Raw genomic sequence first — 56900 nt, forward strand, 5'->3', positions numbered from 1 at the left:
GACTGTGCCGTCAGGGCGGCCGATCATGGATGTGGCCGCCCCACATACACAGTCAAAGCCGTCACCGCACACACGATGCGGCGGCATGACAGCCGGTGAGCACGTGAGACATACCCGAACGCCCGCCATCACAACAGGTTTGAGCGAAGGTGCGGTATCGGCGTGCCGAAAACAGAGCCAAGGTGTGCGCAAGAGGACATCGTTGACAGCAGCATTCGTGGTCAGCCTGAATTTCCGGTCAGGTGGGCACATTGCGCATCGCCCCACTCAGAGACTCATGTGGCCAATGTGATTAACGCGGCTGACGATGTCACTGAGGTAACGACGTGATCAGGGCTGCTTAGGGCACGTCGAGGGTGAACCTCACGCCGTATCGACGGGTCACCTCAGTAGGTCCGTAGAACCGCCCTGTCGGTTCCTCGTGACCGGGGTCGAGGTCGTCGATGTCGGAGAGGTAAAGCAGTTCTTCGGAGCATTCGGGAGCCCAGACGCTCACGGGCTCCAGCAGGTAGCACACGTGATCTCCGACATCGCTGCGACTTGCTGTCCTGCCGACGAACCACGCCACCGCGTCATCGAGAATCGGCATCCCAAACGGGCCGGCGCGCCATGGGCAGCGAGCGAATTTGTCTTTGTCGTCCCCCGTTTGGCTGGCGAACAGTTCGGCCAGGGCGCGGTGGTGCTGCGCCAACAAGTGCACCGCCACATGGTCAGATCGGCCGGCCACCTCGGCGGTGCGGTTACTCCTGGGCATGCCGATCATGAAACTCGGGGGCTGCACACTCGTTTGAGTGGCGAAGCCGACCAGACAACCCGAAGGGTGACCATCGGCCTGGGTGGTCACTACGAATACCGGGGAATCCAGCATCGTCATCAGGTCATCGAACGATTCATCGATCACCTCAACATCATGAATCGCCGCGACGCCTTTCGACAGCTTTCGTAGCGAACTCGTAGAGACCAGTCGGCGAACCGGCAGCCGGGGCTAACCCTGACCGCAGGCCGCCAACACCAGCTCGCGCACCCGGGCCGCGTCGGCCTGCCCGCGGGTAGCCTTCATCACCGCGCCTACGATCGCACCCGCCGCAGCCACCTTGCCGCCCCGAATCTTCTCAGCCACATCGGGATTGGCGGCCAGTGCCTCGTCGACCGCGGCCTGGGTCAGCGAGTCGTCGCGGACCAGCTCCAAGCCACGGTCAGCCATCACCTCCTCGGGTTCGCCTTCTCCGGCCAGCACACCTTCGACGACCTCGCGGGCGAGCTTGTTGGACAGCTTGCCGTCCTCGACCAACCGGACGACGGCTGCGACCTGGGCAGGCGTGATGGCCAGTTCGTCCAGCCCGATACCCGCCTCGTTGGCCTTCTGCACCAGGAAGTTCCCCCACCACGAGCGCGCCTCCTGGCTGGAGGCTCCGTGCTTGACGGTCTCGGCGACCAATTCGACCGCGCCGGCGTTCACCAAATCCCGCATCACCTCGTCGGAAATGCCCCATTCCTGCTGAATCCGCTTGCGGCTCAACCACGGTAACTCAGGAATGGTTTGGCGCAGTTGCTCGACCAGCTCGCGGCTGGGTGCGACGGGCTCCAGATCGGGCTCGGGAAAATACCGATAGTCCTCTGCGGTCTCCTTGGTGCGGCCGGGGCTGGTGTAGCCGGCCTCGTGGAAGTGCCTGGTCTCTTGGGTGATCTGGCCGCCGGCCACCAAGATCGCGGCCTGACGCTGCATCTCGTAGCGCACCGCGACCTCGACGCTCTTGAGCGAGTTGACGTTCTTGGTTTCGGTTCGGGTGCCGAATTCGGTTGTACCCCTGGGCTTTAGCGACACATTGGCGTCGCAGCGCATCGACCCCTGGTCCATCCGCACGTCGGATACGTCCAACGCCCGCAACAAGTCTCGCAAAGCGGTCACATAGGCGCGGGCGACCTGCGGCGCACGTTCTCCGGCTCCCTCAATGGGCTTGGTCACGATCTCGATCAGCGGCACGCCGGCACGGTTGTAGTCGATGAGCGACGTCGTCGCCCCGTGGATGCGGCCCGTCTCGCTGCCGATGTGGGTCAGCTTGCCGGTGTCTTCCTCCATGTGAGCACGCTCGATCTCGACTCGCCAGGTGGTGCCGTCTTCCAGCGGCGCTTCGAGGTAACCGTTGATGGCGATCGGCTCGTCATACTGCGAAATCTGGTAATTCTTCGGCATGTCCGGGTAGAAGTAGTTTTTCCGGGCAAAGCGGCACCATGGAACGATCTCGCAGTTCAGCGCCAAGCCGATGCGGATCGCCGACTCGACCGCAGCCCGGTTGAGCACGGGCAACGAACCGGGCAGCCCCAGGCACACCGGGCATACCTGGGTATTCGGCTCCGCACCGAACGCCGTGGCGCAGCCGCAGAACATCTTGGTCGCGGTGGACAGCTCAACGTGAACTTCCAGACCGAGAACCGGATCGAAGCGGGCGACGACGTCGTCGAAGTCCAGCAGGTCAGCCCCTGAAGCCCGGGCGGCAGCAGTCATGGGCTCGATCCTAGTGCCGACCGGGAGACCCCCGGAGCCGGACATCTGCCACTAAACCCGCTTTGGGACCCGCTTTGGGAACATGTCCGCCAACGTGGCCGTCAGCTCCAGGTACGCGCGCCGGCTTTCCTTGCTCAACCGGTCCAGACCTATTTCTTTGCCCGCATGGATGTGCCGGTCGAACGGCAGGACCACCGTGGCCGCCACGTCGACCGACAACTGCTCGAGCTCCTTACCGGCCACAGTGCTCGGCCGGGCCGGCTCGGTGTGGTTGAGCGCTAACACCGTCGTCGTGAGCAGCTGCTGATACCCGTTGTTGCGCAACCACTCCAGCGTGATTCTGGTCTTTCGTATCGCGTCGATCGAGGTGCTGGTGACGACCACCAGGGCCCGCGATTCCGGCAACACCGCTTCCATAGCGCTGGACTCGAGCGCCTTGACGCAGTCCACCAGGACCACCGAGTAATGCTTGCGCAGAATGGAAAACACTTTGACGACGTCGCTGCGTTCCACTCGCCAATTGCTCTTCGAATATTCGGGCAGGCCGAGCACTTCCAGCCCGCTGCTGTTCATATAGGTATGCGCCCGCACGTCCGGATATCTTGTGACCGAATCGTCCATGAGCAGGTCCACCATATTCAGCCGGCTACGGCGGCCATGCCGATCGGACAAGTCGCCGCCGTCGATGTCGACGGCGACCACCCGGTCGTTGCGCACCTGCGCGAAAGTCGAGCCGAGTGCCTCGACCACCGCGGTCTTGCCGACCCCGCCTTTGAGGTTGAGCACGGCAATGGGAAACGCGCTTCCGACCAGGGCGCGGACGCGCTCGCACAGCTCACGTTCGTATGCCGGCCCTTTGCCGGGGCCAAAGTCTTTGCGGCATATGCGCCAGATCAGGTCTCGCCAGCTGAAACCGCCGGTGTCGTCGTTGTGCCGCTCGTCAAGAACATCAAGTGCCATCCCACCCGGAGCCCGTTCACGAGGAGACGGCGGGGCGACCGGTGTCGCCGCGGGGGTCCGACCTGTCGACCACGGCGCAGCGGGGGACGAACGGTAGGCAGGGATATTGCGGCGGTAGACGCGCGGGACCGTGGTGGACGGGACCGTGGTGGACGCCCAATCGGCCGGAGGGCGCCGGCAGGGCGGGGCGGTGTGCCGGTCCGGCGGCGCCGATCGCGGCACCGGCGGCGCGGCCTGAGGCAGGTCCCCGCGACCCGGATCGCGGTTGCTCATACCTCACGGTATAGCCGGGCTGATTTGCGCGGAAACCGCAAATGCGCAGGATTCCGGAAATGCAAGCAACCGTCAAACAAGATTTAGCCCGGCGTTCAGCCCTCGCTACCGGATGTTCGACGAATGTCGAGCGATCCGTGCGAAACGTCGATGTCAGCCGAAGAACGCGGCGGCGTCGTCGTAGCGGCTCTGCGGCACCAGCTTGAGTTGGCGAACCGCGTCCGCCAGAGGAACACGGCCGATGTCTTGTCCGCGCAGCGACACCATTTGGCCGTATTCGCCCGCGTGTGCGGCGTCGGCGGCGTTGACACCGAACCGGGTGGCAAGAACCCGGTCGTAGGCCGTCGGTGTCCCACCTCGTTGGACATGGCCCAGCACGGTCACCCGGACATCCTTGTTGATCCGCTTCTCCACCTCGGCGCCCAGCTGCGCGGCCACCCCGGTGAACCGCTCATGGCCGAACTCGTCGATCCCGCCTTCGCGTAACTGGATGGAGCCGGCGACCGGTTTGGCGCCTTCGGCGACCACGCAGATGAAGTGCGAGTCGCCGCGCTGGAAGCGCTGTTTGACGAGCCGGCACACCTCCTCGACGTCGAAGGGCTGCTCGGGGATCAGCGTCATGTGAGCACCGGAGGCCAGACCGGAGTTCAGCGCGATCCAGCCGGCGTGGCGGCCCATCACTTCTACCAGCATCACCCGCTGATGGGATTCGGCGGTGCTGTGCAGCCGGTCGATGGCTTCGGTCGCCACCGTCAACGCCGTATCGTGGCCGAAAGTCACGTCGGTGCAGTCGATGTCGTTGTCGATGGTCTTCGGCACGCCGACCACCGGAACGTTCTCCTCCGACAGCCAGTGTGCGGCGGTCAACGTGCCTTCCCCGCCGATCGGGATCAGCACGTCGATGCCGTTGTCGTCCAAGGTCTGCATGATCTGGTTCAGGCCGGCGCGCAGTTTGTCCGGGTGCACGCGGGCGGTGCCCAGCATCGTTCCGCCTTTGGCCAGCAGCCGGTCGTTGCGGTCGTCGTTGCGCAGCTGCATGCGCCGGTTTTCCAGCAACCCGCGCCACCCGTCCTGGAACCCGACCACCGACGAGCCGTACCGGGCATCGCAGGTGCGCACCACGGCCCGGATGACGGCGTTGAGGCCGGGGCAGTCGCCGCCTCCCGTGAGAAGTCCAATCCGCATGCCATCATCTTGCACCGCGGGCCCGGCCCGTGGCGCCGAGCAGTCGCAGAATCGCACCAAAAGCGGGCGAACTGTGCGATTCCGCGTCTGCTCGCGCCTAGATGGCGCCTAGATGGCGCTCGGCAGCGGGCCGCGAGCGGCCTCGTAGGCGGCTCCCACCCGGTAGAGCCGGTCATCGGCCAGGGCGGGCGCCATGATCTGCAACCCGACCGGCAGCCCGTCGTCCGGGGACAGCCCCGACGGCACCGACATGCCACAATGTCCCGCTAAATTCAGCGGCAATGTGCACAGGTCGAACAGGTACATCGCCAGCGGGTCGTCGACCTTCTCCCCCAGCGGGAACGCGGTGGTGGGAGTCGCTGGCGAGACCAGCACGTCGACCGATCGGTAGGCCTCATCGAGATCGCGGGCGATCAGCGTGCGCACCTTCTGGGCCTGGTTGTAGTAGGCGTCGTAGTAGCCGGCCGACAGCGCGTAGGTGCCGATCATGATGCGCCGCTTGACTTCCTGGCCGAAACCGGCCGCGCGGGTCATGGCCATCACCTCTTCGGCGCTGTGGCTGCCGTCGTCGCCGACCCGCAGCCCGTAGCGCATCGCGTCGAAGCGGGCCAGGTTGCTCGACACCTCCGACGGCAGGATCAGGTAGTAGGCGGCCAGCGCGTGGTCGAAATGCGGGCAGTCGACTTCGCTGACCTCGGCACCCAACGCGGTCAGCTGCTCGACCGCGGCCTGGAACGACGCCAGCACTCCCGGCTGGTAGCCCTCACCCCGGAGCTGCTTGACCACCCCGATGCGCACTCCGCGAAGGTCGCCGGACGCCCCGGCCTTCGCGGCACCGACCACATCGGGCACCGCGGCGTCGACGGAAGTGGAGTCGCGCGGGTCGTGGCCGGCGATCACCTGGTGCAGCAATGCCGTGTCGAGCACGGTGCGCGCGCACGGGCCACCCTGGTCCAGCGACGACGCGCAGGCCACCAGCCCGTAGCGCGACACCGTGCCGTAGGTGGGTTTGACGCCGACGGTCGCGGTCAGCGCGGCCGGCTGGCGGATTGATCCCCCGGTGTCGGACCCGATGGCCAGCGGCGCCTGGAATGCGGCCAACGCCGCGGCGCTGCCACCGCCCGAGCCGCCGGGCACCCGGTCGACGTTCCATGGGTTGCGGGTCGGACCGTAGGCGGAGTTCTCGGTCGAGCTGCCCATCGCGAACTCATCCATGTTGGTCTTGCCCAGGATCGGGATCCCGGCCGCGCGCAACCGCGCGGTCAAGGTGGCGTCGTAAGGAGATCGCCAGCCCTCCAGGATCTTCGAACCGCAGGTGGTGGGCATGTCGATGGTGGTGAAGACGTCCTTGAGCGCCAGCGGCACGCCGGCCAGCGGCGACGGCAGCTGTTCGCCGGCGGCCACCTGCTTGGCCACCTGCTTGTCAATGGCAGCCGCGGCGCTCAAGGCCTGGTCGGCGCCCACGTGGAGAAAGGCGTGGTAGCGGTCGTCGGTTGCCGCGATCTGGTCCAGGCAGGCCTGAGTGAGCTCGGTGGACGACAGCTCCTTGGCGGCGATCTTGGCGCCCAGCGTGGCGGCGTCGGATCGGATGATGTCGCTCACTCGGCGTCCGCCAGGATCTGCGGGACGGCGAAGCGGCCGTCAACGGCCTCCGGCGCCGCGGCCAGCGCCTGCTCCTGCGTCAGGCACGGCGCGATCTGGTCAGGGCGCATGACGTTGACGTCCTTGAGTGGGTTGTCGGTGGCCTCGACGCCGGTGACGTCGACGGCCTGGATCTGGCTGACGTGCGCCAAGATGGCATCGAGTTGACCGGCGAAGTGGTCGAGCTCATGGTCGGTGAGCGCCAGCCGGGCCAGCCGGGCCAGGTGGGCCACCTCGTCGCGGGAGATCTGGGACACGAGCGAAAAGCCTAACCGTGAACGCACGGCGGGGCCGGGTTGGTCCGGCGAGCGCGTCCCTGCCGACATGCCCCGCGCGCGTCGCTGTGTAACAGTGTTGGCCGTGCCGTCGTATCTGTTGCGCATCGAGCTGGTCGACCGTCCAGGCAGCCTGGGGTCGCTGGCGGTTGCGCTCGGCTCGGTGGGCGCGGACATCCTGTCGCTGGACGTCGTCGAGCGCAGCGCCGGGTACGCGATCGACGACCTGGTGGTCGAGTTACCCCCGGGCGCGATGCCGGATCGGCTGATTACCGCCGCCGAGTCGTTGACCGGCGTCCGAGTGGACAGTCTGCGCCCACACACCGGGCTGCTGGAAGCGCATCGCGAGCTGGAGCTGCTCGACCACGTCGCCGCGGCGCGCGACAACGCGTCCCGATTGCAAGTACTTGCCAACGAGGCGCCCAGGGTGCTGCGGGTGAGCTGGTGCACCGTGTTGCACAGCTCCCAGGGCGCGTTGCACCGGCTTGCCGGCAGTCCGGGCGCCCCCGAAACCCGTGCCGATTCGGCGCCCTGGCTGCCCATCGAGCGCGCCGTGCCGCTCGACGGTGGCGCCGACTGGGTGCCGCAGGCCTGGCGTGACATGGACACCACGATGGTGGCCGCACCCTTGGGCGACCCGCACACGGCGGTGGTGCTGGGCCGGCCCGGCCCGGAATTCCGGCCCTCGGAGGTGGCCCGACTGGGCTATCTGGCTGGGATCGTGGCGACCATGCTGCGCTGACCCGTTGCTCACCGGCGGCTTGTCAGCCGCGAGGCGCCCCGTGGCCTCGCCGGCTGGTAAGCGACCGGGCGATCCGCACGGTGGCCCATAGCCCGTAGCGAGCCGCACGCCGGGACACCAGACCGGATACGGGTGCCAGGACTACGTGGCGCATACCCGCGTCGCCGAAGGCCCGCAGCTTGGCCACCACCTGCCGCGAAGTTCCCCACAGCAAAGGCCCCTCGGTCATCACGGCGTCCGGCACGGCGGCGATGGCCTGCTCGATCGCCCGGCGACCGTGGCGGTCGGGCACGAAGTCGACCAACGTATCGAAGTGCGCCCCGAGCGGGTGCACGGCCCCGGCCTGCCGCCACACATCGGCGGGCGCAGCCAGCCCAAGCAACCGGATGGCCTTTGTGTCGAGCATCGCCCGCGCCTCCCGCTCGGTCGCACCGATCACCGCGAAGCGATGCAGCGCCGGCGTGATCAACTCTGCGTCTCGCCCAGCCTCGGCCGCCGCCGCCCGCACCGCCGCCAGCTTGGCCGCATACTCCTGGGGCGAGACCACCGAGACGGGATACCACCCGTCGCCGTAGCGTCCCGCGAGCCGTAGCATTCGCGGACCGTGTCCGCCGACCCAGATCTGCGGTACCCGCCCGCGCGGCGCCTCGAGGTCCATGGTCGCCCGGTCGAGCCGAAAATGCTTGCCGGAGAATGTTATTGGCCCTCGCGCCGACAGGCATAGCCGGATCACCTGCAGAGCCTCCTCCAGTCGGGTGACCGGCTCGGAGAAGTCGAGTCCGTACGGGTCGATATTCATGCGCTCGCCCGCGCCGATGCCCAGGATGGGCGCGCGCCTGGTGAGATGAGACAGCGTCAGCATCGCCTGGGCGATGAGAACGGGGTGACGCCGAATCGCCTCGGTCACGCCGACGCCCAAGCGCAGTCGCCCGGCTCGCGACGCGAGATAGCCCAAGAGAACCTGGTAGTCATAAAACTCGTGTGGGCTCTGATCTTGCGCTGCCAGCCAGGTGAGGTCTTTGTTCCAGATGGCGCGGGGCACGCCGCTCTGGAAGTGGTCGATGAGCATCACCGACTCCAGCCGTGCCACCCGCGCCGCAAGCAATAACACCCGAGCACCGCTCAATGGCGGCTGCGTCCCGATCTGCAGGCCCACCGAGATCGCCGAGTTTGTCATGATCCTTTGCGCCCCAGGTCAACCCGTGCGCCGCTCACTCCGGTACAGCTTCGGGGTCGGGAGGGCCCTCGGCCAATAGCTTGCGAAAGCCGTCTTCGTCGAGGATGGTCACGCCGAGTTCGACGGCCTTGTCGTATTTCGAACCCGGAGAATCTCCGGCGACGACGAACGACGTCTTCTTCGACACCGAACCGGCAGCCTTGCCGCCGCGCGCGACGATCGCCTCCTTGGCCTCGTCGCGGGAAAAGCCGGCCAGCGAGCCGGTGACCACGACGGTCAACCCGGCCAGCGTGCGCGGCACGCTCTCGTCGCGCTCGTCGGCCATCCGCACCCCGGCAGCCCGCCACTTATCGACGATCTCGCGATGCCAGTCGACGGTAAACCATTCCGCGACCGCGGCGGCAATGGTTGGTCCCACGCCCTCGACGGCGGCCAACTGCTCGGCGGACGCCGCAGCGATCGCATCGAGCGTGCCGAATTCGGTGGCCAGCGCGCGAGCCGCCGTCGGCCCGACATGGCGGATCGACAGCGCCACCAGCACTCGCCACAGCGGTGCGGCCTTGGCCTTGTCGAGGTTGGCCAGCAGCCGTTTGCCGTTGGCCGACAACCCGCCGGCCTTGGTCCGAAACAGCTCGGTGCGCAGCAAGTCCTGTTCGGTGAGCGCGAACAGGTCGCCCTCGTCAGCGATCACCTTCGCCTGCAATAGCGCCACACCCGCCTCGTAACCCAGCACCTCGATATCCAGCGCACTGCGGCTGGCGACGTAAAACACCCGCTCCCGCAGTTGCGCCGGGCAACGCTGGGAGTTGGGGCAGCGGATGTCGGCGTCGCCCTCCTTCTCCGGGGCCAGCGCGGTGCCGCACTCGGGACATGTTGTGGGCATGACGAATTCGCGTTCGGACCCGTCGCGCAGGTCGACCACTGGTCCCAGCACCTCGGGGATCACGTCGCCGGCTTTGCGGATCACCACCGTGTCGCCGATCAGCACCCCCTTGCGTTTGACCTCCGAAGCGTTGTGCAACGTGGCCTGCGCGACCGTTGACCCGGCGACCTTCACCGGTGTCATGAACGCGAACGGCGTGACCCGCCCGGTGCGACCGACGTTGACGCGAATGTCGAGTAGCTTGGTCTGCGCCTCCTCGGGTGGGTACTTGTAGGCGATCGCCCAGCGCGGGGCCCGCGACGTGGCACCCAGCCTGCGCTGCAGCGCCACCTCGTCGACTTTGACCACCACGCCGTCGATTTCGTGGTCCACCTCGTGGCGATGCTCACCCCAGTAGTCGATGCGTTCCTGTACCGCGGCCATGTCGTTGACCAGCGTGGTGTGCTCGGAAACCGGCAACCCCCAGGCTTGCAGCGCCAGGTACGCCTGGTGCAGGCTGACGGGGCGGAATCCCTCGGTGTGGCCCAGCCCGTGACAGATCATCCGCAGCCGCCGCCGCGCCGTGACGGCGGGGTCCTTCTGGCGCAACGAGCCCGCCGCGCTGTTGCGGGGGTTGGCGAACGGCGCCTTGCCCTCCTCGACCAGGCTGGCGTTGAGCGCCTGGAAATCGGCGACCCGGAAGAACACCTCGCCGCGGACTTCGAGGACGTCGGGAATCGGGTAGTCGTCGCTGGCACGCAGCCGTTCCGGAACGTCGTCGATGGTGCGGGCGTTCAGCGTGACGTCCTCGCCGGTGCGGCCGTCACCCCGGGTGGAGGCGCGGGTCAGGCGGCCTCCTTGGTAAACCAGCGACAGTGCCACCCCGTCGATCTTGAGTTCAGTGAGGTAGCTGGCAGCGTCACCGATTTCGGCGTGGATGCGGGTGGCCCAGGCGCCGAGTTCCTCGGCACTGAACGCGTTGTCGAGGCTGAGCATTCTTTCCAGGTGGTCAACCGGCTCGAACTCCGTCGCAAAGCCGGCGCCGCCGACCAGCTGCGTGGGCGAATCGGGCGTGCGCAGCTCCGGATACTGTTCCTCGAGCGCTTCCAGCCGGCGTAGCAACTCGTCGAACTCGGCGTCGGTGATGATCGGCGCGTCGCGCACGTAGTAGCGGAACTGGTGTTCGCGGACCTCCTCAGCCAGCTCTTGCCATTGATGCAACACGTCGGGCGGCGTGGTGTCGGCTTCGGACGAACTCACCCTGGCAGGCTAGCTGAGCACGCTGACACGCCGAGATTGCCGTGACGGTCGTGGCGTGTCGGCTTAGGCTCAATCAGGACGGCAATCTCGCGGAGGTCAGTCGAAATCAGATGGCGTCCGGGTCCTCGGCGAACGCCTCGGCAGCCTTGCGGGCAAGCTCGATGGCGGCGCGGGCCCACTGCGGCGTCGCGCTGGCCAGGCCACAGGCCGGGCTGACGCCGATGCGCTCGGCCAGCAATGACCGACCGAAGCCGAGCCGATCGGTCACCGCGACCACCTCGGCCGCCACCTCCTCGACCGACGGCGGCCGCATCGGAGCGGCAACAGGAATCACGCCCAGCACCACCGTGCGGCCCGACTCGACGAAGGCCGCGATGCCGTCCAGGTCCGCCGCGCGCAGTGTGCCGGCATACACCGACACCGCACCAATAGCGCTGCGCGCCAACAGCTCCCACGGCAGCTGTGGCGCACAGCTGTGCACCATGACGTCCGCGCCGGCGGCCGCGGAGCAGGTGTCGAGCAACGCCTCGGCCACCGTCTCGTCCAGCGGGGCCACCGGGCTCAGGGCGGTTACTCCGGTCAGCCGGCCGCCCAGGGCCGCCGGCAAGGACGGCTCGTCGAATTGCACCACCACCGGCGTGTCGAGCCGGCGGGCCAGGGAAGCGCGGTGCGCGGCGACGCCTTCGGCCAGCGACGCCGCCAGGTCACGCACGGCGCCAGGGTCGGTGATCGCCCGGTGACCGTTGGCCAGCTCCAGCCCCGCGCTCAGCGTGATCGGTCCGGGCGCTTGCACCTTGACCACGCGCCCGGTGCCCCGCAGACCGGCGGTCTCCCAGGCTTCTTCGAGGGCGTCCATGTCTTCGTTGAGCATGCTGACCGCTCGGCGGGTCACCGCGCCGGGCCGGGCGACGATGCGGTAGCCGCGCGGCACGGTGTCGACGGCCAAATCGACCAGCAAGGCGCCGGCCCGCCCGAGCATGTCGGCGCCCACTCCCCTGGCGGGCAGCTCGACGAGGTGCGCCAGCGCATCGGCCAGCTCGCCGACGACGACCTCGGCGGCCGGCCGCGCCGCCGTGCCGGGCCAGGATCCGATGCCGGTGGCCCTTGCGAACGGCGGCGCGAAAGCCGGCGCGAAAACACTCACTTGTCAACCGTATTCGAGGGCTGTTTAGCCGCGGGGCGCGCGGGTAGGTTGCAACCACAGAAGGGTGGCTGATGGGAAGACGGATCCGGCCGCTGCTGTGGTGCTGCGCGGTGGCGCTGACGGCGGCGTGCACACGCGTGGTGGACGGTGAGGTGCTGCCCCCGTATGGCGCCTACCCGCTGGATGTGCTCAACGTCGACGCGGTGCTGTTGGACCAGTCGAGGATGCGCGCGATCACCGGCGCCGGCGACGACCTGACGATCGTGCCGTCGACGGACGGCAAACACCCGGTCGACATCGACGCCCTCGCAGACACCCTGCCCCGGGAATGCCGGTTCATCTACGCCGAGACGGCAATCTTCGGGCCCGACATCGCAGGGTTCCACAAGATCACCTTCCAGGACCCGCCCGAAGGTGCCCTGATCTCCGAGGGCGCCGCGGTGTATCGGGCGCCCGACATCGCCCGGCACGCCTTCGACGCGCTGGTGGCGACCGTGGGAAGTTGCGCAACTAGTTCCAGTGGCTCGCTGCTGGTCAGCACGTGGCATGTCGACGGCGACTCGCTGCACATCCGGCCCGGCGACTGCGGCCGCGACTACCGCGTCCTGTCGGTGACCTTGCTGGAAGTCACCTTCTGCGGTTTCCCCGAATCGGTGCCCGACATCCTGATGACGAACATGGCCGCCAACGTGCCGCACTAAGTCACTGCGGACGAGCAGGCCGACGTGGCCGCGATAGTGGCGCTGCCGAGCACCTCGTCACCGCCGGGATCCGGCCGGTAGAGCACCACCGTCTGGCCGCGGGCCACCCCGCGCAGCGGCGCATGCAATCGAACCATCAGCTCATCGTCAGCCAATTCTACTGTCGCACTTGCGGTTTCACCGTGAGCACGCACCTGTACCGCGCATTGGACCGGACCCACCGGTGCGGCTCCAGCGGTGAACACCGGTGCTCGTCCGGTCAGCGCGCGCACGTCGAGTTCGGACACGTCACCCACCCGGACAGTCCCGGTGTCGGCGTCGATCGCGGTGACGTAGCGCGGGCGGCCGTCGGGACCGGGGCCCGGGATACCAAGGCCTTTGCGCTGGCCGATGGTGAACCCGTGCACACCGTCATGGGTGGCCAGCACGGCGCCGCCCGCATCGACGACGACGCCCCGGCGAACGCCGATGCGCGCACCGAGGAATGCCCGGGTGTCGCCGGAGGGAATGAAGCAGATGTCGTGGCTGTCGGGTTTGTCGGCAACCGCCAGGCCGCGGCGGGCCGCCTCCGCCCGAATCTGCGGCTTGGGAGTGTCTCCGATCGGGAACAGCGCATGGCGCAGCTGGTGCGCGGTCAGCACGGCCAGCACGTAGGACTGGTCCTTGTCGCGGTCGACGGCGCGGCGCAGCCGTCCGCCTGACAGCCGGGCATAGTGGCCGGTGGCCACCGCGTCGAAACCCAACGCCAGCGCCCGGGTCAACAGTGCCGAGAACTTGATCCGCTGATTGCATCGGACGCAGGGGTTGGGGGTTTCTCCGCGACCGTAGGACGACACGAAGTCGTCGATCACGTCGGCGCTGAACGTCTCGGCGAAATCCCAGACGTAGAACGGTATTCCGAGTACATCGGCGACCCGGCGCGCGTCCGAGGCGTCCTCTCTGGAGCAACAGCCCCGCGATCCGGTGCGCAGCGTTCCCGGTGCCGTCGACAGCGCGAGGTGCACGCCGACCACGTCGTGTCCGGCATCGACCATGCGGGCGGTCGCGACCGAGGAGTCGACGCCGCCGCTCATCGCGGCGAGGACTTTCACCACGAGGCTCCCGCGGCGGCCAGGGCGGCTCCGCGAGCGCGGGCGACGGCCGCGGGCAGTACCCGCAATGCCGCATCGACATCCGCGTCGACACTGGTGTGCCCCAAGGAAAGACGCAACGACCCGCGGGCGCTGGCGGGGTCGGCCCCCATCGCGATCAACACGTGCGACGGCTGGGCCACGCCGGCGGTGCAGGCCGATCCAGTCGAACACTCAATCCCGTTGGCGTCCAACAACATCAGCAGCGCATCGCCTTCGCAGCCGTGGAAGGTGAAGTGCGCGTTGCCCGGAAGCCGCATCGCGCCGCAGGCACCGTTGAGACGCACATCGTCGATTTCGGCGAGCACCCCCTCGACCAGCCGATCCCGCAGCAGCCGCAGCCGGGGGCTGTTGGCCTCCAATCCGTCCACGGCGACGGCCGCCGCAGCGGCCATTCCGACCGCACCGGCGACGTCGGGAGTACCGGACCGAATATCGCGTTCCTGGCCACCGCCGTGCAGCAACGGCACACAGGCGGCGTTGCGGCGCAGCAACAGCGCGCCGACGCCGGGCGGACCGCCGAACTTGTGCGCCGCCACACTCATCGCCGACAACGTGCTCGCGCCGAAGTCGACCGGTACCTGTCCCACCGCCTGAATCGCGTCGCTGTGCATGGGCACGCCGAACTCGGCGGCGACGGCGGCCAGTTCGGCGGTCGGCATGATGGTGCCGACCTCGTTGTTGGCCCACATCACCGACACCAGCGCGACGTCGTCATGGCTCTGCAACGTCTCGCGCAGCGCGGTGGCCGACACCGAGCCGTCGGCAGCGGTGGGCAGCCAGCTCACCTGCGCACCCTCGTGCTCGACAAGCCAGTCCACCGCGTCGAGTACGGCGTGGTGTTCCACCTGCGAGGTGACGATGCGCCGACGGCCCGGCTGCTCGTCACGGCGCGCCCAGTAGATCCCCTTGACGGCCAGGTTGTCGCTCTCGGTACCGCCTGCGGTGAAGATCACCTCCGAGGGGCGGGCGCCGAGCTTGTCCGCGATCAGCTCCCGGGATTCCTCGATCCGCCGGCGCGCCGCACGTCCGGCGGTGTGCAGCGACGACGCATTGCCGACGGCGCCGAGCGCGACCGTCATCGCCTCGATGGCGGCGGGGTGCATCGGGGTGGTGGCGGCGTGATCCAGGTAGACCATGACCCGGCCCACGATACCGGCCGGGCCCGAAGACCCGGAATTTCTGGGCAGCATGCAACGGGGGCGGGCCGGCGACCAGGACTGCGCGCACCCCCTAATCGGCGTCGGACAGTCCGAGCAACCGGGCGGCGTTGCGCCAGAGCCAGTGCTCGAGGGTGCTCGGATCCAACGGCAGTGCCCGCATCTCGTCGCAGAGTTGGCGATGCGGAAGGTTCAGCAGAAACCCGCCGGTGCCATAGAGCACCTTGTGGCGGATCGTGTTCTGCCCGAATCGCATCAGGGCCTCCCAACCGGCCCCCGGTGCGGCGAAGTACTTGGGCCGGTGCGCGGCGAGTTCGAGGTACACATTGGGGTGCTTCCAGGCGATCAGGCATGCCTCGAGCACCCATGGGTAGCCGCCGTGGCTCATCACGATGGTCAGTTCCGGAAAGCGGCCCGCGACGTCGTCGATGTGCCGGGGATGCCCGAGGTCGCTGGGCCGGGTCCGGGTCCAGTTGGCCGAAGTGTGGATGCTCAGCGGCACTCCGAGGTCGACACACTTGGCGTAGTACGGGAAGTATGCGGGGTCCGATGCCGGTCGACCGATCATGAAGGGCCGCAGGCTGAGTCCGCGGAATCCACGGTCGGTGATCCAGTGCTCGAATTGGTCGAGCGCCGCGGCGCCGCCCATGATGTCGGCCCCGGCGAACAGGATGAACCGATCCGGGTGTCGGGCGGCGAGCGCGGCCACTGACTCGTTGTGCACGAACGTCACGCCGCAGGTGGAGCGTTCGTCGAAGCCGGTGATGAGACTCTGGCGGATGCCGGCGGCATCGAGCTGGGCAAGGATGGCATCGTCGCTACGCCGAAGCGATTCCGCGTAGGAGTTGAACTGCTCGGCGGTCACCGGGGTCTTGGTGAACACCTCGAGATACGGGAGTTGTTCGGGCGGGAAGCCGGCACACAAGTCGTCGATGATCTCGGCAGCGGGCACGATGGGCGCCCACATGTCAATGATCCCGTCGGGCAACGTCTTCCCCTTCCGCGACAAGGTTGGGCAGCGAACGGCACGCTCTGCCGAAACTTACCCTGTTGCCGCGGTTCTCGGCGTGTCGTCGCAACCGGTTAAGTGTCGCGTCGATGGCGGGCCCAGTGGGCTCCCCCGTGAAACGTTCGGCTGGCTTCGGCTCGCCCGGGCGCTGCCCTCGAGGCCCTCAAGCCACCAGTGCCGGCCGGTGACCCGGGAGCTGCGCCCCCGCATGCACCGCATACCGGCACCGTGCGGCCAACGTTCGGCGATCGGTACCCGGCAGTTGCAGGGACCCGACATGCACCCGGGTCACCGTGCGGCGCACGGCCAGCACCCGGCACACCGACCGTGCCAACGTGTCGTGGCCCACGTAGGCGGGAGTGGTCGACACGCTGCCGTCGACGCGGTGATACGTGAGCCACAGGGGCTGCACCGGGCGCCCGGCATCGACGGCGGCCTGAAACATCGCCGGGTAGAAGCTCCCCGACGCCAGCCCGCACCAGGTGGTGCCCTCCGGGAAGGCCACGACAGTCTGACCGGCGCGCAACCTGCGGGCGACGGTGTCAACCACCTCGGGAAGCCGGCGTAGGCTGGCCCGCTCGATCGGGATGATCTTCAGCAGGCGGGCCAGCATCCCGATCGCGGGTCCGCTGAACATGTCGGCACGGGCGACGAACGACCCGGGCAACACCGCACCGATAGCGAAGACGTCCAGCCACGACATGTGATTGCTGACCACCAGGACGCCGCGCAGGTTGCGAATCGGGTTGCCCGACACGGTGATCCGGACGCCAAAACAGCGCAACACCAACCGGCAATAGGCGCGTTGCACGTGGGCGCGACCGGGCAGCGGCACACCCAGCAGGGGCAGGCCCGGCGCCAACAGCAGCGCCAGCGTGAGGCGCAGCGCTACCCGCAGCCGCGCACAACCGGCGGTGTCGCCCAGGCCCACGCAGCTGATATCACATGATGCGCGAGGAAGCCAGCAGTGCCCGGCACTGTTCATCAGCGAGCCCCGCCGGCCATCCCGCCAGCCATCTCTGAGGCCACCGCCACCGACCGCAGCCGTTTCAGGTAGCGGGTATCGGCGTGACGCTTGTCCAGCAGCACGCAGAAATCGCCGACCCCGAAGGCCGGGTCGTGCGCGGGCTCGCCGCATACCCGGGCACCCAGCCGCAGGTAGCCACGCATCAGGGGCGGGACCGTCGGACGCCGCGGCGGGGCAATATCGTCCAGGCCCTTGCCGCCGATACGCACCGGCCGGTAGGGGTATACCCGGTACCGCGCCGCGTGCCGGACCCGCACGAAGTCGCGCACGCCGCGGATCTGACTACCGGGTGCGTGACCTTCCGAGCGCTCCGGGCCGTTTCCGTCGATAGGCACCGACACGCAGCCGGTCACGGAGTCGTAGTCGCACCGGTCCAGGTAGGCCAGGATGCCCGCCCACATCAGCAGCACCACCGCGCCGTTGCGGTGACCGTCGCGCACCGCCGCGCGGCCCATCTCGACCAACGACGGCCGCAGCGGGTCGAATGCGCGCACGTCGAATTCAGTGGCGGTATACAGACCTCCCGCGGCGATGGCGCCCGCCGGCGGCAACATCCGGTAGCACCCCACCAGCTCACCGGTGTCGTCGTCGCGGACCAGCAGGTGGTCGCAGTACTCGTCGAAGCGGTCGACATCGCGGTGATCGATCGCCGACGGCACCGCGAACCCGGGCGTGCTGCTGAAGACGTCGTATCGAAGTTGTTGCGCGGCCTCGATCAAAGCGTCGTCGGTGGTCAGCAACAGGGAATAGCGTGGCCCCGAGGATGATCCGGTCGCCGGACCGTGCGGTTTGTCGCTGGGTATGAGGACAGATGCGATGCTCATGTCACCAACGTGGCGCAGCCGGTCAGCTAATCGGCATCGGCGCTGTGACGGGCCGGTGCACGTCAGGTGACAACATGTCGCAGCACCGATCCTTGCCGAATTTTGAAAATTGATTCAGTATCTTGTGCCATGGCCCACGTTCCCGGATACGCAAAGCGCCACCGGACGCGCGCTTCGATTCTGGACGCCGCACTGGCCGAGGCCAGTGAACGCGGACTGCACCGGGCATCGGTGACCGGAATCGCGGCGCGGGCCAATACCGCGGTGGGAAACCTGCACTACCACTTCGGTTCGCGCGCCGAGTTGTTGCGTGCGACGATGCGCAAGCTCATGTCGGATTTCTTCGCGCGGCTGGCCGCCTTCGAAGAGCAACCCCCGCAGCACGGCGGTGATTTCTTCGAACGTCACCGCACCGGCTTGCTGGCCTATGTCGACTACGTGCGCAGCAATCCCAGGCACATCCGGTTGGTCGACGAGATCAGGTTTCTCGAGCCCGAGTTGTATCGCCAGGGCATCAACGCCTGGGTCGGGCTGATTTCGGCGCGGCTGCGCGACGGCATCGCGGCCGGCTCGGTCCGGGCGATGAACGACGTCGAGATCGCCGCGCAGGCACACTTTTTGGTCGGCGCCCATCGGTTCCTCGAGGACCTGGTCACCGACGCGGGCCGGGAGGCAGAAGTCGTCGACGCCTACCTGCGGTTGGTACGCCGCGGGCTGGCCGCAGAACCCCAAGACACCCAAGACAGTCGAGAGGTCGACCATGACTGAGTTCGCCGGGAACGGATTCGACCCCGATGCGCTGCGCGCCAAATACCAACAGGAACGCGACAAGCGCCTGCGCCCGGACGGCATACGTCAATATTTGGAAGTCGCGGGCGCATTCGCCCGCTTCGGCGACGACCCGTGGGCAGATCCCGGCTTTTCCCGCGATCCGATCACCGAAACGACCGACGTGGCGATCATCGGCGCCGGTTTCGGCGGACTGCTCATCGGTGCGCGGTGCCGAGAACTCGGCGTGGACGATATCCGGCTGATCGACAAGGCGGCCGACGTAGGCGGCACCTGGTACTGGAATCGCTACCCCGGCATCGCTTGTGACGTCGAGTCCTACATCTACCTGCCGCTGCTCGAGGAGCTCGGCTACGTCCCGACCGAGAAGTACGTCAAGGGAGCCGAAATCTTCGCCCACTGCCGGCGCATCGCCGAGCACTACGACCTGTACCGCAACGCGCGGCTGAACACCGAGGTCGCCGAGATCCGTTGGGACCCAAGCGACTCCCGCTGGGTGATCGCCACCAACCGCCATGACACGATCCGCGCCCGGTTCGTGGCGATGGCCAACGGGTACCTGCAGAAGCCGAAGCTTCCCGGCATCGACGGCATAACAACGTTCGGCGGCCACGCTTTTCATACCAGCCGCTGGGATTACAGCTACACCGGCAAGAACCTCGAGCGGCTGTCCGACAAGCGGGTGGGCATTATCGGCACCGGCGCGACGGCGATCCAGTGCGTGCCCCGGCTGGCCGAGGCCGCGCAGCAGCTGTTCGTCTTCCAGCGCACCCCCTCAACGGTGGACGTACGGGCCAATCGGCCGACTGATGTGGATTGGGCGGGTTCGCTGCAGCCGGGCTGGCAACGGCATCGCATCGAGAACTTCCAAATCCTTACCGCGGGAGGCGAATCCGACGAAGACCTGGTCGACGACGCGTGGACCAGCCTGACCAAGAAGCTGCCCATCGTGCGCCACAACGCATCCGCGGTGCCCGGTCAGGCATCGCCGTTGGAGTTGGCCGACTTCGCGAAGATGGAAGAGATCCGCGCACGCATCGACGGGATCGTGGCCGATCCCGCCACCGCTGAGGCGCTCAAGCCCTGGTACGGATATTTCTGCAAGCGGCCCTGCTTCCATGACGAGTACCTGCAAGCTTTCAACCGCGACAACGTCACCCTGGTCGATACCCACGGGCAGGGTGTCGAGCAGATCACCGAGCAGGGTGTCGTCGTCGACGGCGTCGAATACCCGCTCGACTGTTTGATTTTCGCCACCGGGTTCGAGGTCGGAACCGAGTATTCCCAGCGAACCGGCTTCGAGGTGATCGGTCGTGACGGCCTGACGTTGACCGCCAAGTGGGCCGACGGCATCCGCACCTTCCACGGCCTGCACGTTCACGGCTTTCCGAACTGCTTCATCGAAAGCATTGCCCAGTCCGGCTTTACCGTGAACTTTCCTTACCTGATCGACACCCAGTCCCAGCAGGTGGCCTGGGTGATCGCGTGGGCGCTGCGGCACGACGTGACCGAGGTGGAGGCCACCGCCAAGGCCGAAGCCGGGTGGGTGGACACCGTCGTGCAGCGCTCGACCGTGATAGCCGGACGGCGCGAGGCGTGCACCCCGGGCTACTACAACCGCGAGGGCCAAATCAGCGACAGGTTGCGGCAGGACAGCTTTTTCTTCGGCAGCCCAACGGAATACGCCGACATCCTCACGGCTTGGCGGGAGGCAGGCCAGCTCGACGGCCTCGCCATGCGGATTTCGGCGCCCGCCGACCAGGAGGTCGCGTCATGATCGGCGCCGGCTACGACGCCTCGCGGTACGACTCCCCCGGCGCCCGGAGCACCATCGACCCCCTGGTCGCCGACTTCACCACCGACCCGGTTCGCGCCTGATCGCCGTGGGCCTGCAGATCGATCCGGAGGTGCTCGCCGAGTTGGCGTTGCTGAACACGGGCGGTGCCGAATCCGAGCCGCCGCCGGTGGGCGATGTCGCGACCCGAAGAGCCAACAGCGAGCGCACGGTGGCCCAACTCATCGCGACCCGTCCGCTCATCACCGGCGTAGCAGTGCAGCACCATGCGATGGACACCGACGACGGTGCCGCGGTGGCGTTGCACTGGTACCACGCGACGACTGAGCAACCACCCGGTAGTGCGGTGCTCTATTTGCATGGTGGCGGAATGATTTTCGGCATGCGCGAACTGGGTGGCCTGTACGACTGGCTCGCGCGGCGCTACGTCGCCGACTCCGGTGTACCGATGCTGGTCGTCGACTATCGCATCGCACCGGAGGTTGCGCACCCGGTCCCGGTGCACGACTGCTTTGCCGCGTTGGGATGGCTGCTGGGCCACGCCGGCGAACTGGGCGTCGATCCGGCCCGGGTGGCCGTGATGGGAGACAGCGCCGGCGGCGGGCTGGCCGCCGCGGTGTGCCTGATGGCCCGCGATCGCAGTGGTCCCGCAATCGCCCAGCAGCTGTTGATCTATCCGATGCTCGACGATCGCACCGCGCTACCGAACCCCGAACTGGTGCCGTTCGTCACCTGGACCTATGACGACAACGTCACCGGCTGGCAGGCGCTGCTGGGCGAGAAAGCCGGCACCGACGGCATCAGTTGCTATGCGGCTGCGGCGCGGGCCAGCGATGTTTCGCGGCTACCGCCCACTTACATCGACGTGGGCGACCTCGACATCTTCCGGGACGAGGACATCGCCTACGCGCGCCGCCTGGCCGCCGCCGGCGTCCCGACCGAATTGCATGTGCATCCCGGTTGTCCGCACGCATTCGAAGGGATGGCTCCCAACGCCGCCGTATCCCGACGGGTGATCGCCGACCGCGTACGGCGGCTGCAGACAATCTAAGACGCGTTGCCGGCCCGCCAGGATCGCGAGTGACCTGGCGGGCGGCTCGGGGCCATCAGCCCCTGCGGGCCTTGATCGCCTCCGTCAGCTGCGGAGCGACCTTGAACAGGTCGCCGACCACGCCGTAGTCGGCGATCTCGAAGATGGGCGCCTCTTCATCCTTGTTGACCGCGACGATGTTCTTGGAGGTCTGCATGCCCGCGCGGTGCTGGATCGCTCCGGAGATACCCAGCGCGATGTAGAGCTGCGGCGACACCGTCTTGCCGGTCTGACCGACCTGGAACTGGCCCGGGTAGTAGCCGGAGTCGACGGCGGCACGGGAGGCGCCGACGGCACCCCCCAGCGAGTCGGCCAGCGCCTCGACCACGCTGAAGTTCTCGGCGCTGCCGACACCGCGGCCACCCGACACCACGACGGTGGCCTCGGTCAACTCCGGCCGGTCGCCGGCCACCGCGGGCTGGCGGGAGGTGATCTTGGTCGCGTTCTCGGCGGGAGCCGGCACCTCCACGCTGACCTGCTCACCCGCACCGTTGGCCGGCTGCGCTTCGATGGCGCCGGCGCGCACCGAGATCACCGGGGTGTCGCCGGTGGCCTGCGCCTCGACGGTGAACGCGCCACCGAAGATGGAGTGCACGGTTTTGCCACCCTCTTTGACGTCCACCACGTCCACGAGCAGGCCGGACCCGATCCGGGCGGCGAGGCGGCCGGCGATCTCCTTGCCGTCGGCGGTGGCGGCCACCAGCACGGCGGCCGGGGCCGAGGACTCGGCCAGTGCCGCGAGCACGTCGACATACGGGGTGATCAGGTATTGGTCGACGACATCTGACTCGGCGACGTAGATCTTGGCGGCACCGGCCGCCTTCAGTCCGTCGACCAGCGGCGCGGCGGTGCCCGGGGCACCGACCACAACGGCCGCCGGCTCGCCCAGCGCCCGGGCGGCGGTAATCAATTCGGAGGTGACTTTCTTCAGCGCACCTTCAGCGTGCTCAACGAGCACCAGTACTTCAGCCATGGGTTGTATCGCTCTCGTCTCGGAATTGCGCTGGTTCAGATGATTTTCTGGCCGACCAGGTACTGCAGGATCTGGTTGCCGCCCTCGCCCTCGTCGGTGACCTTCTCACCCGCCGTTTTAGGCGGCTTGGGTGTTGAGGACAACACCGCGGTCCCGGCATTGGCCAGCCCCACCTCGTCGGCCTCGACACCGATCTCGGCCAGGGTCAGCACGGTGACCTCTTTCTTCTTGGCGGCCATGATGCCTTTGAAGGACGGGAAGCGTGGCTCGTTGATCTTCTCGTTGACGCTGACCACCGCGGGCAGGGTGGCCTCGAGGGTGAACACACCGTCGTCGGTTTCGCGCTCACCGATGACTTTGCCGCCCTCGACCGACAGCTTGCGCAGGTGGGTGAGCTGCGGCAGGCCCAGATACTCGGCGATGATGGCCGGCACCGCGCCGCCCACGCCGTCGGTGGACTCGTTGCCGGCAATCACCAACTCGGTGCCCTCGATGGTGCCCAGGGCACGCGCCAGCGCCCACCCGGTCTGGATGACATCGGAGCCGTGCATGCCGTCGTCCTTGAGGTGTACGGCCTTGTCGGCGCCCATGGACAACGCCTTGCGAATCGCCTCGGTGGCACGCTCGGGGCCCGCGGTCAGCACCGTCACCGACCCTTCGGCGCCGTCGGCTGCCTCCCGCTCCCGGATCTGCAGCGCCTCTTCCACAGCGCGCTCGTTGATCTCGTCCAGGACCGCGTCGGCGGCCTCACGGTCGAGCGTCCAGTCACCCTCGGTCAGCTTGCGCTCCGACCAGGTATCCGGGACCTGCTTGATCAGGACCACGATGTTTGTCATGAGTGTGGCTCGTCCTCCTCGAAGGCGTCCGGCAGCGCTCGGCCGCCGGACCTCGGTCACGCGGTTCGCAACCGCACCGGCATGTTACTAGACGGTAACTTTTTGCGGTTTGCCCTCACACCATAGCGGGTCGTATTTGCCGGATTGCCCGGTCACCCCGGCAAACGGGGATGCCGTAGCTGGTTAGTCGGTACGCTTCGCATCCCCGTCGGACCGCCCGTAACCGGTGCGCGGTTCGCGAATCAGGCGGTACGGGTTAGCCTGCCTTAACAATGAGCGCATTCGTCCCCGGCCTTCCCCGAAACACCCCGACCGCCTCCCCGCCGGCGGTCTCTCCGACGAGCCCGACGGTGCTCACCTTGACGGGTGAACGCACCATCCCCGACCTGGACGTCGAGAATTACTGGTTCCGCCGCCACGAGGTCGTCTATCAGCGGCTGGCGCCGCGCTGCGCGGGCCGTGACGTGCTGGAAGCCGGGTGCGGCGAAGGCTACGGTGCCGACCTGATCGCCGAGGTGGCCCGTCGGGTGATCGCGATCGACTACGACGAGGCCGCCGTGGCACATGTCGGCAGCCGCTATCCCCGGGTCGACGTGATGCAGGCCAACCTGGCCGAGCTGCCGCTGCCCGACGCGTCGGTGGACGTCGTGGTCAACTTCCAGGTCATCGAGCATCTCTGGGATCAAGGCGGGTTCGTTCGCGAGTGCGCCCGGGTGCTGCGCCCGTCGGGCCTGCTGATGGTGTCCACGCCAAATCGGATCACCTTCTCCCCCGGCCGCGACACTCCGATCAATCCCTTCCACACCCGCGAGCTCAACGCCGACGAACTCACCGAGCTGCTGGTCGACGCGGGCTTCACCGAGGTGGCCATGTACGGGTTGTTTCACGGGCCGCGGTTGCGCGAGATGGATGCCCGCCACGGCGGCTCGATCATCGATGCCCAGATCGCGCGGGCAGTCGCCGACGCGCCGTGGCCTGCCGAGCTGGTGGCAGACGTCGCGGCGGTCACCACGGCCGACTTCGACATGGTGACCCACGACGACGGCCCCGACATTCAAGACAGCCTGGACCTGATCGCAATCGCGGTGCGGCCGTGACCGCACCCGCAAGCCGGGTGCCCGGAATGTTCACCCTGGTCTTGCACACCCACCTGCCATGGCTGGCCCACCACGGCCGGTGGCCGGTCGGTGAGGAGTGGCTCTACCAATCCTGGTCGGCCGCGTACCTGCCGTTGTTCCGGGTACTGCGGGAGCTGGCCGGCGAAGACCGCCGCGGCTTGATCACCCTCGGCATGACCCCGGTGGTCAACGCCCAGCTCGACGACCCGTATTGCCTGGACGGGATGCACCACTGGCTGGCCAACTGGCGCTTGCGCGCCACCGAAGCCACCAGCGTGCGATGGGCGCCGCGCTCGAAATCGGCGCACTATCAATCATGCGCCCCGGAAGCGTTGCGGCCGTTCGGGATTCGCGAATGCGCCGAGGCGGACCAAGCACTTGAGGACTTCGCGGCGCTGTGGCGCCACGGCGGCAGCCCACTGCTGCGCGGCTTGATCGACGCCGGCGCGGTGGAGCTGCTCGGTGGGCCGCTGGCGCACCCCTTCCAGCCATTGCTGAATCCCAGGCTGCGCGAGTTCGCGTTGCGCGAAGGCCTGGCCGACGCGTGGTTGCGGATGGCGGCACGCCCGACCGGAATCTGGGCGCCCGAATGCGCCTACGCGCCCGGCCTGGAGCACGACTACGCCGCCGCGGAAGTCAGCCACTTCATGGTGGACGGGCCGTCGCTGCACGGGGACACCGCGCTGGGCCGGCCGGTCGGTGACACCGACGTGGTCGCGTTCGGACGTGACCTGCAGGTCAGCTACCGGGTGTGGTCGCCGAAATCCGGCTACCCCGGACACGCGGCCTACCGCGACTTCCACACCTACGACCATCTGACGGGTCTCAAGCCGGCCCGGGTCACCGGCCGCAATGTGGCATCGGACGCCAAGGCGCCCTACGACCCCGGACGGGCGGACCGTGCGGTCGACGTTCATGTCGCCGACTTCGTCGACCTGGTGCGCGGTCGGCTCACCGCCGAGTCGGAGCGCATCGGGCGGCCCGCCCACGTGGTCGCCGCCTTCGACACCGAGTTGTTCGGTCACTGGTGGTATGAGGGACCGACATGGCTGGCGCGAGTGCTGCGGGCGTTGCCGGCTGCCGGGGTGCGAGTCGGCACGCTGCGCGACGCGCTTGATGACGGGTTCGTCGGCGACCCGGTCGAATTACCGCCCAGCTCTTGGGGTTCCGGCAAAGACTGGCAAGTGTGGAACGGCGAGAAGGTGGCCGACCTGGTCCAGCTCAACTCCGAAGTCGTCGACACCGCTTTGACCACCGTTGACAAGGCTTTGGCCCAGACCGCATCACTGGATGGGCCGATCCCCCGCGATCATGTCGCCGACCAGATCCTGCGCGAGACACTGCTGACCGTGTCCAGCGACTGGCCGTTCATGGTGAGCAAGGACTCGGCCGCCGACTATGCGCGGTATCGCGCGCATCTGCACGCCCATGCGACCCGCGAGATCGCCGGGGCGCTGGCGTCCGGCCGGCGCGACAACGCGCAGCGGCTGGCCGATGGATGGAACCGCGCCGACGGGCTGTTCGGCGCTTTGGATGCCCGAAGGCTGCCCCGATGACCGCCTCGCCGGGGCCGCCGGCCCGCCGAGACTGCGCTGGCCGCATCCATCCTGCGATCAGCGTCTATTCGGGGGGCGAATCCGCGCTGTGGTTGCAGTTTCGGCGACGGAATGGGGGGCCGCTTCGATGAAAATCCTGATGGTGTCGTGGGAGTACCCGCCGGTGGTGATCGGCGGGCTCGGCCGCCATGTGCACCATCTCTCGACCGCATTGGCCGCGGCCGGTCACGACGTCGTCGTTCTGTCCCGCCGGCCCGCCGACACCGACCCCAGCACCCACCCGTCGTCAGATGTGGTCAGCGAAGGGGTGCGGGTGATCGCGGCCGCACAGGATCCGCACGAATTCAGCTTCGGCAGCGACATGATGGCCTGGACCCTGGCGATGGGTCATGCGATGATCCGGGCCGGCCTGTCGCTCAAGAGGCACGGCACCGACCGGCCGTGGCGTCCCGACGTCGTGCACGCCCACGACTGGCTGGTTGCGCATCCGGCCATCGCGCTCGCCCAGTTTTACGACGTGCCAATGGTTTCCACGATTCACGCGACCGAAGCCGGGCGGCATTCGGGCTGGGTGACGGGCGTGCTGAGTCGTCAGGTACACGCGGTCGAGTCGTGGCTGGTCCGCGAATCCGATTCGCTCATCACGTGTTCGGCGTCGATGAGCGACGAGATCACCGAACTGTTCGGCCCGGGCCTGGCCGAAACCACGGTGATCCGCAACGGTATTGACGCGGCGCGCTGGCCATTCGCGGTCCGACGCGTGCGCACCGGGGCGCCCGAGCTGCTGTACGTCGGCCGGCTCGAATACGAGAAGGGCGTGCACGACGCCATTGCCGCGCTGCCGCGGATCAGGCGCGCCCACCCGGGTACCACCCTGACCGTCGCCGGCGAAGGGACCCAACGGGATTGGCTGGTCGGGCAGGCCCGCAAACACCGGGTACTCAAGGCAACCAAGTTCGTCGGACACCTCGACCACATCGAACTACTGGCGGTGTTGCACCGGGCGGACGCGGCGGTATTCCCCAGCCACTACGAGCCGTTCGGGCTGGTCGCGCTGGAAGCCGCCGCCGCCGGCGCCCCGCTGGTGACGTCGAATATCGGCGGCCTGGGCGAAGCGGTGATCAACGGGGTGACCGGGATATCGTGCCCGCCCCGCGACTTGGCGGCGCTGGCCACCGCGGTGTGCGCGGTTTTCGCCGACCCGGCGGCCGCACAGCAGCGGGCCCGCGCCGCCCGCGACCGGCTCACGTCCGACTTCGATTGGGGGACCGTGGCCGACGAGACTGCTCAGGTGTATCTGGCGGCCAAGCGCCGGGAACGGCAGCTGCTGCCCCGGCTGCCCATCGTCGAGCACGCGTTGCCGGACCGCTAGTCGACTCTGTCCAGGCCGACCGCTGTGGCGCAATACCGCCACAGCAAGTCGCGATCGACGTCACTGGACCGGGTCCACGGCAGGTAGTGCTCGGGTCGTGGCCGGCGATCGTGCCAGAAGGTGCCGGTCGGTGGTGCGGGCTTGGTCGCGGCGAGCCACACGGCGGTGTCGGCGCCCTCTTCCGGGGTGCGCAGCAGCGGCCCGGTGACCGCGCGAAAACCTGGAAGTGACGACGCTACGCCCGGAGTGTCGGCCCAACCCGGATGCATGGAATACACGCGGATGTGCCGGTCGGCCCAGCGGCGGGCCAGGATCGGGGTGAACGCCACCTGCATCCGTTTGGTGCGGGCATACGCGACGGCACCACGGTAGCTGCCGACGCGGTACTCGGGGTCCTCGACCGGCAGCGACTGAGTGTACATCCCGCCGGAGGACATCAGGATCACCCGCGGGTCGTCGGATGCGGCCAGCATCGAACTCAGCCGCTCAGTCAGCAGGATCGGCCCCAAAACATGTGTGGCCAACGTGATTTCGTGGCCATCGGCGGTCTCGTCGCGGGTGGCGGGCAGCAATCCGGCATTGTGGATCAGCACGTCCAGCCGCGGCACCCGGGTGCGCAGCTCGGCGGCGAAGGCGCGCACGGTGCCCAGGTCGGAGACGTCGCACACCGCCACCCGCACGTCGGCACCCGATTCGGCGACGATCTCGTCGCGTGCCCGCTCGCCGCTCTCGCGGTCGCGAACGGTCAGCAGCACGGTCGCGTCCAGTCCGGCCAGGCCCGCGGCAATGGCCTTGCCCAGGCCGCGATTGGCGCCGGTGACCAGCACGGTGCGTCCCCGCAGGGCACCCTGCGGCAGGTCGTCCGCCCAGCCCGATTGGCGAAGCCGATAGCCGATGCGGGTATAACCGGGCACGACCGTCCGGTCGAGGGCCGTGTCGAGCAGCGGGCGCAACCGGCCGAAAACGCTCATACTGCCCATACTCCACCTATCCCGCCGCGGCAGCGGCACCCGCCGGCGGCTCAGCCGGCATCTCGGCCGTCACGGCTGCGCGCGCTTAGGCACGACCCCGCAGATCCGCCAGCCATCCCGGAAAAAGCCACAACCCGGGCGCGGTGTTGATCATCGGATCGAACGACACGTCGTTACCCGGCCCCGGACTGATGGCGCTGGTCAGCGTCAGGTGAGCCACCTTCTCGAAATTGGCTCTGCCGCAAGCCTGGTCGAGGGCCACGTCGACGCCACCGTCGTTGATTTGTTCCCGAACATTGCCGAGGGACAGGCCAAATCCGTTGACATCGTTCAGTATTCGCGCTCGTAGCCACCAGTACTTTGCCCGGTAGCGCAACGGCATGAGGGTGGTCATGGGTTGGCCCGTCCACGATGTGACCGGCCGCAGCGCCAGCGCCCGGCTCAGGACACCAGATCCTGCGGAGACCAACAGGATGTCCCACGGCGTCTCATCGACCTGCGGGGGCGCGATCCGCAGGGCCAGCCCGATGAAGTCGGGCAGGGACCCCGGCGTGCCGGAAAGAGTCATCCGCGCCGGGTTCCCCTTCTCGGCAGTGGGAAAACAGCACCGGGGCCGGCCGGTCATCGTTGCCGCGCAGCTGCTCTCGGGTCTGTCCCCGTTCGAATTCCGTCGTTCACCGGCCGATCGTGTGTCCCAAGGGCGGCTGTATTGGGCCAGCCGACCGTGCGTCGACGTAGAGCTGCCGCATGACCGCCTGCCACGACTGTGCCCACAGCGTTGAGCCGCGCACCCCGTCGAGCAGTCCGACAACAACGGCGCCGTTGTCCTCGGTCAGCGCATACACCGGCCCGCCCAGGCCGCGTTGGTCTGCGGTCATGTCGGCAATGGCGAACCCGTCGTTGCCGACCGAGCTGACCCGGCCGCAGACTTGCCCGGAGAGTATTCCGGCATGGCACACCGGCAGCCCCGGTTGCACGCTGAATCCCGGGGTGGACTGCAATTGACGCCCGCTGGGCAACAGCTCCGTGGCGATCACCTCGGGGGCCAGTGTGATGACTTCGTATTCGACGCCCGCCGCCGAGTCGGCTGCCGCGGGTTCGTTGACGGTGCCGCGCCGGGCAAGCATCACGGTACCGACCACGTTGTTCTTGCTGTCGGTCACGGTGGACCCCTCGTCGCAGCGGCCAGCGCTCACCGCGATCCGCAGCCGCGTTTCAACGAACCCCACCGTGCACACCATGGCGCCCTGGTGAATTTCCATGCCCGGAAATACCGTGACACCGGGTTTGGCCGCAGCCGGCGCCGCTGCACCGAGCGCCACCAACGCGATCGCCATAGCTACCGCGGAATGGCGAAATCCGTACGACACGGTTTCCATTTGGCCGCTACCATTCCTCGTCTCCACAAGGGCAACTTCCGCAGCCGTCAATTCCAGGCTGTACAAGTCGCCCAGCGGGCTCAGATTACCCCTTTTCCGGCGCGGTCAAACCCAAATAGCACAGAAACCAAGGGGGCAGTGGCGAGCACATTTTCCGTCGGCGATCTGGTCGCAAGGCGATCGGCGATGGGCCCGCAGTCGAAGGTCAGCAAGCGAAGTGGGATTGCCGCATGGTAGCCGAAACGCGAAGACTCAGCCTCCGTTCCCGACCTCAGGTGTCCGGCCGAAATCTGTTGTGCTGCAAGCCTTAAGTCGCCGTTCCGGGCTTCGCGCCGGGTCCGCCTGCGGCCACCGCGCAACGGCTACCGACGTTAGTCGTTCCGACGAGGTTGAGTTCACAGCTGATCACCGCGGGGGCGGTGTCCCAAAGGCTGTCGCTCCCGCGCCCACCACACACTCGATGGGCTCCTCGAATATGACTGCTTTAGGGGCTATCAGCCCACCAGAACAACCCCGCTGCCGCTATGTGGTCGACTACTCTGGGGCGCGGCTGTACGTTTACGCGCGCAGCACGGCTACCATTATGCGCATCGACGGAGAGATCGACGCTTCGAACGCCGAGCGCATTGCCCACGAAATTCGGCGCTTCGCGCGGGTAAAGGCGCCGTTGATACTCGACCTGAGCCATCTCGATTTCCTCAGCGTTGACGGTTTTCGGGCTCTTCTGGTGCTCAACGGCGAACACCACAAAGCCAGCCTGCGCTGCAGCGTGATCGCGGGTCCTGCGATGCGACCGCTATTGCGCATTGTCATCAATCACGGTCTGCCGGTCGCCGATTCGATTGCCGAGGCTCTGCAGTTGATCGAGGACGTCATCAGCTCGCGCCGTCAGTTCCTTGCCGGACTGGCCAAACAGCGCGAACCGCAGCGCCGGACCCCCCTCACGCAAGTCTCCGGAGATCGTCGCTAAGACCTGCCCGCAGCGGTCAGCACCTCATCACCGGAACGGCAACTTCGTTGCGGCGCAAGCACGGAATTGTCCACGGTGGGTCATAGAACCACGCCACCGGAGCCCCGGCCGGCGTGTATTCGGTGCCGTCGAGCAGACGGCGCAATTCATCGATGTGTGAGGCGACGGCACCGGGTCCGCGGTCACCGCTGAAACGCAGCACGACGTACTCCTGCGCCGGTACCGAGACGAGTTGGACGGATTCGTCATCGGGCGTGGGTAGGGTATCCAGTGTCCACTTGGCCGGCATGAAAAACCGGATCACCCAGGTGCCGTCGCGCCCGGCTTGCTGTGCTACCGGGGCCGCCATGGCGATGCGCTTTCCCGCGCCGGCTCCTCCGCCGGCCCGTTGCTGACTGACCGGAGCCGTCATCGCGATTTTCGAATTCGCGTGATTCGCACCGAAAATGTAGCCCGCCAATGCGCGGAATCCGCGATTGCGGGCGCCTTCCTCGGTATCGCCGACGACGACTTCGGCCGCCACGCGTGGGCCGTAGCGGCGGATCTGTAGGCCGCCGCGGAGCTGCTCTACAGTATGGGGCGGTTTCTCGGTCCCCACCCGCACCCCGACGACCGAGCCGGCCGCCTCGACGAGCCGGGTCAGCAGTGGCACGACACATCCCAGCATCTGCGGACCTACCTTTCGTGTGCTTCACGGCCTAACGGCGCGGACCAGCCCGACGTGTCGGCTCTGAAAATATCGAATGGCAGTCTCTTTTTCCGCAGCAATCCTATTTTCCAGCGAAAACGCCGCGCACCGCGCCGGAGCCGGTGTAGACCGCGATGCCACGGCCAGTAGCCTCGATACGAACAGCTGTGGCGCGAAGGCGCAAGACGGGAGCCGTGCAATGAAACCGCAGAATGGGGGACGGCACTTTCCCTATCGCTACGATCCTCGGCTGGCTGCGATGTGGCTACCGTTTCGGTGGCCGGGAAGCCAGGGCGTGACGCTGACGGACGACGGCCGTTTCCTGGCTCGCTACGGGCCGTTTCGTGTCGATGCGCCGTTGTCGAGCGTCCGCGACGCGCACATCACCGGCCCGTATCGATGGTGGACCGCGGTAGGCCCCCGGCTGTCGATGGTCGATGACGGACTCACCTTCGGCACGAACGCGCGCGCCGGGGTGTGCGTCCACTTCGAACCGCCTGTTCACCGGGTGCTGGGACTTCGGGACCACTCGGCCTTGACGGTGACCGTCGCAGACCCTGAAGGGCTAGTGGCCGCGCTCAAGGGCATTCAGTAGCCGCAGCGGCGGCCGAGTCGGGCCGGGCCGCGGCGGAAAGGCTGTCGGACCGACGCTGACAAGACGACCGTTGCCACATCGTCCACGCCGCAAGCCCCGCCCGTCTCCGGCGCTCAGCCGGTATTTCGATGGCCTCGTCGGACGGCCTTGGGGTGCGCAAAGGTTTCCTCTCGAGGCTTAACGGGAAATTGAGGTCGGGGGGCAATGCCGCCGAATCGAGAAATCAACGGGAGGCAGATATGGCACGCAGAAGTGGACCCCTGGAAGCCGTCAGCGGCATCGTCGAGGGAGTCAAGGGCGCGATCAGGCAGGTCATCGGTTTGGCGACCGGCAATGACCGGCTCGCGCAGGAAGCAAAGACCCAGCAGGACAAGGCCGAGGCCCAACGCCAGGCGGCCAAAAAAGAGGTCGCGGCCGAATCGGCCCGGGCCGGCGCGAAGGCTGCAAAAGAACGGCAGCAGGCCAACCAGTAGTTCGTCGAGACGCGCCGGGCCCGACCGGAATTCCGGCCGGGCCCACCGTCGATTATCGCCGTGAGCGCAGGAGCGCTCGATTTACGTTGGCGTGCAGGGTATTCGAATATCTTTCTACGGTCGCCACCGCGGGTTCGGATGCGGCCATGCTTGACGGTTGGTTTGCTTATATTTAAATATCTGAAATGCTCGCGGTGGGGTGTGGGACGGGCTCGCGGCTGCGGTGATTGGCCGCGCTCGGGGTCGACTACACCATCTTCTTGGTCACCCGCGCCCGAGAGGAAGCCGCACACCACGGCGCCCGTGACGGAATGATCCGCGCGGTGTCGGCCACCGGCGGCGTCATCACCAGTGCGGGAATCGTCTTGGCCGCCGTGTTCTGTGTCTTGGGCGTGCTGCCGCTGGTTGCGCTGACCCAGATAGGTATCATCGTGGGCCTGGGAATCCTGCTGGACACCTTCGCCGTGCGCACGCTGGTGATCCCGGCTTTGTTCACCCTCATCGGTGATGGTATGTGGTGGCCCACTTTCCCGAATCATATTGATCATCAACATGCTTGAGCCAACTAACCGAACGGAGGACTGGGATGACTAAGTCGACACTGACCGCTACCGGGCTGGCCGTCACGGCGGCGGCGGGGGCCGGAAGCATCGCCAGCCCGGGATCGATCGCCGGGTGGTAAGCACGGCTTCGCAAACCCGCGTACCAGCCGCCAAGCATCGCCAGCGCCGCCTGCAGTATCTGGGTGATTCGCTGCGGCAACTGCGAGACGATCTGGGCGGCCGCCTGCTGGTGACTCGCGGGCGTCCCGAAGAACGAATTCCCTTAATTGCCAAGCAAATCGGGGCATCGGCGGTACATATCTCCGAGGATTTCGCGCCGTTCGGCCGGCGCCGCGACGAGCGGGTGCGCACGGCGCTGGGCTCGGTTCCGCTGGTGGCGACGGGATCGCCGTATCTGGTGTCACCCGGACGCGTCGCCAAAGACGACGGGACGCCATATCGGGTGTTCACCCCGTTCTTTCGCCGGTGGAGCGAGGCGGGTTGGCCGTCGCCGGCGCGTACCGGCCGCGACTGTGCGCGCTGGCTGGACCCGGCCCAGGTGGCCGTCGAACACTGCGAAATCCCCGACCCTGGTGCGCCACTTGACTTGGCTGCGGGCGAGGCCGCGGCTCGTCGGGACTGGAGAGCTTTCGTCGACGACGGACTGGAACGCTACGCGCAGGATCGCGACCGGCCCGACCTCGACGGCACCAGCCGGATGTCGGCGCACCTGAAGTTCGGCACTATTCACCCCCGGACCATGGTCGCCGGCCTGGACTTCGGCGCCGCCGGCGCCCGAAGTTACCTGCGCGAGGTGGCTTTTCGCGACTTTTATGCCGCAGTTCTGTATGACTGCCCGGCCAGCGCCTGACGCAATTGGAACAGTGACTACGAGCGCATCCGGACCGATACGGGCAGCCGGGCGGAACACCTCTTCGAGGCCTGGAAGGCCGGCATCACCGGGTTTCCACTGATCGACGCGGGGATGCGGCAACTGCGCGAGACGGGGTTCATGCACAACCGGGTCCGGATGATCGCGGCATCGTTTCTCGTCAAGGACCTGCATCTGCCCTGGCAATGGGGGGCGGCCTGGTTCCTGGAGCAGCTCACCGACGGCGACATGGCCAGCAACCAGCACGGGTGGCCGTGGTGCGCGGGATGCGGTACTGACGCCGCGCCGTACTTCCGGGTGTTCAACCCGACCACGCAGGGCGAGAAGTTCGACCCCTCAGGCGATTTCATTCGCCGCCGGGTGTCTGAGCTGGGCGCTACCACCGACGTCCACCTCCAGACCGGCAACCGCCCGCAGGGGTATCCACTGCCGATCGTGGACCACAGCACCGAGCGCGCCGAGGCGCTGCGCCGCTGCCGCGGCGTCAGCTGACCGGCCCGCACCATTTCCCGGATTCGCTTTCGGAGAAGCTGTTTGGCATGTAAGTATCAGCCGATTCACAGTTTTCCCAGTTTTCCGAAGCCCAGGGAGGCGATATGGCTTACTCGATCGTTCGCACGTTGCTGGTCTCAGGTGCTGCCGTGGGGCTGATCGCCAGCGCCGGAGCCTGCTCGTGTTCGATCGGATCGTCGTCGCATTCGGTGAGCAAGAGCGACGTCGCCGACCAGATCAGAGCCAAGATGACCGACGCCGCCGGTAACAAGCCGGAATCGGTGACCTGCCCGGGTGACCTGCCGGCCAAGCTCGGCGCGCAGCTGAACTGCGAAATGAAAGTCAAAGACTCGACTTACAACGTCAACGTCACCGTGACCAGCGTCGAAGGCAAGGACGTCAAGTTCGACATGGTGGAGACAGTCGACAAGAACCAGGTTGCCTCCATCATCAGCAACAAGCTGACCCAGCAGGTGGGCCGACGGCCTGATTCGGTGACCTGCCCCGACAACCTGAAGGGGGTGGAGGGCGCCACACTTCGTTGCCAACTCACCGACGGCAGCGACAAATACGGCGTCAACGTGACCGTCACCAGCGTCGACGCCGGCGATGTCAACTTCGACTTCAAAGTCGACGACCACCCCGAATAGGTCGGCAAAGGCAGGGTTTGCGGAGCGCTGAATCACCCAGGCTCGGCGACCCGCGACCACCCGCCGGCGGAAGCTGTTCACACTGCCAGCAGACCTAGGAGTATCGATCGGTGGTTCTACATGGCGCATACCCGCACCTTGAGGTCTGAACATCTCCAGGGGCCGCGGGTGCCGGGGATCTTCGCTCACCCCGATGACGAAACACTTTGTGCCGGTGGGACATTCGCCAAGTGCTCGAGTGCTGGTGCTACCGATGTCGGCGTGGTCTCGATGACCAGGGGTGGGGCGGGTCAGATCAGGATGCGGGCGTGGCGACGAGGAGAAACCTCATAGCGGTTCGGGAGAATGAACTGCGAGCCGCCGGCCAGGAATTGGGGCTCAGCGAGACAAGGTGCTTCGACTACCCCGACGGCGGGCTCCCCCGCACTGGACGCCGACATCCTTTCGGGGCTCGCTACCGACCTGATCAACGATATCGAGCCCACGTCGTCGTTACCTTCGGTCCCGACGGCTTCAGCGGCCTTCCCGACCACATCGCCGTGGGAGCCGTCATCACTAAGCTAGGGCAAAGCTAGGGCCTGCTATGCGCGGCGATCCGACGGATCGATTCGTCTGTTTCACTGTCACATGCCCCAGAACCGGATGCTGTTGTGCGACCGTCTCGCTGCGTGGGTCGTCGAACTGCATTCCCGCTTCAAGGGGACCGCCGAATTCGTCAGGGCGCTTTCGGTGTTCTCCCGCGAGACGACCACGCTTGGCTGCGCAGCCGACTTTGTCAACTTGCAGTGGCTCCCCGCTGGCTCCTACCTGGTCGAGCGGGGCGAGGCTGCCAATTGCATGTACTTCTTCTTGTCTGGCCAGGTGGCGATCCGACGTGATGGCGCCGACGGTGGTCCAGCAGCCTCGGTCCGGTCAGCATCCGCCGCGCCGTCAAGCGTCCCACCCCGTGGTGGCCACGACTCGATCCAGAATCGTGCTCTTGGCCACGGGTTCTCAGCGGGCCGCCTTCTTACGCTCGATGTCGGCCAGGGCAGCGGCCAGTTCTGCCCGCTGAGCTGCCGACGCATCCCAGGCAACCTGCCGATTCTTGACCACCTTGGCCGGAGCGCCGACGGCGATCGAATAGTCGGGGACGACGCCGCGGACCACGGCATGCGATCCCAGCACGCAGCCGCGCCCGATGGAAGTGCCCCGCAGCACCGTCACCTTCACACCGACCCAGGTGTCGGGCCCGATGCGGACCGGCGACTTGACGATGCCCTGGTCCTTGATCGGGACCGTGATGTCGTCCATGCGGTGGTCGAAATCACAGATGTAGCACCAGTCCGCCATCAGCACCGAGGCCCCGATCTCGATGTCGAGATAGCAGTTGATGACGTTGTCCCGGCCGAGCACCACCTTGTCGCCGAAACGCAGCGAGCCCTCGTGGGCGCGGATGGTGTTCTTGTCCCCGATGTGCACCCAGCGGCCGATCTCCAGTTGGGCCAGCTCCGGCGTCGCATGAATCTCCACACCCTTACCGAGGAACACCATGCCCCGGGTGATGATGTGCGGGTTGGCGAGCTTGAACTTCAGCAGCCGCCAGTAGCGCACCAGATACCACGGGGTATAGGCACGGTTGGCTATTACCCATTTCAGCGATGCCAGCGTGAGGAACTTGGCCTGGCGCGGGTCTCGCAGTTGCGCACCACGCCAGCGGCGATGCAGCGGCGCACCCCACATGGTCGTCATGGCGGGAAGCCTAGCCTGACGACGATGCGGGACGCATAGCGTCCCGAGAAGGAGTCAGGCAATCAGGCACAGCCTGACGACTCGGAGGCTATCGAGAGATGGGGGCACCTCCCGCTTGCGGGGGAGAGTCAGGCAATCAGGCACACGCGAGACGCCACGCGTTACCCTCACCTGTACCCGATGGCTGCTATGCCGAAGGGCCGGACTCGCTTGCCGGCGAGCGACGTTGCGGAAGGATTGGGGAATTTGCGAAAGGACTGCGAAAGGTCGAGGTGCTTGCGCGGCGTCTCCTGACAGCCATGTTCGCCGCCGTGCTCACGGTCGGGCTCAGCGGTTGCGGCAACACGGATTCCTGGGTGGATGCGGCGCCGGCACTGGGCTGGCCCGCGCAATACGGCGATGCCGCCAACAGCAGCTACACCACCACCAGCGGTGCCAGCAAGCTCAGGCTGGCCTGGACGCGTTCGGTCAAGGGCAGCCTGGCGGCCGGGCCGGCGCTGAGTGCGCGCGGCTACCTGGCGATCAACGCGCAGACCCCGGCCGGTTGTTCGCTGATGGAGTGGGAGAACAACAACAACGGCCGCCAGCGCTGGTGTGTCCGGCTGGTGCAGGGCGGCGGCTTCGCCGGCCCGTTACTGGACGGCTTCGACAACCTCTACGTCGGACAGCCGGGAGCGATGGTGGCCTTTCCGGTCACCCAGTGGACACGCTGGCGTCAACCGGTGATCGGGATGCCGACCACTCCCCGATTCGTCGGGCACGGCCACCTGCTCGTCGCAACCCATCTCGGGCAGGTGCTGGTTTTCGATACCCACCGCGGCAGGGTGGTCGGCAGCCCGCTGGATCTGGTCGAGGGCGTCGATCCGGCCGATCCAATGCGCGGACTGGCCGACTGCGCGCCGGCGCGGATGGGCTGTCCGGTGGCAGACGCCCCGGCTTTCTCAGCGGTCAACGGCACGGTAGTGCTTGGTGTCTGGCAGCCGGGGGCGCCGGGGGCGGGGCTGGTGGGCCTGAAATTGCGGGACCGACAGTTGGTCCGTGAGTGGGCCAGTGATGCGGTCAAAGACGGGGTGCTAGCCAGTCCGGTGCTGTCTGCCGACGGAGCGACGGTCTACGTCAACGGCCGCGACCAACAGCTGTGGGCCCTGCACGCCGCCGACGGCAAGGTCAAATGGTCGGTGCCGCTGGGATTTCTGGCGCAGACTCCGCCCACGGTCACCCCGGAGGGCTTGATCGTGTCCGGCGGCGGTCCCGGCACCCAGCTGGTGGCCTTCCGCGACGCCGGTGACCATGCCGACCGGGCCTGGCGACGCGACGACGTCACGCCGTTGTCAACGTCCAGCCTGGGCGGGGCCGAGGTCGGCTACACCGTGGTTGCCGGTCCACCCCACGACGGCGGGCCGGGTTTATCGTTGCTGGTTTTCAATCCGGCCAACGGTCATACGGTCAACAGCTATCCACTGCCGGCGGCCACCGGATATCCGGTCGGGGTGTCGATCGGGTATGACCGCCAAGTGGTAACCGCCACCAGCGACGGCCAGGTCTACAGCTTCGCGCCGGCGTAGCGGCCATACTTGGTCGATGTCTACCGATGATGCGGCCACGGCGAACGCGGCTGTGTCCAGCCGCCGCAGCCCCGCCCACCGGGCGCTGGATGTCACGGTCGCGATCCTGCTGCTGGCGGTACACGCCCTGCTGTTCGTGGCGACGATGCTGGTGCTGGGCATGCTCGTGATGGGCACCGACCCGTGCGGTGGGCAGCCCTGCGGTGATCCGGCCTGGGTCGACCGCGCCATCAGGTTGGGATTATGGGCCGGCATCGCGATCTTCGTCGCCGACCTGGTGGTCACCGTGTCACGTCTCGCGCGGCGCACGGTGGCCTTCTTCGTACCGATCATCGGGTGCGTGGCGCAGCTGGCGTTGGGCGGCGCCGCGGCAGCGATGGAATCGCTGGCCGGCCCGGTGTAAGCCTTAGATGGCCTTAGATGGCCTTAAATGGCCAGCGCCGGGATGGCGCTGCGCGGCACCTGGACTTGAGTTGCTCCGGCATACGACGGCAGCAGCTCGCCCTGGGCGAAGTAGAAAATCAAGTCGTCGTCGGTGATGGCGAAGTTCTGGTAGTGGCTCGGATCGAGCCCGTTCGAGGGCAGTATCACCACTCCGAGCCCGGTCTGGTGGGCCAGGTCCCGTTGCACGATCGGAAAGATCGCGTCCAGCGGCGTGGTGCCGGGCGCAAACAGCGTGTCGAAGGTGATGGGTTGTTTGGTCCCAAGGTTGTAGTTGAAGGCCTTGTACCAGGTGAACGGATGTGCGCCACCGAGATCCTGGAAGAACTTGAGCACCACGCTGCGGGTGTTGTGTGGTGGCTGGCCGGCGCTGTGTTGTTCGGCGGTGGCGTCCATCTGGTATGGCCGGTCGCGGCGGGGCGACCCCTGCGCCACCTTCACGAATCCGTCGCGGTTCTGCGTGATGTAGTCGGTCAGCGCCTGCTGGTCGGGGTAGTCGACGGGGTAGGTGATATCCAGCGTGTAGCTCGAGCCTGTCGCATGGATGTGGCACATCTGCGCTGCCTCGACCGAACCGCCGAGGCCGGCACAGGACGGCGGCGCGGCGGCCGCCGGGCAAGCCAACAGGACCGCAGCAGCCAGCACGGCGACCGCTATCAGATGACGCATCGTCGAATGTTCCTCGCAGACCTTCGGGCAGTAGCGCCGTCAAGGATGATCGCCGCCAGCGTACCCGGCCACTACCGAGACGGGCAGCATACGAAGGCGGTCCCACGGCCGGCAGCCGCCGAACCGATCCGGGTGATGACCACCGACAGTGGTCGGCTGCCGCGCAACCGCAGCCGTCGTCGCAGCGCGTCGGGATCCACCTGCACGCCGCGGACCAGGATCTCCAGCGCCCCGCAATCCAGCGCAGACAGTGCCTGGCGCAACCGGCGTTCGTCGAACGCCAGCTGCTGGATCACCTCGAAACCGCGCACCCCCGCGGGCAGCCGGTCACCGGACAGGTACGCGATGTCGGGGTCGAGCTGCCAGAGCCCGTGCCGGGCGCCGTAGTGGCGGACCAGGCCGGCCCGAACCACGGCCCCGTCGGGATCGATGATCCACCGCCCGGTGGGCCGCACCGCGCAATCGTCGGGCTCGGTATCGGTGACCTGTTCGCCGCTGTCGAGGATGCTGGCCCGACGCCGCACGCCCGGCTCGGCCAATCCGCCCGACCACAGGCACGCCTCCCGGACCGAGCCGCGGTAGGCCGTCACTTCGATTTCGCCCTCGAAGCCGAGCCGGCTTAGCTGATCGAAATCGATTCCGGGAGAGCACTTTACGACAAACTCCCGGCCGCGGTAGGTCGCCAGCAGCGGGCCCAGCGCCGGTTGATAGTCGACCGGGTTGAAGCGCCGGCGCCCGGCGCTGCGACGCGCCGGGTCGACGACGACGACGGCATCCCGGGTCACCGGGTGCAGGGCGTCGGCGCGGCACAGGTCGGCATCGGGGCCCAGGTTGTGGCGCGCCATCGCCAACCGGATTGGGTCGATGTCGCTGCCCACCGCCCGTGCCGACGTTCGGCGCAGCGCGGCCAGCTCGGTGCCGACGGAACACGTCGCGTCGTGGACTACCAGACCGGCCAGCCGCCGGGCGCGATGCTGCGCCACCGCCGCGACGGTGGCCTGCTGCAGCGCCTCATCGGTGAACAGCCAACTCGAGACGTCGCCCAGACCGGCCAGTTTGTCCCGAGCGCGCCGCCGTAACAGCGTGGTCTCCACCAGAATGGGCGCCCGCTCGCCGAACCGGGCGCGCACCGCGGCGGTGTCGGCAAGCCGGGTGGCGGCGCTCAGCTCGAATTCGGCGACCGCGGACAGCGCGGCAGCACCCGACTCCGAGCGCAGGTAACCGACGTCGTCAGAAGTGAACGCGAGGCCGACACTCAGGACGGCTTGACCCCGGTGACCATCACGTTGTAGAACCAGCCTTTCGGCGCCACATGCCGCCACACGTTGGCGTCCACCCAGCTCAGCGCCTTCCAGCCGGTGAACGCGAACTTCGCCCAGCCCCAGCCCAGGCGACCGGGCGGCAGCGAGGCCTCGAAAGTCCGGACCGGCCAGCCGAACATGGCGGCGGTGAACTCCTCGCTTACGGTCTGGACCTGTACCGCGCCGGCGCCGCTGGCCATCCGTTCGAGGTCGGCCGGGGTGAACGTGTGCAGGTCGACGACGGCCTCCAGCGCCGCGGCGCGTGAGGATTCGTCGAGCTCGGCCTTCGGCCGTCGCCAGCTGCCCAGCCCGGGCAACCTGGTGACGTTGGTCGTGACGCGCCAGGTCAGAGTGGACAGGGCACGGGCGTATTCGTTGCCGACGGTGGTCGGCTCGCCCGCGAAGACGAAGCGGCCGCCCGGCTTCAATACCCGGATCACTTCGCGCAGCGACAGCTCCACATCGGGGATGTGGTGCAGCACCGCATGTCCGACCACCAGGTCGAAGGTGTTGTCGTCGTACGGGATGCCCTCGGCGTCGGCCACCCGGCCGTCGATCTCCAGCCCCAAGGACTGCCCATTACGGACGGCGACCTTGACCATGCCGGGCGAGAGGTCGGTGACCGACCCACGCCGGGCGACCCCCGCCTGGATCAGGTTGAGCAGAAAGAACCCGGTGCCGCAGCCCAGTTCCAGCGCCCGGTCGTAAGGCAGTTCGCTCAACACCTCTTCGGGCACGATGGCGTCGAACCGGCCGCGGGCGTAGTCGACACAGCGCTGGTCGTAGGAGATCGACCATTTCTCGTCGTAGTTCTCGGCTTCCCAGTCGTGGTAGAGGACCTGGGCGAGCTTGCTGTCATGCCGGGCGGCTTCCACCTGTTCGGCGGTGGCGTGCGGGTTGGGCACGACGTCGGTCGAACTGCTCGTCATACAGGGAGCCTAACGGCCCTCCCGGTTACCCGCGCCGCCCAGGCCCTTGACTTTCGGCGAACACCTCGACATAACGACGCCGCTCCGCGGCGGCTCGCTGGGCCGGTTCCAGCTCGAGGACGTCGTTGACGACGGCCTTGGCGGCGGCCAGCGCCAGCGGCGGGCCGTCGACGAAGCGACGCGCCCACCCGACCGCGGCTTCATAGACGTCGTCGGGCGCCACCATGTCGTCGATCAGCCCCAGCGCCAAGGCCTCCTCGGCGTCGAAGAAGCGCCCGCTGAACACCAGCTCCTTGGCTCTGCTGGGACCGGTCACCTGGGTCAGGCGCGCCATCCCGCCGCCGCCGGGGATCAGTCCGGCCAAAATCTCCGTCGCCCCGAACTTCACGTTGTCGCCACTGACCCGCCAGTCGGCGGCCAGCGCCAGGGTGAGACCGGCGCCCAGCGCGTACCCGGTGATCGCGGCCACCGTCGGCTTCGGGATCGCGGCCACGGCGTCGATGGCCTGGCGCCGTACCCGCGCGGCGGTATCGGCTTCCGCAGCGGTCAGGGTCCGCATTTCGGGCATGTCGTCGCCGGCGGAGAAGATCTCGTGGCCGCCGAACACGATGACCGCGGCGACGTCATCGCGGCTGCCCAAATCGTCTGCCGCGCCGATAATTTCCCGGTACACCTGGCGGGTCATCGCGTTGGTCGGCGGTCGCGACACCACCAACGTGGCCAGTCCCTCGTTGGCGACGACGCCGACGAACTCGCTCACAGCGGCCACGCGGTGAATCCGCCGGAGCGTCGCGCCTGGTTGTAGCGGTCGGAGTCGAAGAACTCGATCTCCCAATTGTCCCCCTGCAACGCGAGGTTGGGTTGCACCGGCACAATCGTGCGCTCCACGGCCAGCACGTCGGCGACCGTGCGGCCCGCCAGCGCATCGAGTTGGGTCCAGGTGGGCGGCAGCAGGATGTTTCGCCCGGCGGCGAAGTCATCGATGGCGTCCTGGGGCCGCGTCCAGTCGGCCCGGTCGGACTCGGTGTTCTCACCGTCGGCACGCTGTCCTTCCGGCAGCGCTCCGACAAAGAAATAGGTGTCGTAACGGCGGGTGAGCTCGGCCTCCGGGGTGACCCAGTTCGCCCAGGGCCGCAGCTGGTCGGAGCGCAGTACCAGATCTTCGCGGCCCAGGAAGTCCGCGAAGGACAGCGTGCGGTCGGCCAGGGCCGCGCGGTACTCGCGGTACACGGAGGCGTCGCGCACGATGCTGGTCGGGTCGTCGGCCGGTCCGGCGAACAGCACCCCCGATTCCTCGAAAGTTTCGCGGGCCGCGGCGCAGACCAACGCCTCGGCAAGGTCGGGTTCGGTGCCGAAGCGCTGCGCCCACCACAGCGGCGGCGGGCCGGCCCACGCCCCCCGCCCGCCCAAATCGGCATTGCGGTCCCGGTCGTCGACGCCGCCGCCGGGAAATACCATCACCCCGGCCGCAAAATCCATCGCGGAGTGCCGCCGCATCAGGAAAACGGACAAACCGGCCCCGGAACCGGGCTCGGCGTCGCGGACCAGCATCACTGTCGCTGCGGGCCTGGGTACCAGGGGCACCTGCTCCGAAGGTGAGTTCATGGCTGCCTCCGATGGGCTGGGCGGGTGCGGACCCGCCGGGCGAAGTATCGCCCGTCGACGACGTCCACGGCGATCTGCTGGCCGAACGCGGTGGACAGGTTTTCGGCGGTCAGCACGTCGGGCAGCAGGCCGGACGCGACGACCTGGCCTTCGGCCAGCAACAGGCAGTGGCTGAACCCGGGCGGGACTTCCTCCACGTGGTGGGTGACCAGCACCAGCGCGGGCGCGTCCGGGTCCGCGGCGAGGTCGGCCAGCCGCGCCACCAACTCCTCGCGACCGCCCAGGTCCAGGCCCGCGGCGGGTTCGTCGAGCAGCAGCAGTTCCGGATCTGTCATCAGGGCACGGGCGATCAGCACCCGCTTGCGCTCACCTTCTGACAGCGTGCCGTAGGTGCGGTCGGCAAGGTGTTCGGCACCCAGGCTTTCGAGCATGTCGACGGCACGCCGGTAGTCGAGGTCCTCGTAGCGCTCCCGCCACCGGCCGAACACGGCATATCCGGCCGAGACGACAAGGTCGCGCACCACTTCGTCGATGGGCACCCGCTGCGCCAGGGCCGACGAGCTCAGCCCGATCCGGGCACGTAGCTCCGACACATCGACTCGGCCGAGCCGTTCACCGAGCACGAATGCGACTCCGGTCGACGGGTGCTCGGCTGCCGCGGCGATGCGCAGCAGCGACGTCTTGCCGGCCCCGTTGGGGCCGATGATCACCCAGCGTTCGTCGAGTTCGACAGCCCAATCCAGCGGCCCCACCAGGGTGCGCCCGTTGCGGCGCAACGAGACATTCCTGAAGTCGACCAGCAGGTCTGGATCGGCTGTCTCGGGGCCGGATTCGGGCACCCGCCAATCGTGCCGCACCGCCCTCGTGCGGTAGCTGTCGGGTCGCCCTGCCCGGCGAGCAGTCGCGGAATCGCATCGAAATCGCTGATTTCGTGCGATTCTGCGACTGCTCGGCAGCTAGAGATCGTTGCCCGCATAGGACAGGTTGAAGCTCTTATTGGCAAGCGGAAAGTCCGGGACGATCGTGTCGGCCATAGCGACTGGCAACGCGGGCCAGTTGAACCAGGAAGGGTCGACGATCTTGCACCGGGTGATGCGGCCCGCCTCGTCGACTTCCACCCGGTGCACGACCGCGCCGCGCCAGCCTTCGACGATCCCCACCCCGGAGTTACCGACTGTCGCCGTCAGTGACGCGTTGGACCGCAACGAGCCGCGGTGCTCCTCGATCAGCGCGCACGCCAGCGCGACTGATGCGGCGAATTCGTCACGCCGAATTGTGTAGCGGGCCAGTACGTCACCGCCGGTGCCGGGTACCGCGGTGACCGGTAGTGAGGTGGTGGGGTGATCGAAGCGCGAATCAGTGGCGATGCCGCTGGCCCGGGCCACATACCCGAGACAACCGATGGCACGTGCGTCGTCATGTGCCAACACAGCGGTATCGGCAAACCGGTCATAGACCACCGTGTTGCGCAGTGTCAGCGCGCTGATTTCGGCGACCTCGTGCGCCAGCGCACGCAATTCGTCAGGTTCCGGAAGCTCTTGCAGCACCACGCCGCCGGGCCGGATCGCGCCACGCAGCAGGCGATGTCCGGTGACCCTGCGGTTGATCCGCAACAGGCGTTCGCGAACGCCCTGGGCATGGGCGTTGGCCAGGGCAAAGCCGACGTCGTTGGCCAGGGCGCCCAGATCGGTGGCGTGGTTGTAGAGCCGTTCCAGTTCCACCAGTAATGCCCGCAGCCGGTGCACCGGTTCGGGCGCGTCGAATCCCACTGCCTCCTCGACGGCCAGGCTGTACGCCAGGGAATGGGCGGCCGCGCTGTCACCGCTGATCCGCTCGGCGAGTTCGACCGACCCCATGGCGCCGAGCGCGGTTCGTCCCTCGAAGAGTTTTTCGATACCGCGGTGCACGAACCACAATCGAGCCTTGAGCCGCAACACCGATTCGCCGATGACGGAGAACCGGAAATGCCCCGGTTCGATCAGGCCGGCGTGCACCGGCCCGACTGGTATTTCGTAGACGCCCGGCCCGTGGACAGTGAGGAACGGAAACCCGCCGGCGCTCGGAAACGGCGGCGGGTTACCGGCGTTACGGCGCATCGGATACCACTCCTGCGGCCAGTGTCCATGCCGCACCAGCCGCCGTGGCTGCGGATGCCCTTGCGGCACAACCCCGTACAGGTCCATCATCTCCCGCTCGAAGCGACCCGCGGGGATCGACAGATGCGCCAGGGACGGAACCGACGGAGTTGCTGCGTCGGTGGTCAAGGTTAGCTCCACGCGGCGGTCCGGCTGTCCCGCCAGCAGCAGGTAGACGATCCTCAGGGTGTCGCCGTCGTCATGTGCGGCCACCAGGGCCAGCCGATAGCCGGCCGCCAGCAACTCGCTCACCGCCGGGGCGAGCTCGTCACCGGATAGCTTTCGCCGCACCATGTTTCGTTCCATCAACCCGCCCCGAACTGGCCGGCGGCCGCATTGAACAACCCGGCAAGCGGGCCCGCCGTAACACCCAGCGCGACCGATGCCATGACGCCTGTCGCCAGTGCGGCCGCCACCGTGGCGGGCACGGCGATCCGCGGCGCGCCGGCGCTCGGCACCCCGAGCAGGATCCGCTGAGCGTTGCCCGCCAAAGCGGCAAAAGCCACCACCATCAACAGCAGCGCGACGCCGAGTACCCAGGACAGCCCGGCATTGGCGAGCGATCGAGCGATCGACACCTCGCTGGCGAACATGGCGAAGGGCGGCAACCCAAGCAGGGCAATGACGCCGACGGCGAACGACCACCCGACCAACCGGGACCGCGACAGCACCGCGGTAATGTCGCCGATTGCCGTCGAGTCGTGCGCGGCCTGCAGCTGCCCTCCGGCCAAGAACAGCACCGTCTTGCCGATGCCGTGCGCAAGCACATGCAACAGCAATGCCGCGATCGCCAGCTTGGTGCCCGCGGCCGCCGCGATCGCGATGAGCCCCATGTTCTCCATCGATGAGTACGCCAGCATCCGCTTGAGATCCGTTGTGACAGTGAGCAATAACGCTGCAATCAGGACTGTCGCGAGGCCAGCCGTCAGAAGTCCGGTGCGCAGGAAACCGGGCCCCACCGCGGCGTCGATGATCGGCCGCAGCCGGATCAGTACCGAAAAAGCCACCGAGAGCAGCACACCACTCATCAGCGCCGACACCGGTGCCGGCGCCTGGCTGTGCGCGTCGGCCAGCCATCCGTGAAACGGAACCAGCCCGACTTTGGCGCCGTATCCGATCAGCAGCAGCCCGCCGGCCAGCCGGGTAACGGCCGGGTCGAGGTGGGCGGCGTGGGCCGTCAAGACGTCGAGATCCAGTGCCGTCGCGCCGGCGGCGCCGGCGTGCCGGGCGGCGAAATACAACAGGACGGTGCCGAGAAACGCCACGGCGATACCGACCGAGCAGATCATGACGTACTTCCAGGTGGCCTCCAATGCGGTGCGGGTACGACGGTGTCCGACCAGGAAGGCGGTGATCACGGTGGTGGCTTCCACTGCGACCCAGATCACGCCAATGTTGTTGGCGCACACGGCGACCGCCATCGCCGATAGGAACGCCGGGGTCAGCGCACCGTACCGCCGCGCGTCACGGAGGTCGGTGTGACCGCGCTCGAGTTCTGAGTAGAGGTATCCGATGCTTGCCCAGGTCGCCAAGGTGCCGACCACGCCGATGACGATGAGCATGGTCACCGACAGCGCATCGACGCGCAGCAACCCGGCCAGCACCACCCGCGGTCGGGCTGCCGACTGAACACCAAGCGCCACGCCCGAGGCGAGCACGGCCACCGCGGACAACACGGTCAGTGCTGCCGTCCACCGGCGCCAACCGCCGGCCATCGCGACGACGGCCGCGATCAGCGGCGCGAGTATCGGCACCAGCATCAGAACAGTCATCAGTCTCGCAATCTCTGCAGCCGGTCCAGATCGGTGCCGCCGAACATCCGGCGCAGCCGTCCGGTCAACACGCCGAGCACGATCAACGCGAACAGCACGTCCAACGACGCGCCCAATTCGACGATCAGCGGCACCCCGGCGGTCAGCAAAAATGTCGTAGCCACAATCCCGTTGTCCAGCATGAGAAATCCGGCGGCCTGGGAGATGGCGTGCCGGCGGGTCACCATCACGAACAAGGCGATCAGCACCACCGCCAGGCCTGCCGGGGCGGCGCTGACCGCCGCATCGGGGTCCAGGGCCACCACAGGTCGAGCGACTGCCAGCGCGACCGCCGTCAGGCCCGCCGCGATCAGTAGCGACGCAGTGGTGTTGATCAGCGGCGTCGCCTCGCGCGGCGCATCTTCGGCGCCGAGCGCGCGGGCCAACAGCGCCGGCAGCACCGCCCCGCGCAGCACGAGCAGCGCGACCCCTACCCCGACCAGCTCCCAGTCATGGGAATGCCCACCGACAATCATCGGAATCGAAGCCAGGGCAACGCCTTGAGCCGCCAGCAGCCGCACGATGGAGCGCAGGTCACGCCGCCATACGATCAGCACCGCGGTCAGTATCAGCCCACCCGGCGCGAGATCCAGCACGCCCGCATAGTTGAGTTCGGTCATGCCATCACGCCTGGGCCGTAAAGAAGTTGGCCGATGTCACGGCCAACAGGGCCAACAGGAACGAGCCGGCGAGCAGTTCGGGCACCCGGAATAGTCGTAGCTTGGCGATGAAGACCTCCGCGCCGGCCAGGACGGCTGCGGCCACGGCGACCTTGATGCCGACCGCCGCGACGCCTATCGCCACGCCGATCAAGCTCGGCCTGTCACCCGCGATTCCCCATGGGAAAAAGAGGTTGGCCAGCAGGGCCAGCAGTACGGTGAGTCGCATGCCGCTGGCCCACTCCACCAGCGCAAGCTTTGGTCCCGCATATTCGAGCACCATCGCCTCGTGCACCATGGTCAGTTCCAGGTGGGTGGCGGGATTGTCCACCGGGAGGCGTCCGGTTTCGGCGATGACGACGATCACCAGGGCCACGAACGCCAGAATTCCGGCCAGCGACACCACTACCGCGGGATTGTCGAGGGTGAACGCGACGATGGCGCCGAGGTTGGCCGACCCGGCGGGGATGGACAGCGCGAAAATAGCCAACAGAATGGTCGGTTCCACCAGGGCCGCGATGGTGATCTCCCGGCTGGCGCCCATACCGCCGAACGAGGTACCGGTGTCGATTCCCGCCAACGTCAATGCGACGGTGCCGATGAACAACAGGCCCACGACCACGAAGAGATCGGCGACCGGATCCAGCGGCGAGCCGGTCGCGGCCAGCGGCGCAATCGCGGCGATCAGCAATGTGGTGGCCGCGACCACCACCGGTGCCGCTGCGAACACCACGGTGGTGCCGTCCGGGGTGACCTGCTGTTTGCGCAACTGCTTGCGCAGATCCCGCCAGGGCTGCAAAACACCTGCACCGCAGCGCCCCTCGGATCGGGCCCGGACTTGACGCATCAGCCCCACGACCAGTGGTGCGCCGGTCATGACTGCACCGATCTGCGCTGCGCCGGCAACCGCGGAAAGAGTATTCATCGTGCGACTATCAAGACGATCAGGACTCCAAGCGCTCCGTAGCCGAGGTAGAGGTGCACGCTTCCGTTGTGCGCGGACCGGACGGCTTGCGCGAACCCTGCGACGGTCCGCAAGACCGGCGCGTAGACGTGATCCTCGATGGCATCGGACACCTCGGCATGGTAGGCGATCTTTTCCACGTGATAGCGGGTGTGCTCCAGGTGAGCCACCTCGATGCCGGTGTCGGGCCGCAACACGTCGTCGAAGACCCGCTGCAGTGGTTGGGCGAACGACGTCGCCGTGTATTCCATGCGCGAGCTGAGTTCGTCGGCGCCGCAGGCCCATAACGGCGACCTCACAGAGTCCGGGCGGTGACGTGACCCCCAGCGGGCCAGGGCCAGCACAATCAGGACGGCGAGGGCGAGGGCCACGGCCAGCAGACCCGGCGCGATCGAGCCGTTAATCCCCGGCAGCCGCAGCATCGGACCCAGCCCGGTGAGATCGGCATGCCGGGATGCGGGCAGGGTGTCGAGCACCGACTGCAGGGTGTCGGTGACGACGAACGGCGCCACGGCAACCACGACACAGCCGACCGCGGCGACTGCCATGCCGGCGAGCATGCTGGGCGACGCCTCGCTCGCGTGACCCGCGGCCTCCGAACGCGGCCGCGCCAAAAATCCGGTGCCGAACGCCTTCACCATCGCGGCCACACCCAAGCCGGTGGTCAGCGCCACCGCGCCGACGCCCAGCGGAGTCACCAACCCCACGACGGTGTTGTGCTCGGGCCGTGCGTGGATCAGCGATTGCACCAGCAGCCATTCACTGACGAATCCGGCGCCCAACGGCAGTCCTGAGGCGCCCAACGCGGCGATGCCGAAAAAGGCTGTGGTGTAAGGCATTTTTCGAGCCAGACCGCCCAACTTGTCGAGATCGCGCAGTCCAGTTGTCAGCAGCACCGAGCCGGCCGCCAAGAACCCGAGACTCTTGAATGCGGCGTGGGCGGCCAGGTGCAACAGCGCCGCGGTCATCGCGATCACGGCCGCCGCGGCGGCCCCGGCCGCCGACAACAGCGTCGCCGCCCCGAGCGCAAGGGTGACCAGTCCCATGTTTTCGATCGTCGAAAACCCAAGCAGCCGTTTGAGATCGGCGGCCACCGAGGCCTGCAGCACCCCGTACAACGCGGTGACGGCACCGACCGCCAACAGCGCCACACCCCACCACCTAGGGCCGGGCCCTAGGAGCTGCAAATCGACGCGGATCAGACCGTAGATGCCAAGGTTGACCATGGCGGCGCTCATCAATGCCGATGCGGGACTGGGCGCTTCCGGGTGCGCTCTCGGCAGCCAGGCATGCAGCGGCAGCAGGCCGGCTTTGGAGCCGAAACCCAACAGCGTCAGCACGAACACGGCAGTGCGTACTCCGTCCGGAATCCCGGCCATGTCGGCGAACCGATTCGTTCCGGCCGCAGCCGCCAGCACCACCAGGGCCAGCAGGATCGCGACGAAGCCCAGCTGGGTCATCACCGCGTAGTACTGTGCGGCGCAGCGAACTTCGCTACGACGGTGATCGGTAGCCAGCAGGATGAACGAACTGAGCGCCATCAACTCCCACGCCAGGAGGAACGTGGTCACCGAACCCGCGGCCGGAACGAGCAGCATCGCACCGACGAAAACGGGCAGGGTCGTGAGCGCGACTGTGCCCCACTGTTCCCGCCGTGCGTATCCGATGCTGTAAATGCCGACGATGACGGCTACCGCACCCGTCAGCGCTATGAAGAACGCGCCCAACCGGCTCACGTCCAGGTCGACGCCGATCATCGGCACCAGCCAGTCGACCCTCGCTCGTGGCAGCGCACCGAACACGCCGGTAAGCCCCGCCACAATCCCCGATACACCGAGGCCGGTCGTTACGGCACCCGCGGTGAAGGCACCTATTGTGTTGCCGCGCACCGTAACCGAGTGTCCGGCTGGCGCGTCCGTGAAAGTCGTGGTCACCTGTGCGTCACCGACCGCAGGGCCGCGACCACCTGGTCGGGCGAGGGTGGACATCCCGGGATCTCGACGTCGACCGGGATGACCTCACCGACGGCACCGACTACGCCATACGCCTCGCTGAACACACCGCGGTTGAGCGCGCAGTCACCGCAGGCGATGACCAGGCGTGGCGCCGGCGTCGCCGCCAGGGTGTTCCGCAGCGGCTGGGCCATATTCCGCGTCACTACCCCGGTGACGAGCAGCGCATCCGCATGCCGCGGCGAAGCCACCAACCGGGCGCCAAATCGCTCGGCGTCATAGACCGGTCCGAAGGCCCCGGAGATTTCCACCTCGCAGCCGTTGCACGAGCCCGCGTCGACATGGCGCACCTGAAGGGAACCGCGCACCCCGGCCGGTGGGCCGACGGTCGGCTCGGGCACCGGTCCTACGTTTTCGGCCACGCGGCCGAGTCGCATGATTCTGCCGATCCAACCCATGCCCGGACCTACTGCCGGTCCGTCGCCGGGCCGCCCGCTCGCAGGTCTTCGAGCAGTGCCACTTGGCCGACGAGCATCCCGGTCAACGCCCGGCGGGCCACGGCCATCAGTTCAGCGATCAGCGGTGAGGTGATCGAGTAGATGACCGCGTTGCCGTCCTTGCGTGCTGTCACCACCCCCGTCCGGCGCAGCACGCCCAGTTGCTGAGACAGGTTGGACGACTCCAGACCCACTTCGAGCAACAGTTCTGCCACGGTGTGGTCTCGTTCGGAAAGCAGTTCCAAAATCCTGACCCTGGCCGGATGTCCCAGCGTCTTGAAGAACTCGGCCTTCAGCTTGTACAGCGGCTCCGACACCTGACCTCACCTGACATCGAATAAGAGTTCTGCAATTCAGATATCCGTCAATTTAACAATTGAAAACTTTATCAGCTGTTGGGCAGCATCGTTCGCCCGGCGCTCATTTATGGGGATCAGTCCTCTGGGATGTCGACGCGGCGCAGCACGCCGTCGAGCGCGTCGGCGGCTTCGATCTCACCGCGGGTCACACCCAGCAGAAACAGCACTGTGTCCAGGTAGGGGTGACTCAACGAGGCGTCAGCCACCTCCCGCAGCGCGGGTTTGGCGTTGAACGCAATGCCCAGCCCGGCGGCGGCCAGCATGTCGATGTCGTTGGCGCCGTCGCCGACGGCGACGGTCTGCTCCATCGGCACGCCGAACCGTTCGGCGAAGTCACGAAGCGCGGTGGCCTTGCCCGGTCGATCGACGATGGGGCCGACCACCCGGCCGGTGAGTATCCCGTCAATGATCTCCAGCTCGTTGGACGCCATGAAGTCCAGGTTCAGCTCCCTGGCCAGTGGCTCAATGATCCGCCGGAAGCCGCCGGAGACCACGCCACAGCGAAAACCCAGCCGCTGCAACGTGCGCAGCGTAGTCCGCGCACCGGGCATCAGCTGCAGCTGCGCAGCGATATCGTCGATCACCGAAGCCGGCAATCCGGCCAACGTGGCGACCCGCTGCTGCAGCGACTCCGCGAAATCCAGCTCACCGTGCATGGCGGCCTCGGTGATCGCGGCCACCGCTCCCTCGGCACCGGCGCGAGCTGCCAGCATCTCGATCACCTCGCCCTGGACCAGCGTCGAATCGACATCGAAGACGATGAGCCGCTTGGTGCGCCAGGCCAATCCGTAATCCTCGACCGCCACGTCGACACTCTCTTCGGCGGCCACCTTCGTCAGGGCACTCTGCAGCGGGCCATAGGCTCCGGGCGGCACCGAGACCCGCAACTCCAGCCCGGTGACCGGATAGTCGGAGATGCCGCGGATGAAGTCGATGTTGACGCCCAGTGCGGCCACTTCCCGGGCCACCGCGCCGAACGCGCCGGCGGTGACCGGGCGGCCGAGCACGAAGATCACATGGGTCGACGGTTCCCGAATGATCGGCACGTCGTCGCTGCGCTCGACCGTCACATCCAGGCCTACCCGGTGGATGGCGGCTTCGACGTCACCGCGCAACGCCGCATTGTCGGCGACTTCCGGCGCGCAGGAAACCAGCACACCCAGGGTGAGGCGGCCGCGGATCACCACCTGTTCGACGTTGAGCAGCTCAACACCGTGCTTGGCCAGTACCTCGAAGAGCGCAGACGTCACACCGGGCTGATCGTGACCGGTGACCGTGATCAGCACCGACACTTTGGGCGACGTGGTCACCCGTCGCGGCCGCCGGTGCCGCCCATCAGCTACGGACGCTGACGTCGTCTGCTCTGGTGAACTCGCCGTCCTCCAGGCCGTGGGTGCGTCCGACATGGGCTTCGGCGCGAAGCCGCTCCACCATGTGCGGGTAGTGCAACTCGAACGCCGGACGCTCCGAGCGGATACGGGGCAGCTCGGTGAAGTTGTGCCGGGGCGGCGGGCAACTGGTTGCCCACTCCAGCGAGTTGCCGTATCCCCAGGGGTCATCGACGGTGACGACCTCGCCGTATCGCCAGCTCTTGAAGACGTTCCAGACGAACGGGAACATCGACGCGCCCAGGATGAACGCCCCGATCGTCGAAACGATGTTCAGGCTGGTGAACCCATCGGTGGACAGGTAATCGGCGTAACGGCGCGGCATGCCCATATCACCGAGCCAGTGCTGGACCAGGAATGTGGTGTGGAACCCGATGAACGTCAACCAGAAGTGCATCTTGCCCAGCCGCTCGTCGAGCAGCCGTCCGGTCATCTTCGGGAACCAGAAGTAGATCCCCGCGAAGGTGGAGAACACGATGGTGCCGAAGAGCACGTAGTGGAAGTGCGCGACCACGAAATAGGTGTCGCTGACGTGGAAGTCCAGCGGCGGGCTGGCCAGCAGCACTCCCGTCAGACCGCCGGCCAGGAAGGTGACCGCGAAGCCGACGGAGAACAGCATCGGCGTCTCGAAGGTCAGCTGCCCCTTCCACATGGTGCCGATCCAGTTGAAGAACTTGATCCCGGTCGGCACCGCGATCAGGTAGGTCATGAAGGAGAAGAAGGGCAGCAGCACGGCCCCGGTGACGAACATGTGATGCGCCCATACCGCCACCGACAACGCGGCGATCGAGAGTGTCGCGTAGATCAGCGTGGTGTAACCGAAGATCGGCTTGCGGGAAAACACCGGGAAGATTTCGCTCACGATTCCGAAGAACGGCAGCGCGATGATGTAGACCTCGGGGTGGCCGAAGAACCAGAACAGGTGCTGCCACAAAAGGACTCCGCCGTTGGACGCGTCGTAGACGTGTGCCCCCAGGTGACGGTCGGCGGCCAGCCCGAACAGCGCCGCGGTGAGCAGCGGGAACACGATCAGCACCAAGATGGACGTCACCAGGATGTTCCAGGTGAAGATCGGCATCCGGAACATCGTCATCCCCGGTGCGCGCATGCAGACCACCGTGGTGATCATGTTGACCGCACCCAGGATGGTGCCCAGACCGGCTACTCCCAAGCCCAGGATCCACAGGTCGCCGCCGGCGCCGGGTGAGTGGACGCCGTCACTGAGCGGGGTGTAGGCAGTCCAGCCGAAGTCGGCCGCCCCGCCGGGCGTGATGAAACCGGCCATCGCAACCGTGGCGCCGAACACGAACAACCAGAACGAAAGGGCGTTCAGCCGCGGGAATGCCACGTCAGGCGCGCCGATCTGCAGCGGCAGCACCAAATTGGCGAAGCCGAACACGATCGGGGTGGCATAGAACAGCAACATGATCGTGCCGTGCATGGTGAACAGCTGGTTGAATTGCTCGTTGGACAGGAACTGCAGACCGGGCACCGCCAACTCGGTACGCATCAGCAGCGCCAGCAGGCCGCCGATGAAGAAGAAGACGAAGCAGGCAACGCAGTACATGATGCCGATCAGCTTGTGGTCGGTGGTGGTGACCAGCTTGTAGACCAGGTTCCCTGTGGGACCGGTGCGGGCCGGATATGGACGGATGGCCTCGAGTTGTCCCAAGGGCGGCGCTTCGGCAGTCAACTGCTCCTCCAAAGAATCCCGGCGCGGATAGGGTCTTAATACCTCACTTTGACAGGAATCTTAGCCCGCCACGAGCCCGCGGGAAGGCCTGGTCCTACAAACTGTCGTAATCGATGTCCGGGTGCCTCGCAGGCGCTTGGGCAGACCGGTCCCAACTGGCCGGGTGTTAACGTCGGACGCGTGCAATTCGGCGGGGTGCGACGGGGTCTGGCCGCTGCATCATTGGCGGCGCTGGTTGCGACGTGCACCGGTTGCGGCGCCGATCAGCCCCCCACCCCGGCGTCACGATCGATGGTCACGCCCACGACCCAGATCGCGGGCGCCGGGGTGCTGGGAAACGCTCGAAAACCCGACGAGTCGTGTGCGCGGGAGGCGGCCGCGGCCGATCCGGGGCCGCCGACCCGGCAGGCCCACAACGCTGCCGGCGTGAACCCGGACGTGGCCCAGGTCCCCGCCGAGCCGCAGCGCATCGTGGTGCTCTCCGGCGACCAGCTCGACGCGCTGTGTGCGCTGGGACTGCAGTCCCGGGTGGTCGGTGCCGCGTTGCCGGACGGCTCCTCGAGTCAGCCGTCCTATTTGGGCAAGGCGGTGCACGACCTGCCTGGGGTAGGGACCCGCAATTCCCCTGATCTGCGAGCCATCGTCGCGGCCCGGCCGGACCTGATTTTGGGCTCGGTGGCGGTGACACCGGCCTTGTACCCGCAGCTGGCGGCTATCGCCCCGACGGTGTTCACGGCAGCGCCGGGCGCCGCCTGGGAGGACAACCTGCGCGGTGTCGGGGCTGCCACGGCTCGCAGCGTCGCGGTGGAGGCGCTGCTCAGCACGTTCACCCAGCGGGCTCGGGACGTCGGAGCCAAGCATGACGCGACTCACTTCCAGGCGTCGATCGTCCAGCTGACCGCCAACACGATGCGGGTATACGGCGCCCGCAATTTTCCGGCCAGCGTGCTGAGCGCGGTCGGAGTGGACCGGCCGGCGGCGCAACGGTTCACCGACAAGGCTTACCTCGAAATCGGCGCCACCGACGCCGACCTGGCCAGCGGGACGGACTTCTCGGCTGCTGACGCCGACATCATCTACGTCTCGTGTGCGTCGCCGAAGGCCACCGAACGCGCGTGGACCATCCTCGATAGCGACTCCTGGCGCAAGCTGTCCGCCAATCGCGACAACCGGGTCTTCGTCGTCAACGACCAGATATGGCAGACGGGCGAGGGCCTGGTGGCTGCCCGTGGCATCGTCGACGACCTGCGCTGGATCAACGCCCCGATCAACTGAAGCTGCTCATACGCTGGAAGTGATCGCTGTCACCTGGCCCGAAAACCTTAACTTAGCTAAGCTTTTTATGGCCCTAGCTAGACCCTTAAAGGATGTCGCATGAGCACTGTTTCCGCATATGCCGCCTTCTCGGCGACCGAACGGCTGACCAAGACCACGATCGACCGTCGCGAACCCGGCCCGCATGACGTGGTGATCGACATCAAGTTCGCCGGTATCTGCCACTCCGACATCCACACCGTCAAGGCCGAGTGGGGCCAGCCGAATTACCCGGTGGTTCCAGGGCATGAGATCGCCGGCGTGGTGACCGAGGTGGGCTCGGAGGTGTCCAAATACCAGGTGGGCGACCGCGTCGGTGTGGGCTGCATGGTCGATTCCTGCGGTCGGTGCAGCAGCTGTCTGGCCGGCCTCGAGCAGTACTGCAAACCCGGAGCGACCTTCACCTACAACTCGATCGGCAAGGACGGCCAGTCCACACAGGGCGGCTACAGCGAAGCGATCGTCGTCGACGAAAACTTCGTCGTGCGCATCCCCGACGCGCTACCGCTGGACGCCGCGGCACCACTGCTGTGCGCGGGTATCACGCTGTATTCGCCGCTACGGCACTGGAACGCGGGCCGTGACACCCGGCTGGCCGTCATCGGCCTGGGCGGACTCGGCCACATGGGCGTCAAGCTCGGCGTCGCCATGGGCGCCGAGGTGACGGTGCTGTCGCAATCCCTGAAGAAGATGGAAGACGGGTTGCGGCTGGGCGCCGGACACTACTACGCCACCTCCGACCCCGACACCTTCCGCACATTGCGTGGCAGCTTCGACCTGATCCTGAATACTGTCTCGGCGAACCTGAACCTCGGCGACTACCTGAACCT

General features: G+C 67.3%; 53 protein-coding genes and 3 pseudogenes (1 of these 56 running past the window's edge). 20 read left to right on the plus strand and 36 right to left on the minus strand.

Annotated elements, in window-relative coordinates:
• Window positions 1–340 precede the first annotated feature (340 nt).
• From AWC07_RS18345 to gatC, 6 genes are all read right to left on the minus strand, one after another.
• Window positions 341–937: a flavin reductase family protein gene (locus tag AWC07_RS18345; protein WP_036411922.1), complete on the minus strand. Its 597-nt coding sequence runs from the start codon at window positions 935–937 to the stop codon at window positions 341–343.
• A 48-nt stretch (window positions 938–985) separates the two neighbouring features.
• Complete coding sequence (gene gatB / locus AWC07_RS18350) at window positions 986–2506, minus strand: Asp-tRNA(Asn)/Glu-tRNA(Gln) amidotransferase subunit GatB (RefSeq protein WP_036411919.1); 1521 nt, start codon at window positions 2504–2506, stop codon at window positions 986–988.
• A gap of 51 nt (window positions 2507–2557) precedes the next feature.
• Window positions 2558–3466 carry a MinD/ParA family ATP-binding protein gene (locus tag AWC07_RS18355; RefSeq protein WP_051507906.1) on the minus strand — a complete coding sequence of 303 codons (909 nt, stop codon included), beginning with the start codon at window positions 3464–3466 and terminating at the stop codon, window positions 2558–2560.
• Window positions 3467–3892: 426 nt separating this feature from the next.
• Window positions 3893–4924 carry an ATP-dependent 6-phosphofructokinase gene (locus tag AWC07_RS18360; protein WP_036411949.1) on the minus strand — a complete coding sequence of 344 codons (1032 nt, stop codon included), beginning with the start codon at window positions 4922–4924 and terminating at the stop codon, window positions 3893–3895.
• A gap of 108 nt (window positions 4925–5032) precedes the next feature.
• A complete protein-coding gene (gene gatA / locus AWC07_RS18365; protein WP_036411917.1) occupies window positions 5033–6526 on the minus strand; it encodes an Asp-tRNA(Asn)/Glu-tRNA(Gln) amidotransferase subunit GatA in 1494 nt (497 codons plus the stop codon).
• Window positions 6523–6822, minus strand: coding sequence for an Asp-tRNA(Asn)/Glu-tRNA(Gln) amidotransferase subunit GatC (gene gatC, locus AWC07_RS18370; protein ID WP_036411916.1), 300 nt, complete (start codon window positions 6820–6822; stop codon window positions 6523–6525). Before gatC ends, gatA begins: the two co-directional genes overlap by 4 nt.
• Before the next feature lie 103 nt (window positions 6823–6925).
• Between gatC and AWC07_RS18375 the strand changes: the two genes are divergently transcribed.
• Entirely contained in the window at window positions 6926–7582 is a 657-nt protein-coding gene (locus tag AWC07_RS18375) for an ACT domain-containing protein (RefSeq protein ID WP_139829768.1), read from the plus strand.
• Window positions 7583–7604: 22 nt separating this feature from the next.
• Here the strand turns inward: AWC07_RS18375 and AWC07_RS18380 are convergent, their stop codons facing one another.
• The 3 genes from AWC07_RS18380 to AWC07_RS18390 all read right to left on the minus strand — a co-directional run bounded on the left by AWC07_RS18380 (window position 7605) and on the right by AWC07_RS18390 (window position 12025).
• Window positions 7605–8759: an LLM class flavin-dependent oxidoreductase gene (locus AWC07_RS18380; RefSeq protein ID WP_036411912.1), complete on the minus strand. Its 1155-nt coding sequence runs from the start codon at window positions 8757–8759 to the stop codon at window positions 7605–7607.
• A 34-nt stretch (window positions 8760–8793) separates the two neighbouring features.
• Window positions 8794–10881: an NAD-dependent DNA ligase LigA gene (ligA, locus tag AWC07_RS18385; RefSeq protein WP_036411910.1), complete on the minus strand. Its 2088-nt coding sequence runs from the start codon at window positions 10879–10881 to the stop codon at window positions 8794–8796.
• 106 nt (window positions 10882–10987) lie between these two features.
• The gene (locus AWC07_RS18390; RefSeq protein ID WP_036411909.1) at window positions 10988–12025 is read right to left on the minus strand and encodes a uroporphyrinogen decarboxylase/cobalamine-independent methonine synthase family protein; all 1038 of its coding nucleotides are present in this window, start codon (window positions 12023–12025) and stop codon (window positions 10988–10990) included.
• Between the two features lie 71 nt (window positions 12026–12096).
• Here AWC07_RS18390 and AWC07_RS18395 point away from each other — a divergent pair, with 71 nt between their 5' ends.
• Entirely contained in the window at window positions 12097–12726 is a 630-nt protein-coding gene (locus AWC07_RS18395) for a sensor domain-containing protein (protein ID WP_036411908.1), read from the plus strand.
• On the opposite strand, the gene mnmA is transcribed toward AWC07_RS18395, so the two are convergent.
• From mnmA to AWC07_RS18420, 5 genes are all read right to left on the minus strand, one after another.
• Window positions 12723–13817, minus strand: a complete 1095-nt coding sequence (mnmA, locus tag AWC07_RS18400) for a tRNA 2-thiouridine(34) synthase MnmA (protein WP_085105187.1) — start codon at window positions 13815–13817, stop codon at window positions 12723–12725. The two genes, AWC07_RS18395 and mnmA, sit on opposite strands and share 4 nt — an antisense overlap.
• Window positions 13814–14995, minus strand: coding sequence for a cysteine desulfurase family protein (locus AWC07_RS18405; protein WP_036419974.1), 1182 nt, complete (start codon window positions 14993–14995; stop codon window positions 13814–13816). The genes mnmA and AWC07_RS18405 overlap by 4 nt, the downstream gene beginning before the upstream one ends.
• A 94-nt stretch (window positions 14996–15089) precedes the next feature.
• Complete coding sequence (locus AWC07_RS18410) at window positions 15090–15983, minus strand: amidohydrolase family protein (RefSeq protein ID WP_085105182.1); 894 nt, start codon at window positions 15981–15983, stop codon at window positions 15090–15092.
• A 205-nt stretch (window positions 15984–16188) separates the two neighbouring features.
• Entirely contained in the window at window positions 16189–17010 is an 822-nt protein-coding gene (locus tag AWC07_RS18415) for a lysophospholipid acyltransferase family protein (RefSeq protein WP_036410971.1), read from the minus strand.
• A complete protein-coding gene (locus AWC07_RS18420) occupies window positions 17010–17876 on the minus strand; it encodes a GNAT family N-acetyltransferase (protein ID WP_036410973.1) in 867 nt (288 codons plus the stop codon). The genes AWC07_RS18415 and AWC07_RS18420 overlap by 1 nt, the downstream gene beginning before the upstream one ends.
• A gap of 129 nt (window positions 17877–18005) precedes the next feature.
• On the opposite strand from AWC07_RS18420, the gene AWC07_RS18425 reads away from it, so the two are divergent.
• From AWC07_RS18425 to AWC07_RS18435, 3 genes are all read left to right on the plus strand, one after another.
• Complete coding sequence (locus AWC07_RS18425) at window positions 18006–18644, plus strand: TetR/AcrR family transcriptional regulator (protein ID WP_036410974.1); 639 nt, start codon at window positions 18006–18008, stop codon at window positions 18642–18644.
• Window positions 18637–20442: a flavin-containing monooxygenase gene (locus AWC07_RS18430; protein ID WP_036410975.1), complete on the plus strand. Its 1806-nt coding sequence runs from the start codon at window positions 18637–18639 to the stop codon at window positions 20440–20442. Before AWC07_RS18425 ends, AWC07_RS18430 begins: the two co-directional genes overlap by 8 nt.
• Window positions 20443–20548: 106 nt before the next feature.
• Complete coding sequence (locus AWC07_RS18435; RefSeq protein ID WP_036410976.1) at window positions 20549–21511, plus strand: alpha/beta hydrolase; 963 nt, start codon at window positions 20549–20551, stop codon at window positions 21509–21511.
• A 55-nt stretch (window positions 21512–21566) separates the two neighbouring features.
• On the opposite strand, the gene AWC07_RS18440 is transcribed toward AWC07_RS18435, so the two are convergent.
• The gene (locus tag AWC07_RS18440; RefSeq protein ID WP_036410977.1) at window positions 21567–22523 is read right to left on the minus strand and encodes an electron transfer flavoprotein subunit alpha/FixB family protein; all 957 of its coding nucleotides are present in this window, start codon (window positions 22521–22523) and stop codon (window positions 21567–21569) included.
• A 35-nt stretch (window positions 22524–22558) separates the two neighbouring features.
• Window positions 22559–23359: an electron transfer flavoprotein subunit beta/FixA family protein gene (locus tag AWC07_RS18445; RefSeq protein WP_085105183.1), complete on the minus strand. Its 801-nt coding sequence runs from the start codon at window positions 23357–23359 to the stop codon at window positions 22559–22561.
• 272 nt (window positions 23360–23631) lie between these two features.
• On the opposite strand from AWC07_RS18445, the gene AWC07_RS18450 reads away from it, so the two are divergent.
• The 3 genes from AWC07_RS18450 to AWC07_RS18460 all read left to right on the plus strand — a co-directional run bounded on the left by AWC07_RS18450 (window position 23632) and on the right by AWC07_RS18460 (window position 27405).
• Complete coding sequence (locus AWC07_RS18450; RefSeq protein WP_036417409.1) at window positions 23632–24456, plus strand: class I SAM-dependent methyltransferase; 825 nt, start codon at window positions 23632–23634, stop codon at window positions 24454–24456.
• Window positions 24457–24482: 26 nt separating this feature from the next.
• Complete coding sequence (locus AWC07_RS18455; protein ID WP_036417414.1) at window positions 24483–26033, plus strand: 1,4-alpha-glucan branching protein domain-containing protein; 1551 nt, start codon at window positions 24483–24485, stop codon at window positions 26031–26033.
• A gap of 127 nt (window positions 26034–26160) precedes the next feature.
• Window positions 26161–27405 carry a glycosyltransferase family 4 protein gene (locus AWC07_RS18460; RefSeq protein WP_036417411.1) on the plus strand — a complete coding sequence of 415 codons (1245 nt, stop codon included), beginning with the start codon at window positions 26161–26163 and terminating at the stop codon, window positions 27403–27405.
• Here AWC07_RS18460 and AWC07_RS18465 read toward each other — a convergent pair.
• The 3 genes and pseudogenes from AWC07_RS18465 to AWC07_RS18475 form a co-directional block, all read right to left on the minus strand.
• On the minus strand, window positions 27402–28385 hold the full coding sequence (locus tag AWC07_RS18465) for an SDR family NAD(P)-dependent oxidoreductase (protein WP_425271260.1): 984 nt from the start codon (window positions 28383–28385) through the stop codon (window positions 27402–27404). The two genes, AWC07_RS18460 and AWC07_RS18465, sit on opposite strands and share 4 nt — an antisense overlap.
• A 41-nt stretch (window positions 28386–28426) precedes the next feature.
• Window positions 28427–28935, minus strand: a pseudogene (locus tag AWC07_RS18470) (phosphodiesterase); the annotation flags it as partial.
• Window positions 28936–29050: 115 nt separating this feature from the next.
• Window positions 29051–29755, minus strand: a complete 705-nt coding sequence (locus AWC07_RS18475) for an Rv1815 family serine proteinase (protein WP_085105184.1) — start codon at window positions 29753–29755, stop codon at window positions 29051–29053.
• A gap of 475 nt (window positions 29756–30230) precedes the next feature.
• Between AWC07_RS18475 and AWC07_RS18480 the strand changes: the two genes are divergently transcribed.
• Window positions 30231–30725, plus strand: a complete 495-nt coding sequence (locus AWC07_RS18480; protein ID WP_051507974.1) for an STAS domain-containing protein — start codon at window positions 30231–30233, stop codon at window positions 30723–30725.
• Window positions 30726–30741: 16 nt separating this feature from the next.
• On the opposite strand, the gene AWC07_RS18485 is transcribed toward AWC07_RS18480, so the two are convergent.
• Window positions 30742–31392, minus strand: coding sequence for an SOUL family heme-binding protein (locus AWC07_RS18485; RefSeq protein WP_036413019.1), 651 nt, complete (start codon window positions 31390–31392; stop codon window positions 30742–30744).
• Between the two features lie 220 nt (window positions 31393–31612).
• Here AWC07_RS18485 and AWC07_RS18490 point away from each other — a divergent pair, with 220 nt between their 5' ends.
• The 7 genes and pseudogenes from AWC07_RS18490 to AWC07_RS29865 all read left to right on the plus strand — a co-directional run bounded on the left by AWC07_RS18490 (window position 31613) and on the right by AWC07_RS29865 (window position 35632).
• Window positions 31613–32008, plus strand: a complete 396-nt coding sequence (locus AWC07_RS18490) for a hypothetical protein (RefSeq protein ID WP_036413017.1) — start codon at window positions 31613–31615, stop codon at window positions 32006–32008.
• 239 nt (window positions 32009–32247) lie between these two features.
• A complete protein-coding gene (gene mbp1 / locus AWC07_RS18495; protein ID WP_036413015.1) occupies window positions 32248–32481 on the plus strand; it encodes a microaggregate-binding protein 1 in 234 nt (77 codons plus the stop codon).
• Between the two features lie 227 nt (window positions 32482–32708).
• Window positions 32709–33041 (plus strand): annotated as a pseudogene (locus tag AWC07_RS18500) (MMPL family transporter); the annotation flags it as partial.
• A gap of 156 nt (window positions 33042–33197) precedes the next feature.
• A pseudogene (locus AWC07_RS18505) lies at window positions 33198–34407 on the plus strand (cryptochrome/photolyase family protein); the annotation flags it as partial.
• Between the two features lie 104 nt (window positions 34408–34511).
• Entirely contained in the window at window positions 34512–35057 is a 546-nt protein-coding gene (locus AWC07_RS18510) for an anti-apoptotic protein (protein ID WP_036413011.1), read from the plus strand.
• Window positions 35058–35177: 120 nt separating this feature from the next.
• The gene (locus AWC07_RS29860) at window positions 35178–35390 is read left to right on the plus strand and encodes a PIG-L deacetylase family protein (protein ID WP_085105188.1); all 213 of its coding nucleotides are present in this window, start codon (window positions 35178–35180) and stop codon (window positions 35388–35390) included.
• Window positions 35366–35632 (plus strand): PIG-L deacetylase family protein, encoded by a 267-nt coding sequence (locus AWC07_RS29865; protein ID WP_167380102.1) that lies wholly within the window; start codon window positions 35366–35368, stop codon window positions 35630–35632. Before AWC07_RS29860 ends, AWC07_RS29865 begins: the two co-directional genes overlap by 25 nt.
• Window positions 35633–36050: 418 nt before the next feature.
• On the opposite strand, the gene AWC07_RS18525 is transcribed toward AWC07_RS29865, so the two are convergent.
• Window positions 36051–36788 carry an acyltransferase gene (locus AWC07_RS18525; RefSeq protein WP_036413007.1) on the minus strand — a complete coding sequence of 246 codons (738 nt, stop codon included), beginning with the start codon at window positions 36786–36788 and terminating at the stop codon, window positions 36051–36053.
• Between the two features lie 299 nt (window positions 36789–37087).
• Between AWC07_RS18525 and AWC07_RS18530 the strand changes: the two genes are divergently transcribed.
• Both AWC07_RS18530 and AWC07_RS18535 read left to right on the plus strand, forming a co-directional pair.
• Complete coding sequence (locus AWC07_RS18530) at window positions 37088–38353, plus strand: outer membrane protein assembly factor BamB family protein (RefSeq protein ID WP_051507973.1); 1266 nt, start codon at window positions 37088–37090, stop codon at window positions 38351–38353.
• A 16-nt stretch (window positions 38354–38369) separates the two neighbouring features.
• Window positions 38370–38756, plus strand: a complete 387-nt coding sequence (locus tag AWC07_RS18535) for a hypothetical protein (RefSeq protein ID WP_036413003.1) — start codon at window positions 38370–38372, stop codon at window positions 38754–38756.
• Between the two features lie 23 nt (window positions 38757–38779).
• On the opposite strand, the gene AWC07_RS18540 is transcribed toward AWC07_RS18535, so the two are convergent.
• The 15 genes from AWC07_RS18540 to ctaD all read right to left on the minus strand — a co-directional run bounded on the left by AWC07_RS18540 (window position 38780) and on the right by ctaD (window position 54756).
• The gene (locus AWC07_RS18540) at window positions 38780–39463 is read right to left on the minus strand and encodes an esterase (RefSeq protein WP_036413001.1); all 684 of its coding nucleotides are present in this window, start codon (window positions 39461–39463) and stop codon (window positions 38780–38782) included.
• A 71-nt stretch (window positions 39464–39534) separates the two neighbouring features.
• Complete coding sequence (locus AWC07_RS18545) at window positions 39535–40761, minus strand: class I SAM-dependent methyltransferase (protein ID WP_244187632.1); 1227 nt, start codon at window positions 40759–40761, stop codon at window positions 39535–39537.
• A complete protein-coding gene (locus AWC07_RS18550; protein WP_085105185.1) occupies window positions 40719–41693 on the minus strand; it encodes a class I SAM-dependent methyltransferase in 975 nt (324 codons plus the stop codon). Before AWC07_RS18550 ends, AWC07_RS18545 begins: the two co-directional genes overlap by 43 nt.
• Before the next feature lie 25 nt (window positions 41694–41718).
• Window positions 41719–42453, minus strand: a complete 735-nt coding sequence (locus AWC07_RS18555; RefSeq protein WP_139829773.1) for an enoyl-CoA hydratase — start codon at window positions 42451–42453, stop codon at window positions 41719–41721.
• Window positions 42450–43298 (minus strand): NUDIX hydrolase, encoded by an 849-nt coding sequence (locus AWC07_RS18560; RefSeq protein WP_036416213.1) that lies wholly within the window; start codon window positions 43296–43298, stop codon window positions 42450–42452. Before AWC07_RS18560 ends, AWC07_RS18555 begins: the two co-directional genes overlap by 4 nt.
• On the minus strand, window positions 43295–44155 hold the full coding sequence (locus AWC07_RS18565) for an ABC transporter ATP-binding protein (protein ID WP_139829771.1): 861 nt from the start codon (window positions 44153–44155) through the stop codon (window positions 43295–43297). The genes AWC07_RS18560 and AWC07_RS18565 overlap by 4 nt, the downstream gene beginning before the upstream one ends.
• 99 nt (window positions 44156–44254) lie before the next feature.
• Complete coding sequence (locus AWC07_RS18570; RefSeq protein ID WP_244187631.1) at window positions 44255–45727, minus strand: hydrogenase large subunit; 1473 nt, start codon at window positions 45725–45727, stop codon at window positions 44255–44257.
• 11 nt (window positions 45728–45738) lie between these two features.
• The gene (locus tag AWC07_RS18575; protein WP_036416216.1) at window positions 45739–47205 is read right to left on the minus strand and encodes a proton-conducting transporter transmembrane domain-containing protein; all 1467 of its coding nucleotides are present in this window, start codon (window positions 47203–47205) and stop codon (window positions 45739–45741) included.
• Window positions 47205–47864, minus strand: a complete 660-nt coding sequence (locus tag AWC07_RS18580) for a hypothetical protein (RefSeq protein ID WP_036416217.1) — start codon at window positions 47862–47864, stop codon at window positions 47205–47207. Before AWC07_RS18580 ends, AWC07_RS18575 begins: the two co-directional genes overlap by 1 nt.
• A gap of 4 nt (window positions 47865–47868) precedes the next feature.
• Window positions 47869–48828 carry a respiratory chain complex I subunit 1 family protein gene (locus AWC07_RS18585; protein WP_036416218.1) on the minus strand — a complete coding sequence of 320 codons (960 nt, stop codon included), beginning with the start codon at window positions 48826–48828 and terminating at the stop codon, window positions 47869–47871.
• Window positions 48825–50801 (minus strand): proton-conducting transporter transmembrane domain-containing protein, encoded by a 1977-nt coding sequence (locus tag AWC07_RS18590; RefSeq protein WP_036416219.1) that lies wholly within the window; start codon window positions 50799–50801, stop codon window positions 48825–48827. The genes AWC07_RS18585 and AWC07_RS18590 overlap by 4 nt, the downstream gene beginning before the upstream one ends.
• A complete protein-coding gene (locus AWC07_RS18595; RefSeq protein ID WP_036416220.1) occupies window positions 50798–51277 on the minus strand; it encodes an NADH-quinone oxidoreductase subunit B family protein in 480 nt (159 codons plus the stop codon). Before AWC07_RS18595 ends, AWC07_RS18590 begins: the two co-directional genes overlap by 4 nt.
• 8 nt (window positions 51278–51285) lie before the next feature.
• Complete coding sequence (locus AWC07_RS18600) at window positions 51286–51633, minus strand: ArsR/SmtB family transcription factor (protein WP_036416222.1); 348 nt, start codon at window positions 51631–51633, stop codon at window positions 51286–51288.
• Between the two features lie 116 nt (window positions 51634–51749).
• Window positions 51750–52985 carry a phosphoserine phosphatase SerB gene (gene serB / locus AWC07_RS18605; protein WP_036416224.1) on the minus strand — a complete coding sequence of 412 codons (1236 nt, stop codon included), beginning with the start codon at window positions 52983–52985 and terminating at the stop codon, window positions 51750–51752.
• Between the two features lie 25 nt (window positions 52986–53010).
• Entirely contained in the window at window positions 53011–54756 is a 1746-nt protein-coding gene (ctaD, locus tag AWC07_RS18610) for an aa3-type cytochrome oxidase subunit I (protein ID WP_036416230.1), read from the minus strand.
• 180 nt (window positions 54757–54936) lie between these two features.
• Between ctaD and AWC07_RS18615 the strand changes: the two genes are divergently transcribed.
• Entirely contained in the window at window positions 54937–56031 is a 1095-nt protein-coding gene (locus tag AWC07_RS18615) for an iron-siderophore ABC transporter substrate-binding protein (RefSeq protein ID WP_036416225.1), read from the plus strand.
• Window positions 56032–56130: 99 nt separating this feature from the next.
• Window positions 56131–56900 carry the 5' portion of an NAD(P)-dependent alcohol dehydrogenase gene (locus AWC07_RS18620; protein ID WP_085105186.1) on the plus strand. The gene runs 271 nt beyond the window's last position, so the window shows 770 of its 1041 coding nt (coding positions 1–770); it begins with the start codon at window positions 56131–56133; the stop codon falls past the right edge of the window.

Source organism: Mycobacterium gastri (assembly GCF_002102175.1).
Taxonomy (GTDB): Bacteria; Actinomycetota; Actinomycetes; order Mycobacteriales; family Mycobacteriaceae; genus Mycobacterium; species Mycobacterium gastri.

What these genes read in the sequence shown, in the direction of transcription:
- AWC07_RS18575 (WP_036416216.1), bottom strand. Translation starts at nt 47,205, where the DNA reads ATGACTGTTCTGATGCTGGTGCCGATACTCGCGCCGCTGATCGCGGCC.
- AWC07_RS18450 (WP_036417409.1), top strand. Translation starts at nt 23,632, where the DNA reads ATGAGCGCATTCGTCCCCGGCCTTCCCCGAAACACCCCGACCGCCTCC.
- AWC07_RS18585 (WP_036416218.1), bottom strand. Translation starts at nt 48,828, where the DNA reads ATGAATACTCTTTCCGCGGTTGCCGGCGCAGCGCAGATCGGTGCAGTC.
- AWC07_RS18535 (WP_036413003.1), top strand. Translation starts at nt 38,370, where the DNA reads ATGTCTACCGATGATGCGGCCACGGCGAACGCGGCTGTGTCCAGCCGC.
- AWC07_RS18415 (WP_036410971.1), bottom strand. Translation starts at nt 17,010, where the DNA reads ATGAACAGTGCCGGGCACTGCTGGCTTCCTCGCGCATCATGTGATATC.
- AWC07_RS18355 (WP_051507906.1), bottom strand. Translation starts at nt 3,466, where the DNA reads ATGGCACTTGATGTTCTTGACGAGCGGCACAACGACGACACCGGCGGT.
- AWC07_RS18550 (WP_085105185.1), bottom strand. Translation starts at nt 41,693, where the DNA reads ATGACGAGCAGTTCGACCGACGTCGTGCCCAACCCGCACGCCACCGCC.
- AWC07_RS18420 (WP_036410973.1), bottom strand. Translation starts at nt 17,876, where the DNA reads ATGAGCATCGCATCTGTCCTCATACCCAGCGACAAACCGCACGGTCCG.
- AWC07_RS18580 (WP_036416217.1), bottom strand. Translation starts at nt 47,864, where the DNA reads ATGACCGAACTCAACTATGCGGGCGTGCTGGATCTCGCGCCGGGTGGG.
- AWC07_RS18440 (WP_036410977.1), bottom strand. Translation starts at nt 22,523, where the DNA reads ATGGCTGAAGTACTGGTGCTCGTTGAGCACGCTGAAGGTGCGCTGAAG.
- AWC07_RS18360 (WP_036411949.1), bottom strand. Translation starts at nt 4,924, where the DNA reads ATGCGGATTGGACTTCTCACGGGAGGCGGCGACTGCCCCGGCCTCAAC.
- AWC07_RS18425 (WP_036410974.1), top strand. Translation starts at nt 18,006, where the DNA reads ATGGCCCACGTTCCCGGATACGCAAAGCGCCACCGGACGCGCGCTTCG.
- AWC07_RS18485 (WP_036413019.1), bottom strand. Translation starts at nt 31,392, where the DNA reads ATGCTGGGATGTGTCGTGCCACTGCTGACCCGGCTCGTCGAGGCGGCC.
- AWC07_RS18560 (WP_036416213.1), bottom strand. Translation starts at nt 43,298, where the DNA reads ATGAACTCACCTTCGGAGCAGGTGCCCCTGGTACCCAGGCCCGCAGCG.
- AWC07_RS29860 (WP_085105188.1), top strand. Translation starts at nt 35,178, where the DNA reads ATGGCGCATACCCGCACCTTGAGGTCTGAACATCTCCAGGGGCCGCGG.
- AWC07_RS18465 (WP_425271260.1), bottom strand. Translation starts at nt 28,385, where the DNA reads ATGGGCAGTATGAGCGTTTTCGGCCGGTTGCGCCCGCTGCTCGACACG.
- AWC07_RS18380 (WP_036411912.1), bottom strand. Translation starts at nt 8,759, where the DNA reads ATGACAAACTCGGCGATCTCGGTGGGCCTGCAGATCGGGACGCAGCCG.
- AWC07_RS18395 (WP_036411908.1), top strand. Translation starts at nt 12,097, where the DNA reads ATGGGAAGACGGATCCGGCCGCTGCTGTGGTGCTGCGCGGTGGCGCTG.
- AWC07_RS18410 (WP_085105182.1), bottom strand. Translation starts at nt 15,983, where the DNA reads ATGTGGGCGCCCATCGTGCCCGCTGCCGAGATCATCGACGACTTGTGT.
- AWC07_RS18490 (WP_036413017.1), top strand. Translation starts at nt 31,613, where the DNA reads ATGAAACCGCAGAATGGGGGACGGCACTTTCCCTATCGCTACGATCCT.
- AWC07_RS18405 (WP_036419974.1), bottom strand. Translation starts at nt 14,995, where the DNA reads ATGGTCTACCTGGATCACGCCGCCACCACCCCGATGCACCCCGCCGCC.
- AWC07_RS18540 (WP_036413001.1), bottom strand. Translation starts at nt 39,463, where the DNA reads ATGCGTCATCTGATAGCGGTCGCCGTGCTGGCTGCTGCGGTCCTGTTG.
- AWC07_RS18455 (WP_036417414.1), top strand. Translation starts at nt 24,483, where the DNA reads ATGTTCACCCTGGTCTTGCACACCCACCTGCCATGGCTGGCCCACCAC.
- AWC07_RS18460 (WP_036417411.1), top strand. Translation starts at nt 26,161, where the DNA reads ATGAAAATCCTGATGGTGTCGTGGGAGTACCCGCCGGTGGTGATCGGC.
- AWC07_RS18480 (WP_051507974.1), top strand. Translation starts at nt 30,231, where the DNA reads ATGACTGCTTTAGGGGCTATCAGCCCACCAGAACAACCCCGCTGCCGC.
- gatB (WP_036411919.1), bottom strand. Translation starts at nt 2,506, where the DNA reads ATGACTGCTGCCGCCCGGGCTTCAGGGGCTGACCTGCTGGACTTCGAC.
- AWC07_RS18430 (WP_036410975.1), top strand. Translation starts at nt 18,637, where the DNA reads ATGACTGAGTTCGCCGGGAACGGATTCGACCCCGATGCGCTGCGCGCC.
- AWC07_RS18530 (WP_051507973.1), top strand. Translation starts at nt 37,088, where the DNA reads ATGTTCGCCGCCGTGCTCACGGTCGGGCTCAGCGGTTGCGGCAACACG.
- mbp1 (WP_036413015.1), top strand. Translation starts at nt 32,248, where the DNA reads ATGGCACGCAGAAGTGGACCCCTGGAAGCCGTCAGCGGCATCGTCGAG.
- AWC07_RS18595 (WP_036416220.1), bottom strand. Translation starts at nt 51,277, where the DNA reads ATGGGTTGGATCGGCAGAATCATGCGACTCGGCCGCGTGGCCGAAAAC.
- AWC07_RS18445 (WP_085105183.1), bottom strand. Translation starts at nt 23,359, where the DNA reads ATGACAAACATCGTGGTCCTGATCAAGCAGGTCCCGGATACCTGGTCG.
- AWC07_RS18570 (WP_244187631.1), bottom strand. Translation starts at nt 45,727, where the DNA reads ATGGTGCGGCGAAAGCTATCCGGTGACGAGCTCGCCCCGGCGGTGAGC.
- AWC07_RS18475 (WP_085105184.1), bottom strand. Translation starts at nt 29,755, where the DNA reads ATGGAAACCGTGTCGTACGGATTTCGCCATTCCGCGGTAGCTATGGCG.
- AWC07_RS18525 (WP_036413007.1), bottom strand. Translation starts at nt 36,788, where the DNA reads ATGACGACCATGTGGGGTGCGCCGCTGCATCGCCGCTGGCGTGGTGCG.
- AWC07_RS18510 (WP_036413011.1), top strand. Translation starts at nt 34,512, where the DNA reads ATGGCTTACTCGATCGTTCGCACGTTGCTGGTCTCAGGTGCTGCCGTG.